Annotated in this window: 46 protein-coding genes, 1 tRNA gene and 1 pseudogene (1 of these 48 running past the window's edge); 19 read left to right on the top strand and 29 right to left on the bottom strand. The window is 67.9% G+C overall.

The window, feature by feature from the left end:
- Window positions 1-122 precede the first annotated feature (122 nt).
- The 3 genes from H5J26_RS02935 to H5J26_RS02945 form a co-directional block, all read right to left on the bottom strand.
- Complete coding sequence (locus H5J26_RS02935; protein WP_181764071.1) at window positions 123-911, bottom strand: nucleotidyltransferase family protein; 789 nt, start codon at window positions 909-911, stop codon at window positions 123-125.
- 81 nt (window positions 912-992) lie between these two features.
- Window positions 993-1,409 carry a hypothetical protein gene (locus H5J26_RS02940; protein WP_181764072.1) on the bottom strand — a complete coding sequence of 139 codons (417 nt, stop codon included), beginning with the start codon at window positions 1,407-1,409 and terminating at the stop codon, window positions 993-995.
- Between the two features lie 186 nt (window positions 1,410-1,595).
- Entirely contained in the window at window positions 1,596-2,720 is a 1,125-nt protein-coding gene (locus H5J26_RS02945; protein ID WP_181764073.1) for an ABC transporter ATP-binding protein, read from the bottom strand.
- A 176-nt stretch (window positions 2,721-2,896) separates the two neighbouring features.
- On the opposite strand from H5J26_RS02945, the gene H5J26_RS02950 reads away from it, so the two are divergent.
- Window positions 2,897-2,973: transfer RNA gene (locus H5J26_RS02950), tRNA-Thr, on the top strand.
- Window positions 2,974-3,551: 578 nt separating this feature from the next.
- Here H5J26_RS02950 and H5J26_RS02955 read toward each other — a convergent pair.
- The 4 genes from H5J26_RS02955 to H5J26_RS02970 all read right to left on the bottom strand — a co-directional run bounded on the left by H5J26_RS02955 (window position 3,552) and on the right by H5J26_RS02970 (window position 8,589).
- The gene (locus tag H5J26_RS02955) at window positions 3,552-4,361 is read right to left on the bottom strand and encodes a hypothetical protein (RefSeq protein ID WP_181764074.1); all 810 of its coding nucleotides are present in this window, start codon (window positions 4,359-4,361) and stop codon (window positions 3,552-3,554) included.
- Window positions 4,362-4,919: 558 nt separating this feature from the next.
- Window positions 4,920-7,079 carry a tetratricopeptide repeat protein gene (locus H5J26_RS32180; protein WP_181764075.1) on the bottom strand — a complete coding sequence of 720 codons (2,160 nt, stop codon included), beginning with the start codon at window positions 7,077-7,079 and terminating at the stop codon, window positions 4,920-4,922.
- 53 nt (window positions 7,080-7,132) lie between these two features.
- Window positions 7,133-7,552, bottom strand: a complete 420-nt coding sequence (locus H5J26_RS02965; RefSeq protein WP_181764076.1) for a hypothetical protein — start codon at window positions 7,550-7,552, stop codon at window positions 7,133-7,135.
- 458 nt (window positions 7,553-8,010) lie between these two features.
- Window positions 8,011-8,589 (bottom strand): hypothetical protein, encoded by a 579-nt coding sequence (locus H5J26_RS02970; protein WP_181764077.1) that lies wholly within the window; start codon window positions 8,587-8,589, stop codon window positions 8,011-8,013.
- Window positions 8,590-9,197: 608 nt separating this feature from the next.
- On the opposite strand from H5J26_RS02970, the gene H5J26_RS02975 reads away from it, so the two are divergent.
- Window positions 9,198-9,608 (top strand): hypothetical protein, encoded by a 411-nt coding sequence (locus H5J26_RS02975; RefSeq protein ID WP_181764078.1) that lies wholly within the window; start codon window positions 9,198-9,200, stop codon window positions 9,606-9,608.
- Window positions 9,605-11,767 (top strand): tetratricopeptide repeat protein, encoded by a 2,163-nt coding sequence (locus tag H5J26_RS02980; protein WP_181764079.1) that lies wholly within the window; start codon window positions 9,605-9,607, stop codon window positions 11,765-11,767. Before H5J26_RS02975 ends, H5J26_RS02980 begins: the two co-directional genes overlap by 4 nt.
- Window positions 11,768-12,812: 1,045 nt before the next feature.
- Here the strand turns inward: H5J26_RS02980 and H5J26_RS02985 are convergent.
- The 10 genes from H5J26_RS02985 to H5J26_RS03030 all read right to left on the bottom strand — a co-directional run bounded on the left by H5J26_RS02985 (window position 12,813) and on the right by H5J26_RS03030 (window position 24,091).
- On the bottom strand, window positions 12,813-14,105 hold the full coding sequence (locus tag H5J26_RS02985; RefSeq protein ID WP_210770954.1) for a tyrosine-type recombinase/integrase: 1,293 nt from the start codon (window positions 14,103-14,105) through the stop codon (window positions 12,813-12,815).
- 427 nt (window positions 14,106-14,532) lie between these two features.
- Window positions 14,533-16,563, bottom strand: a complete 2,031-nt coding sequence (locus tag H5J26_RS02990) for a DUF3987 domain-containing protein (RefSeq protein WP_181764081.1) — start codon at window positions 16,561-16,563, stop codon at window positions 14,533-14,535.
- Between the two features lie 45 nt (window positions 16,564-16,608).
- On the bottom strand, window positions 16,609-18,549 hold the full coding sequence (locus tag H5J26_RS02995) for a hypothetical protein (protein WP_181764082.1): 1,941 nt from the start codon (window positions 18,547-18,549) through the stop codon (window positions 16,609-16,611).
- Between the two features lie 99 nt (window positions 18,550-18,648).
- Entirely contained in the window at window positions 18,649-19,575 is a 927-nt protein-coding gene (locus H5J26_RS03000; RefSeq protein WP_181764083.1) for a hypothetical protein, read from the bottom strand.
- Between the two features lie 54 nt (window positions 19,576-19,629).
- Window positions 19,630-20,064: a hypothetical protein gene (locus tag H5J26_RS03005; protein ID WP_181764084.1), complete on the bottom strand. Its 435-nt coding sequence runs from the start codon at window positions 20,062-20,064 to the stop codon at window positions 19,630-19,632.
- Window positions 20,065-20,190: 126 nt separating this feature from the next.
- On the bottom strand, window positions 20,191-20,412 hold the full coding sequence (locus tag H5J26_RS03010) for a hypothetical protein (protein ID WP_181764085.1): 222 nt from the start codon (window positions 20,410-20,412) through the stop codon (window positions 20,191-20,193).
- Window positions 20,409-20,948, bottom strand: coding sequence for a hypothetical protein (locus tag H5J26_RS03015; protein WP_181764086.1), 540 nt, complete (start codon window positions 20,946-20,948; stop codon window positions 20,409-20,411). The genes H5J26_RS03010 and H5J26_RS03015 overlap by 4 nt, the downstream gene beginning before the upstream one ends.
- Window positions 20,949-21,137: 189 nt before the next feature.
- Window positions 21,138-22,568: a DEAD/DEAH box helicase gene (locus tag H5J26_RS03020; protein WP_309237754.1), complete on the bottom strand. Its 1,431-nt coding sequence runs from the start codon at window positions 22,566-22,568 to the stop codon at window positions 21,138-21,140.
- Window positions 22,569-22,730: 162 nt separating this feature from the next.
- Window positions 22,731-22,934, bottom strand: a complete 204-nt coding sequence (locus tag H5J26_RS03025) for a cold-shock protein (protein ID WP_181764088.1) — start codon at window positions 22,932-22,934, stop codon at window positions 22,731-22,733.
- 176 nt (window positions 22,935-23,110) lie between these two features.
- Entirely contained in the window at window positions 23,111-24,091 is a 981-nt protein-coding gene (locus tag H5J26_RS03030) for a multicopper oxidase domain-containing protein (protein WP_181764116.1), read from the bottom strand.
- Between the two features lie 337 nt (window positions 24,092-24,428).
- Here H5J26_RS03030 and H5J26_RS03035 point away from each other — a divergent pair, with 337 nt between their 5' ends.
- The 9 genes from H5J26_RS03035 (at window position 24,429) to H5J26_RS03075 (ending at window position 37,677) form a co-directional block, all read left to right on the top strand.
- Entirely contained in the window at window positions 24,429-26,849 is a 2,421-nt protein-coding gene (locus H5J26_RS03035) for a ThuA domain-containing protein (RefSeq protein ID WP_235980359.1), read from the top strand.
- Window positions 26,846-29,086, top strand: a complete 2,241-nt coding sequence (locus H5J26_RS03040) for an OmpL47-type beta-barrel domain-containing protein (protein WP_181764090.1) — start codon at window positions 26,846-26,848, stop codon at window positions 29,084-29,086. The genes H5J26_RS03035 and H5J26_RS03040 overlap by 4 nt, the downstream gene beginning before the upstream one ends.
- Window positions 29,087-29,256: 170 nt before the next feature.
- Entirely contained in the window at window positions 29,257-33,813 is a 4,557-nt protein-coding gene (locus tag H5J26_RS03045; protein WP_181764091.1) for a DUF6531 domain-containing protein, read from the top strand.
- 31 nt (window positions 33,814-33,844) lie between these two features.
- Complete coding sequence (locus H5J26_RS03050; RefSeq protein WP_210770955.1) at window positions 33,845-34,081, top strand: hypothetical protein; 237 nt, start codon at window positions 33,845-33,847, stop codon at window positions 34,079-34,081.
- Window positions 34,082-34,177: 96 nt separating this feature from the next.
- Window positions 34,178-34,831, top strand: a complete 654-nt coding sequence (locus tag H5J26_RS03055) for a hypothetical protein (RefSeq protein WP_181764093.1) — start codon at window positions 34,178-34,180, stop codon at window positions 34,829-34,831.
- A 257-nt stretch (window positions 34,832-35,088) separates the two neighbouring features.
- Complete coding sequence (locus H5J26_RS03060; RefSeq protein ID WP_181764094.1) at window positions 35,089-35,292, top strand: bacteriocin immunity protein; 204 nt, start codon at window positions 35,089-35,091, stop codon at window positions 35,290-35,292.
- Between the two features lie 295 nt (window positions 35,293-35,587).
- Window positions 35,588-36,430, top strand: coding sequence for a hypothetical protein (locus H5J26_RS03065; protein WP_181764095.1), 843 nt, complete (start codon window positions 35,588-35,590; stop codon window positions 36,428-36,430).
- 104 nt (window positions 36,431-36,534) lie between these two features.
- Complete coding sequence (locus H5J26_RS03070; RefSeq protein ID WP_181764096.1) at window positions 36,535-36,747, top strand: hypothetical protein; 213 nt, start codon at window positions 36,535-36,537, stop codon at window positions 36,745-36,747.
- Between the two features lie 321 nt (window positions 36,748-37,068).
- Window positions 37,069-37,677 (top strand): DUF4291 domain-containing protein, encoded by a 609-nt coding sequence (locus H5J26_RS03075; protein WP_235980360.1) that lies wholly within the window; start codon window positions 37,069-37,071, stop codon window positions 37,675-37,677.
- A 41-nt stretch (window positions 37,678-37,718) separates the two neighbouring features.
- On the opposite strand, the gene H5J26_RS03080 is transcribed toward H5J26_RS03075, so the two are convergent.
- From H5J26_RS03080 to H5J26_RS03095, 4 genes are all read right to left on the bottom strand, one after another.
- Window positions 37,719-38,399 (bottom strand): hypothetical protein, encoded by a 681-nt coding sequence (locus tag H5J26_RS03080; protein ID WP_181764098.1) that lies wholly within the window; start codon window positions 38,397-38,399, stop codon window positions 37,719-37,721.
- 228 nt (window positions 38,400-38,627) lie between these two features.
- Complete coding sequence (locus H5J26_RS03085) at window positions 38,628-38,918, bottom strand: hypothetical protein (RefSeq protein ID WP_181764099.1); 291 nt, start codon at window positions 38,916-38,918, stop codon at window positions 38,628-38,630.
- 101 nt (window positions 38,919-39,019) lie between these two features.
- Complete coding sequence (locus tag H5J26_RS03090; protein ID WP_181764100.1) at window positions 39,020-39,241, bottom strand: DUF397 domain-containing protein; 222 nt, start codon at window positions 39,239-39,241, stop codon at window positions 39,020-39,022.
- Window positions 39,238-40,119, bottom strand: coding sequence for a helix-turn-helix domain-containing protein (locus tag H5J26_RS03095; protein ID WP_181764101.1), 882 nt, complete (start codon window positions 40,117-40,119; stop codon window positions 39,238-39,240). The genes H5J26_RS03090 and H5J26_RS03095 overlap by 4 nt, the downstream gene beginning before the upstream one ends.
- Window positions 40,120-40,686: 567 nt before the next feature.
- Between H5J26_RS03095 and H5J26_RS03100 the strand changes: the two genes are divergently transcribed.
- The 3 genes from H5J26_RS03100 to H5J26_RS03110 all read left to right on the top strand — a co-directional run bounded on the left by H5J26_RS03100 (window position 40,687) and on the right by H5J26_RS03110 (window position 44,202).
- The gene (locus H5J26_RS03100; RefSeq protein ID WP_181764102.1) at window positions 40,687-41,604 is read left to right on the top strand and encodes an NADP-dependent oxidoreductase; all 918 of its coding nucleotides are present in this window, start codon (window positions 40,687-40,689) and stop codon (window positions 41,602-41,604) included.
- A 193-nt stretch (window positions 41,605-41,797) separates the two neighbouring features.
- Window positions 41,798-42,952, top strand: a complete 1,155-nt coding sequence (locus H5J26_RS03105; RefSeq protein ID WP_181764103.1) for an AAA family ATPase — start codon at window positions 41,798-41,800, stop codon at window positions 42,950-42,952.
- 11 nt (window positions 42,953-42,963) lie between these two features.
- On the top strand, window positions 42,964-44,202 hold the full coding sequence (locus tag H5J26_RS03110) for a MarR family winged helix-turn-helix transcriptional regulator (protein ID WP_181764104.1): 1,239 nt from the start codon (window positions 42,964-42,966) through the stop codon (window positions 44,200-44,202).
- Between the two features lie 72 nt (window positions 44,203-44,274).
- On the opposite strand, the pseudogene H5J26_RS03115 reads toward H5J26_RS03110, so the two are convergent.
- Together H5J26_RS03115 and H5J26_RS03120 are read right to left on the bottom strand one after the other, a co-directional pair.
- Window positions 44,275-44,641, bottom strand: a pseudogene (locus H5J26_RS03115) (deoxyxylulose-5-phosphate synthase).
- A 46-nt stretch (window positions 44,642-44,687) separates the two neighbouring features.
- Window positions 44,688-45,671, bottom strand: coding sequence for an aldo/keto reductase (locus H5J26_RS03120; RefSeq protein WP_181764105.1), 984 nt, complete (start codon window positions 45,669-45,671; stop codon window positions 44,688-44,690).
- A gap of 159 nt (window positions 45,672-45,830) precedes the next feature.
- Here H5J26_RS03120 and H5J26_RS03125 point away from each other — a divergent pair, with 159 nt between their 5' ends.
- The 4 genes from H5J26_RS03125 (at window position 45,831) to H5J26_RS03140 (ending at window position 50,186) form a co-directional block, all read left to right on the top strand.
- Window positions 45,831-46,523 carry a FadR/GntR family transcriptional regulator gene (locus tag H5J26_RS03125; protein ID WP_181764106.1) on the top strand — a complete coding sequence of 231 codons (693 nt, stop codon included), beginning with the start codon at window positions 45,831-45,833 and terminating at the stop codon, window positions 46,521-46,523.
- Entirely contained in the window at window positions 46,523-47,929 is a 1,407-nt protein-coding gene (locus tag H5J26_RS03130; RefSeq protein WP_210770956.1) for a hypothetical protein, read from the top strand. The genes H5J26_RS03125 and H5J26_RS03130 overlap by 1 nt, the downstream gene beginning before the upstream one ends.
- Window positions 47,926-49,782 (top strand): GMC family oxidoreductase, encoded by a 1,857-nt coding sequence (locus H5J26_RS03135; RefSeq protein ID WP_181764107.1) that lies wholly within the window; start codon window positions 47,926-47,928, stop codon window positions 49,780-49,782. Before H5J26_RS03130 ends, H5J26_RS03135 begins: the two co-directional genes overlap by 4 nt.
- Window positions 49,783-49,889: 107 nt before the next feature.
- A complete protein-coding gene (locus H5J26_RS03140) occupies window positions 49,890-50,186 on the top strand; it encodes a hypothetical protein (RefSeq protein WP_181764108.1) in 297 nt (98 codons plus the stop codon).
- Here the strand turns inward: H5J26_RS03140 and H5J26_RS03145 are convergent.
- From H5J26_RS03145 to H5J26_RS03170, 6 genes are all read right to left on the bottom strand, one after another.
- Window positions 50,167-50,871: an aspartate/glutamate racemase family protein gene (locus H5J26_RS03145; protein ID WP_181764109.1), complete on the bottom strand. Its 705-nt coding sequence runs from the start codon at window positions 50,869-50,871 to the stop codon at window positions 50,167-50,169. The two genes, H5J26_RS03140 and H5J26_RS03145, sit on opposite strands and share 20 nt — an antisense overlap.
- Entirely contained in the window at window positions 50,861-51,883 is a 1,023-nt protein-coding gene (locus tag H5J26_RS03150; RefSeq protein ID WP_181764110.1) for a hypothetical protein, read from the bottom strand. Before H5J26_RS03150 ends, H5J26_RS03145 begins: the two co-directional genes overlap by 11 nt.
- 41 nt (window positions 51,884-51,924) lie before the next feature.
- Window positions 51,925-53,481 carry an FGGY-family carbohydrate kinase gene (locus tag H5J26_RS03155; protein WP_181764111.1) on the bottom strand — a complete coding sequence of 519 codons (1,557 nt, stop codon included), beginning with the start codon at window positions 53,479-53,481 and terminating at the stop codon, window positions 51,925-51,927.
- Between the two features lie 94 nt (window positions 53,482-53,575).
- A complete protein-coding gene (locus H5J26_RS03160; RefSeq protein ID WP_309237756.1) occupies window positions 53,576-54,985 on the bottom strand; it encodes a GH1 family beta-glucosidase in 1,410 nt (469 codons plus the stop codon).
- Entirely contained in the window at window positions 54,982-57,039 is a 2,058-nt protein-coding gene (locus tag H5J26_RS03165; protein ID WP_181764113.1) for a hypothetical protein, read from the bottom strand. Before H5J26_RS03165 ends, H5J26_RS03160 begins: the two co-directional genes overlap by 4 nt.
- A 281-nt stretch (window positions 57,040-57,320) precedes the next feature.
- A protein-coding gene (locus H5J26_RS03170; RefSeq protein ID WP_181764114.1) for an alpha-mannosidase crosses the window boundary here: on the bottom strand, window positions 57,321-57,671 show its 3' end. 2,208 nt of this gene lie beyond the right edge of the window; the window shows 351 of its 2,559 coding nt (coding positions 2,209-2,559); the start codon falls outside the window, past its right edge; the stop codon is at window positions 57,321-57,323.

Raw genomic sequence — 57,671 nt, forward strand, 5'->3', positions numbered from 1 at the left:
TCGACCGGGCCGGCGGCGCAGGCTGGCACCGCTGCGGGCGTCGGCCCGATCTGTAAGGGGTTCGCTCCTGGAGCGAACCCCTTACGCGTGTCCGTGTGCTTTTCGCCGGCCGCACGTCCGTCTCACCCCAGCGGGGGACCGCCGCCCGTCTCCCCGGAGGGGCCGCCGTCACGCAACTCCCTGGCGGCCTCCGTCAGATCCTTGGCGGTGTCGATGGCACGCCAGTACGCGCCTTGCGGCAGCGGAAACCCCGCGAGCAGCCTCTGACGCGCGAGCCGCGGGAACGTCGTGCGCTCGTGATCGCCGCGGTCGGGCAGCAGCTCGGCGAAGGACGGGGAGAAGACGTAGACGCCCGCGTTCACCAGGTACGGGGAGGGCGGCGACTCGATGAAGTCCACCACGTGCCCGAACCTGTCGGTCTCCACAGCCCCCCACGGGATGCGTGGGCGGGCGAGTGCCAGCGTGGCGACGGCGTCGCGTTCCGCGGCGAACGCGGCCATCTCTCGGAGGGGGAAGCGGGTCCAGATGTCGCCGTTGGTGGCGTACCAGGGCTCGTCCGGACGGGGCAGCGAGGCGGCGGCGTACTTCAGGCCGCCGCCGCGGCCCAGTGGCTCCTTCTCGACAACGACCTCGACACGCAAGGGAGTTCGCCCCTCGGCGCCGGCATCGCCCTGCGGGATCGGCAGCTCCGTCCCGGCGAGCCAGTCCCGTAGCACCTCGGCCAAGTGACCGCAGGAGACGACGACATCGGTCACGCCTTCAGCGGCCAGCCAGGCGAACTGGTGGCCGATGATGGGGATTCCGGTGCCGGGGATCTCGACCATCGGCTTGGGACGGTCGTCGGTGTACGGCCGCAGCCGCGTCCCCTGGCCGCCGGCCAGGATCACGGCTTGGGTGGGGGGCTGCGTCATGCAGCGCACCCTATGCGGCGAACGCCCGCCGACGGCCGTGCCGCGTACGGGAGTTGCCGGGTGTCTCGGAGAACCGGTACGTCAGTACCTCTGGGCGGCACCGGCGGCGAAGGAGGTGTCGCAGACCGGGCGCGAGTAGCGACTGGCGCGCTGCACGCTGCCGTACTTCTCCACCGCGGCACGGCCGAGCGCCCGCGCAACCGACGCGCAGTGCTTGGCGAGGGAAGGCCTGCGGGCCATCTCCTCCTGAAGGCTGGTCAGTGCGATCCCGGGGTCCTTCTCCTGCAACTCGGCGACCAGGCGGTCGCGGAGGACGTCCTGGGGCGCACGCGAGGTCGCCTTCGTGGACGCCCTGTGCTCGGACGCGGTGAGCATCTGGTTCTCGGGAGGAGAGGCCGCCCACGGCACGGTGGCGACGGCGAGCGTTCCCGACAGGACGAGGACGACCGGGAGAACAAGAGCGAGGGATCGGCCGATACGGCGGGCTGCGTGGTTCACGCACGTGATGCTAGCGAAGAGTGGCGATTTGGCGACATTCAGTCACCCTGTCGAGCGACGGCGCACGGATGTGTTCGAGCGGTCCCGGTGAGAGGGCCGAAAAGGGGCCGTACCCCCGGGACTTGGTCCGGGCGTACGGCCCCTGTGAGCTCAAGCAGTCATGAACTCAGGCGCTGCGAGGGGGCGTCAGTCGCTGAGACGCTCACCGCTGGAGGTCGAGAAGACGTGGGTCTCGCCGCCGCGCGGCACCACGTGGACGACCGAGCCCTTCTCGGGCACCTTGCGGCCGGAGACGCGGACGACCAGGTCGCAGTCCTCGGAACCGACCTTCGCCGTGCCGTAGACGTAACCGTCGGCGCCCAGTTCCTCGACGACGTTGACGGTGACGGCCACACCGGCCGGCTCGTCCTTCGAGAGGGCCTTGTCGGAGCCGTCACCGTTGACCAGGTCGAAGTGCTCCGGGCGGACGCCGACCGTGACGGTCTTGTCGCCCTTGTCGATGGCAGCGGTCAGTGCCTCACGCTCGACCGGCACGACGCTGTTGCCGAACTTCACGCCACCGTCGGCGATCGGCACCTCGACGAGGTTCATGGCGGGGGAGCCGATGAAGCCGGCGACGAAGAGGTTCGAGGGGCGGTCGTACATGTGCCGCGGGGTGTCGACCTGCTGGAGCAGACCGTCCTTGAGGACGGCGACCCGGTCACCCATGGTCATGGCCTCGACCTGGTCGTGGGTCACGTACACGGTGGTGATGCCGAGGCGGCGCTGCAGGCTGGCGATCTGCGTACGGGTCTGGACACGGAGCTTCGCGTCGAGGTTCGACAGCGGCTCGTCCATGAGGAAGACCTGCGGCTCACGCACGATCGCGCGGCCCATCGCCACACGCTGACGCTGACCACCGGAGAGAGCCTTCGGCTTGCGGTGGAGGTAGTCGGTGAGGTCGAGGATCTTCGCCGCGTTCTCGACCTTCGAGCGGATCTCGGACTTGTTCACGCCGGCGATCTTCAGGGCGAAGCCCATGTTGTCGGCGACGCTCATGTGCGGGTAGAGCGCGTAGTTCTGGAACACCATGGCGATGTCCCGGTCCTTCGGCGGCAGGTGCGTGACGTCGCGGTCGCCGATGCGTATGACGCCTTCGTTGACGTCCTCGAGGCCTGCGAGCATCCGCAGAGAGGTGGACTTGCCACAGCCGGACGGCCCGACGAGTACGAGGAACTCCCCGTCCTCGATGCCGATGTCGAGCTTGTCGACGGCGGGCTTGTCGCCACCGGGGTAGATCCGGGTTGCCTGGTCATACGTGACCGTTGCCATGATGTTGTCTCCTTCACCGGCAGGTACGTGCCGGACGATCCGTCGTAAAGGGGACACCCACTCCTGTGGATGTTGCGGTGACGTTAACCTTCGGCCCCGCGTTTGTCAGCACTCGGACAGCAACGAAACCGCATCGCGGACCCCCACCCCGGAGTGGGTAGACTGCATCCGCGCCCGCCGCCTTAGCTCAGCTGGTTAGAGCATCTGTCTTGTAAACAGAAGGTCGTCGGTTCGAATCCGACAGGCGGCTCCAGGTCAGAGGCCCCTTCCGGGTACGGAACGGGCCTCTTTGATCTTGCTTGCTAACACCTTTGCTAACACGCGCCCTCGTCGGCCAGTCTCTCCTCCCTCTTGAAGACGTCTGCGATGTCGACGGCGCGGTCCCCGGTCAGGTGCGCATGCACACGGAGCGTGACTGAGGGACTGGTGTCCGAGCCGCAAGGAGACTGCCAGGATGACGATCAGGGCGGTAAGAATTTCCCTACCTCATCAAGGGCTCGCTTCGCTCGCCGCGCGGCCCCGGCTCGCCGCGCGGCCCCGGCTTGCCGCCGGGCCGACGCTCCTGTCTTCGCCCCGCTCCGGCCCGGCCGCCGTGCCGCGCGCGGACGCGACACGACAGAGAAGAAAGGGTGCCGGCGGGGGGCGGTCGGCTCCACGGCTTTAGGCAGCCACCATGGGGCGAGCCTCGAAGATCGGGGCCCACTTCGGGCTATTGCGGGCAGGCTAGGAGCTGCCCGAGTCGCGGAGAGCTTACGGGCCCCGATCTCTCGCCCCATGGCAGCTCCAGCCCAAAGCCGCTACACCGACCTATCGCGCGGTCACAGTCCGCAGCTACGAGGTGACGTAGGTCATCACCGCAACGACAGTACCGACGATCGTCGCCAGACCGACCACGAAGGCGCCGATCTTTCGGTTCGTGGTCCAGAAGCCCGGTTCTGTTGGTGTCTCGGGACCCTGGGACTGCTTCGTGGAGCTCTGGCCGTGCCCGCTGGCCTGCGAGGTGACTAGGTTTACCTGTGCGTTGGGTGAGCCATGAACAGCGACACTCAGAGCCTGACCTACCTGTTCCTCGGTTGGCTCCGCCCGGGCATCCGGCATGATCGCTCTCAGCTCTCCGACCAACTCGACCAGACGAGTGCGAACGTGATCAAGCACAGCTCGAAGGCTGACCACAGCAACGGCACGGTAGACCCGCGTGATCTGCTGCACTCCATTCCCGAGTGAGCGATTCATGTGTGCTGCAATTTCTGCACCCATAGGCAGGCCCAAGTGGACGTGCGAGCCCTCCGCTTGTTGGATCATCGCCTCGATCTCACCCACACCGGCACGGAGTTCATAGGTTTCGCTGACGTGATCGCGGATACCTTCGGGCAGTGACCTTGGGCTGATCATCTGGCCAGTAATCTGGTTGTAGCCAGCTATGCCGTCGATGTGCAGGGCTCCAGCGACGACCCGGAATTCAGGTAACTCGTCGCTCGGCTCGTAGCCGCGCAGTTCCCGCGTCGCCCAGGTTCGCAGCGGTGCGGAGTTGGCTTCACCCCCAAGGACTACGCACTTGCGCAGAGCGCTAGCCAGCGACTTGCTCTCGTCCAGGACGTCGCGCTGAATCTCAGTGAGCAGGCTGCCGTTTGACGAACTCATGAAGACCTCGCGAAGGAGAGCGGTGCACAGTGTGACGAAGCACACTAGCCGCACAAGAGGATCAATTCACCCCGTTTTCAACATCGAAATGGGGCCGGACAGCCAGCCCGACCTCAGCGACCGACCCGTCGACTGTTCACAACGAGAGACTGGCGGACCGAGGTGCAGGCATCGCGGGCTGAGTGTCTAGCTGCGTCACAACGACTGCGTACTCGGCCGGATGACCACGGACACTCAGGAACAGTTCGTCCAGGTCCACGTGGCAGTACGCGCACGTCGACAGGTTCGCCAAATTGCTTCGGGACGAAGAGGTCGCCCAGACCTGTCGTGGCTTCCGGTGCTAGCGTCATGCCATGGATGAGGAACGTGTGGGGTTCCGCGCAGGGTGCGACGACTACGGGCTGGCAAGGTGGGTTGCTGGCGTGGTCCAGGAGCGCGAGCACGACCCCAGCTGATCGACTTGATAAGGATGCGACCGACCTCAAAGCCTGTGTGCAGTCGTGCCGCATCCGTGCCCGATAGACCGGGACTCATGGCGAAGCACCACTCCTACCTAGATCACCCGAGTTTCAGATACTTAGCAATCATCCGCTTCTTATCTGGTTCGTGAAATGGCACCAAGAGCCGTTGGGCTTCAATAAGGTATGGTCGGGCGCCTGCGCCATCTCCATGCTGGGCCAAAGCTAGGCCAATTGCCCCGGTCGCCAGACCCTGGCCGTGGTCATCTTCTATGTCACGAAAGCACCGCAACGCAGACCGATATACTTGAAGCGCCTTTTCTTTGCCGTGAATCATTATGATTGCGTTTCCATAATTAATAAGAGCCGCAGCCTCGCCGCTGCGATCTCGCACGTCTTTGTAAGCCGTGATTGCTTCCTGGAGGTAATACACACCCTCTTCAAGGCGGCGCCTGGAACGCGTCTGTTGTGAAACCTCAAGCAGAACGGTTCCTAGTTGCGCGAGCGTAGAAGCCTCGGCATTTCTGGCCCCATTTCGAGAATGAATTTCCAGCGCTCTTCGAAGGGCCGTTTCCGCCTCTTTGAATCGCCCTGATTCTCTCAGGGAAATCCCAAGGTTAGTAAGGCCGAATCCGGAACGCCGCCCGCTGATCGTCATTGCTCTTTGTAGGGGATCCATGCTGGCTTCCGGGCCGAGCATCATTCTCAACGCCCCGCTGAGGTTGATTAGCGAATTAGCCTCCTCGTCGCTCTCGCCGAGCCGATGAAATAGCGCAACCGCTTTATTTAGCCAGCGCACCGCGTCGCGGTACTTCCTCGTGGAGGTGTACAGGATGCCTAAGTTGTTGTACGCAGCAGCAACGCTTTCTTGATTGCCACTCTTCTTACCTGCTTCAATTCCAGCGAATAGGATGGGCAGGGAGGAGGAGTAATCTGCTACGTTATCCAAGTACGCTACTAGGCTTACGGCCAAGCCTGTGGTGATGTCGTACTCGCCCAGGTCGTTGGAGATTCTCACACTGGCGATTAGATTCGACGCTTCGGCCGCAAACCACTCCATGGCGGCGACGCGACTCGGAAACCCTTCAGTGGGTTTGTGGTTAATCCACGCTGACGCACTTGCGGATCGCTTCACGAAGTCGTCCAGGAGTCTCACCTGAGCCGCGTGACGAGACTCCGCGCTGTCCGTCTTCTTCGCTTGTTCAAGTGCGTACAGACGAACCAAGTCGTGCATCGTCCACCTGTTGGGGGAATCACCTGACTCCAAGAGGTGACAATTCAAAAGGTGACGCAAGGCTCGCTTGGCCTTCAAATGCTGGACATCGGTCAGAAGGGCGGCGGCGTCGATCGAAATGTCTGCGCTTGGATTAAGCGCTAGGGTTCGAAATGCATGTGCATGAAATTCACTTAGCCGCGTGTAGGATCGCTGAAAAGCCACCCTGATAGCAACATCTTCATGCTCTAGCCCTTCAAGTCGCTCCTCTTCCTGCGAAAGCTCATCAGCTAGCTCTCCTGCGCTCAGTTCCGGATCGGAGGCCAGGATTGCGCCAACAATGCTGAGTGCCAAGGGAAGTCGATCGCAGAGATTTGCTAACCTATCGAGGCCAGCTGATGGGACTCCCCTTCTCGCCTGCGATTCGAGCACCGCTGTCGCATCCTCATGCGGCAGCACATTGAGCCGCAGATTCGTAGCGGGGAGTAGTGGTGCGATGGCGTTGCGGGAGGTAACGACAACTCGATGAACCTTCGAATTAGGGATAAGTGGGAGCACTTGTTCCGGCGTGCGAGCATTATCAAGCAGAATCAAAACGGGTAGATTCTGGCTGGCACGCCTGTCCAGTTCGGAATGGAACTGAGGCCCCTGATTCTCCGGTATGGGGTCAATCTTATCCACGCCCAACGCTTTGAGTGCGGGGGAGTAAACTTGATGTGGGAAGACATTTAGCTCAAGGCCTGTCTCGTATCCGCGTAGATCGACAGATATGGCGCCCCCGGGGAAAGCTTCCATTTCTACTGCGAGACGAGCAGCCCTTACGGCGAGTGCCGTCTTGCCGACGCCGCCAAGCCCCGACAGTACAAGTACTGACCCGACGTCATCGTCAGGTATCGTCTGGAGGCGTGAGAGTATTTCCTCGATTTCTGTATTTCGGCCGACGAAATCTTGCCTCTCAAGACCCGACCGATTTAGCGGAACCACTGTCGGCGGGACGAAAGCGCTAGCGCCGCCGTTGATGTAGAGGTCACGGCCAGCCTGGTACACGCGCGCTTGGCCAGATGCCTGTGCCCCTAGCGTCACGGGCCTTTCGGGCACATTCATGATTCACTGATGTGCTGATCACGTCCAGCCTGGTAAACCCGGCCCTGCTCTGTTGCGCGAGCATGCATTTGCACGTTGTACGTGTCACCGTTCACCGAGGCCTCTGGGGCGAGTTCGTCTAGCAACTCCCGCAGATCTTCAACGACGCTGGGGTCGGCAAGCAACAGCCGGCGAACCCTGCCTTGCCATTCCGCTCGGAGCTCGTCCTCTGTCGGGGTGTCCCCGACGTCGCGCGCGGCAAGGACTTGCTCACGCGTCAGGTCGAGCTCAGCAGCCAGTGCGTCAACGCGCTCCGGGTGCACTCGTTTCCAGATGGATGTGACTCCGTCACGAGTGCGTTGCCACGCGTCGGTGGCCATCAGTGTGACGATCGTCGTCCCAGCCGCACCTGCAAGTGCAGCTATCTGTGGATCCACGCCCCCCCCAACCTCTATGTGGTGTCCGAGCCCCCTTAGGCGGACTCCCAAAAGCTACCGGTGACGCCTGAAATGGCGCCAGCCGTCCATGCCGGATGGCACGAAGAGTGATCTGCTCCGTGAGCCATGCACTGAAGCAGCGGAAGCAGCGGAAGCAGCGGCGGAGGCGTCAGCGGTAAGCCGTGATGCGCCGTGGACCGTTGCGCACAGTGCCATGTCGCCACTGTCCGCAGTCTCGAACGCGATTGCTGGTTGGTCAGGCTGTGGGGGAGCGGGCCATCTCGGGCCGTCTCTGGGCCGTGCGAGGTTGGCCGACGCTGACAGTCGATGCCGGAGGGTGACCGTCCCCACCCCGCTCTGGCCTGGGCCACCCTCACCCGTCTGCGACACTGGTACGGCTATGCCGAAGCCCGGAGAAGTGGCGCACTCTGGCGAGCTGGAGTCGCCGGCGGGGGAAGCTACATAGCCTCGTGGCGGTGCCACTGGAGGTATCGGTCGGGTCGCAAGTCGGCTACGCCCCACTCAAGGCGCAGGATGCCCTCGCTCATGGAGCAGGCGTAGGCGACGATGACCAAGCTCGTGCCAGGAGGTATCTGCGCGAGCCCCCGGTGACTCTCATGGTTCTCGAACTCCTCCAGGCCCAGGTCGAGTTCGCCCTGCATGGGCTCCGGTCCGAACTCACGGATGAGTTCAGCCCGCAGACCATCCTTCTTCTTCAGCCTGGCTGCGGTGACGGGCAGGTCCTTGCTGGCATACCGGAAGGGATAGATCAGGTGGTCTGCGACGACCATGACAGTCCGGGCATGCAGACGGACTGACGTGGCTCCGGCGAGGCCCTCCAAGCCGGCCATGAGTTCCTCGAACTGGGCCGCATACAACCCGTGCCCGTAGGCTTCCAACGTCTGGGTGTGCACGCCGTCATGACCACTCCTCGCCCGCTCATGTGCTCGCGTCAGGCTCTTCACAATGGCCGTCGCCAGCGGCTCTGCCAGGTCGCCGAAGGTCTGGCGTGCCCAGGGAACAGCCGAGTCGGTCATCCGATCTCCCTTTCGCCGACGGACAGAGCAGCCCAGATGACCATGTGGCGAGGAGCCACGCCGCACAAGTGCGCATAGTGGGAGCACAGAGCACACACCACCGCATGAGCGCAAGCGGCAACTGCTGGGACCACACGGCACGCACGCGCCCGAACACCGGCAGCTCACCGAGGCGGACGCACGTGCACCACATCTGCCCTGAGCTGCGGTTTTGACTACCCCAATCTTCTGGGGGCAAAGGATCGTACACACTCCTGCGGTCCCGATACGCCGCCCAAGGCAGCACCATGCTCGTGGGCATCGGCCACCGGGCGGAGCAATGCTGGTGATAGCAGGAAGACGGACGCTGCTGACATGACCGCCCTTCTCTGACAGGACGGAAGGCGCTTCGACATGCGTCCTGTGCCATCCCAGCTTGTACGGACTCCCACATCGGGTGGTGGAGAGCGGTGGTGAGGCGTGGGCGATTCACGATCGGTGCGGTCACTTGAGGGCCGGCGCGCTCCCTGCAGCCATTCGCACCGAGCAATGCCATCGCGGGTGACTGCGAGGGCCATAGGGTATGTGGCTTGACACGCAGAGCAGTTGACTTGGAAGCAGGAGGATCCGTGGAGCCGGAGCTGGCCGCGCTGGCGAGTACCGCAGGGACAACCGTGGTCACGTTGATGGCTACAGACGTCTGGGAGCGTACTCGTGTCGCAGTCGCCAACGTGTGGCGGCGCGTACATCCTGAGCGTGCGGACGCTGTGACAGCTGAACTTGCTGCTACGCGCGAGGACTTGCTCGCCGCGGAGACTTCGGGCGATGAGGAGGTGGCGCAGGAACTGCAGGCGGAGTGGGCAGGTCGGATACGACGGCTGCTCATGGCCCAGCCGGAGGTGGCTGAGGAATTGCGCCGTCTCCTCAATGAACTCGCCCCGGGCGCGGCACCGACGCAGACGGTCATGCAGCACGCCACGGCCTCGGGTCAGGCCAGGGTCTATCAAGCAGGCCGCGACCAGCACATCGGTGAGACATGAGCGGGCGCAGCGCCATGGACGGGCGCGCCGACAGCGAGGGACGGGTCTATCAGGCAGCCGGTGACCAGCAAATCATCGAGCATCACCACCACAGCAGCTCCGATTGGAGGGTCGTCGATTCGTCACGTATCGAGTCGGTGCGTCGTCCGACAGGCGGTCGTGCCCCCGCCGTCTTCCGCGACCGTACCGAGCTGACAGAACGTCTGCACACGGCTGTCGAGCCTGGCAACTGTGGCCAGATCTACGTCCTGCATGGAATGGGCGGTTGCGGCAAGACCGCAGTTGCTCACGAAGTCTTCCGGTACGCGACGGACGTTGCCAAGCGAATCGGCTTATGGGTCAACGCGTCCGACCCAGCGGCTCTCCGAGGCGGCATGCTCGCCGTCGCTGCCGATCGAGGCGCGGAGGAGGGCGAGTTGCTGGCAGCTCGCAATGGGCTGCGCGCCGCCGCCGACCTCGTATGGGACAAGCTTGACGGGTCCGAGCAGTCTTGGCTCCTCGTACTCGACAATGCCGATGACCCCGCTGTCCTTCAGGACGGTTGGTTGCGCAGCAGTCCGCGCGGCACCGTGTTGGTCACTACCCGCCAAGCGGCGGCCCATCGCTGGACCGACGCCGAGTTGCATCACGTCGGGGTATTGCCGCCCGAGGCGGCAGCGCAGGTGCTGTGCGATCTCGCACCGCAGACGGGGACCGTGGAGGAGGCGAGGTCGGTCGCGGACCGGTTGGGCCGGCTGCCTCTGGCGCTGACCCTCGCGGGTGGTTTCCTAGCGCATCAGTTCATTGACCCATGGACGATGGCTAGGTACGGGGAGCACCTTGACGGGCCCGAGCAAGTCGGCTTCATCGACCAGGGTGCGGTTTCTCTGCCTGGTGAAGATGCGCGGGGCCTGCTCAGCCGGACGTGGCAGCTCTCGCTGGACGCGCTCTCAGCACAGGGTCTGCCCGAATCGACCACGCTACTGCGCTTGTTGGCCTGCTACGGGGCCGCCCCGTTGCCACTGTCGCTATTGAGCGGCCTGGACAAAGCGGGTCTGCTGCCGAGGGGCAGGGCTGAAGCAGCGTTACGGGGGCTGCTCGACCAGTCCCTGGTGACTCTTGTCGACGCAGGTGTGCGTTGCGCCCAGGCGCACGGTGTGTTGATGGCGAGCGTCGCCGCGGGCACTTCGGCCAGCGCGGTCCCTGAGCTTGCAGTGGCAGCTGCACGATTGCTCGATAAGGCCGTACCAGCCGTTCCTCAGCGCGGGCCGCAGAATCTGCAGTTGCGGCTCTTCGCACCACATGCGCTGGCATTGTTGCAGCGCTCAAATGAGTTGTCTATCACCGCTGACGCTCTCGATGTAGCGTTGCGTCTTGCCATTGCCCTGCACCGTACTGGCGATTATCTGACAGCCTGGGAGCTGGCCTCGGCTTCAGCGGCTGCAGCAGAGCCAACCCTCGGCGCCGAGCACCGATTGATCCTCGGCGCTTATTCACGCGCAGGTCGGGCACTTTTCCGTCTCGGCAAATTCGATGCAGCGGAAACTCTCCTCCGCCGGGTCCTCGAAGACAGAGAGCGGCTGTTCGGGACAGAGGATCCCGACACCTTGGACAGTTACTACGGCCTCAACTTGCCTCTCCAGCAAATGGGTAGGGCTTCGGAGGGCATACCCCTGCTGCGCCACGCGATCAGCGCACGCAGCCGTGTACTCGGACTCAGACATCCCCTCACGTTGAGGGCTCGGGCGGCCATCCTCGAATACCTGCATGACTCCGAACTCGCTGCTGAAGTTGACCAGATGTCGGTGCCGCTCCCTTTGGAGTGTGCCACGTACCTAGGGGAGGGCCACGACGAAACCCTTGGGGCCAGACACGCCTATGCCCTTGCCCTGTTCAGGCTACGGCGCCTGGAAGCGGCTGACGAAGGAGCACGCTCAGTCGTGGATGAATACGAACGCCGCTACGGTTCGGACTTCCCAATCACGTTTGCCGCTCAGACGTTGTACGCACGAACACGGGCGTCACTGGGGCATTTCACGACTGCGATCGAGACGATGAACGACGTCGTGGTGAAGCGCGAACGCAGCCTAGGAACCGAGCACCCACACACCATTAACAGTCGAGGGTACTTGGCCGAGTTCACTGCATGGGCGGAAGAGTCCCAATCCTCAGCTGACTGAGATCTCAACGAAGAGTTCCATCGCTTCAGCTGCGATCATCCCCCTGCCGGCAGTACGCCGTACCGCGAGTTGGATGACGCCATAGACGAGGCCCTGGCCGAACTCCGGGTGACCATGCGACGTGACCTGGGCGCCCCGCACTCCGTCTCTACCAGACCGACTGACGTCGTATCACAGACGCCTCAGAACGAGTGGGGACTGACGCGCCCATTCAAGTCAGACACGCATAAGGAGAGCCTTGGCAGAGAAGAAGGCGGCTATCCGTGCCATCGCGAACCTCGCTGACCACGTGCATTGGATGCGAGAGTGGCCCGACAAGCCGACTTGGCGCGACCGACTCCGCCGATACATGTACCCCGAGTCCTACCGCGTCGCCTGGAACGCCACCCCGCCGCGCCCCTGGGTTGACAGGCCAGCTGGGGCCTTCGAACGAACGGGTTGGCGCATCCGAGCTGCCTATCTCGGAGCCGACCTGGCTTTCGAGGTCGAGTACGTGGTTTGCGATCTGTGCGCCATCGGCTGGGTGGAATCGCCGCACTCCTATGAGGGCTACACACGCTGCGGCCTCGCCTCGGCCGCTCTCCAGTCCCTACGGCGCGCCTACCCCGGCGTCCACTGGCACACGGGGGGCGGGCACTTCCGCGAGTCCGCGCCCTTCTGGGGTTCCGTCAGCGCGAACGTTCTCGGCGGCTATACCCAGCGGAAAAGGTGTCATCACGTGGAGCCGTGGCGCGCTCAGCGAGCCTGATGAACAGTCTGGTGAGGCCACGGGAAGGACCTGGGCGAATAACCTTGGTCGTACCAAGACGGTTGGGTCACGTTGAACAACGGCGTAACCGGCCTCGTGTTCGCTGCACGGCTACCGCACCAGATGCGCACCCAGAAGAGGCGGCAAACCACGGTCAACAGCGGCCGTTGGAAGAGCCGTGCGACGATGAGACAGTTCCCCTCTTGCAACTCAGGAGCCAACTAGCCCGATCTGCACGGTGATTCCCAAGCTCAGAGCGTGGGTTCGTTTGACTTCCTGCCTTGTTGGTGCACCGGCCTAGCACTCGTCTTCGTCGCCCGGCCTCAGCTCCCTCTCGAAGAGGTCTGCGATGTCGACGGAGCGGTCCACGATCACGTGGGCGTAGACGCGGAGGGTGATAGACGGATCTTGGTGTCCGAGCCGCATGGCGACGACATGGACTGGCACCTTCGCCATGAGAAGGGTGGTCGCGTGGAGGTGCCGGAGGTCGTGAAGTCGTGCGCGTGGCAGCGGACTCACCGGCGGCTCGCCGTCCGGCTGTGCGTTGAAGCTCGTGATGAGCTTCGCCATGAGAGACGAGACGGTGTCGGGATGGAGGGGCTCGCCGGCCTCGTTGGCGAACACCAAGTCGTCCGGCTCGGTTGGGCTCATACCTAGCTTCTCGCGCTCGACATCCTGCATCGCGCGGTGCTGCTTCATCACTTCTATGGTCGTTCGGTCGATGCTCACTGTGCGGCTGCGGCCCGTCTTGGTGGAGCCCTCGATTCGTCGGCCGCTGATGTAGCCGGCACTGCCGCGAATCGCCACTTCCCGGCGATCGAAATCGACTGCTGACCAACGGAGGAAGAGCAGCTCTCCGCGGCGGGCTCCGGTGTAGGCGGCGAGATGGAAGAAGGTGCCCATGCGGTGCTGCGATGCGTGGTGGAGGAAGGTCCGGAGCTGGGTCTTTGTCCACATATCACCGGGCCCCCGGCGTTCGCGACGCGGGCGCTTCGCACGCTCCACGGGGTTGCTAGCCAAGAGCTGGTCGATGTGCACGGCGTCCCGGAATGCCTTCCGAAGCACTGCGTGCACATGGCCCACAGTCCGAGCGGAGAGAGACCGGCCGTTCTTGCCGCCGTTCTCCTGGAGTTGGAGGTAGAACCTCGTGATGGTCGCGGGCCGCACTGACTGCAGTCGTGCCTTGCCCATGTGCGGCAGTACGTACCGCTCGATGAGCCACCGGTAGCCGTCGAGAGTGCGCGGCTTGACTTCCGCCGCGTGGACATCGAGCCATTCGGCAAGGAACTCGCCGACGGTGATGGTGCTGCGGTTCACGTAGAGGCCGTTGCGGGCCTTGACCCGTGCTTCGTCGCGGGCGGCTTTTGCCTCGTCTTCGGTTTGGAAGCCGCCGACCCAAGTGGGCCTGGTCTTACCGATGCTCGGGTCGTAGATCCGGATCACGTACGACCACGTCGATCCTCGCTTCTTCACGCCATCGCGCAGGGCTGAGGGGTCGGGGGGACCCTTTCTCCTTCCAGCTCGGCGCCGGCGCTTCTCACTCTGGTCACCGTCATCCTCGGGCGGTTCGGCGGGGGTCGTCTTGGTCACGGGTGTCTGACTCCTTAGTGGTCGCGGCGCTTGTCGGCGGGTGACGTAGAGGCGGACGAGGCGCCGGGTGCGCGGTCGGGGTGTTGGCCGGTTGATGTCGAGCACGTCTAGGTGTCTGGGCGAGGTGGCCGACTGTGTGTTGGCAGTCGTTCCGTGCCGGATGCGCATGGCGGTCGCCGGTGGCTTTCGGCCGCGTGAGGTCGTTGCGGAGAGTGAGTGCGGAGGCGGCGGACGGGCTCGGAGGGCGTAGACCGTCAGCACTGTCAGCAAAAGTCGCGGACCTGCGGTTTCGTTGTGCTGACGGGTGTCAGCAGGTGTCAGCACTGTCAGCAAAAGCCCGGTCTTCTGCTGACAGTGCTGACGTTTGCTGACGCTGTGCTGGCATGCGTTTGTGCTGGTGGGAGACTTCTGCTGACAGTGCTGACGGTTAGCGGGCATCGGCACCGTCCACAGGCCTGTGGAGCCACGGGTGAACGCGGTACGTAGTCGTCTCGGGGCGCCAGCGCTGGCCGGAATGAATCGGCTGTTCGCCTTTCAGGTAGCCGTGTGCTTCGAGGAGTTGGAGGGCGGGGTCGACCTGGGTGACGGTGCGGAAGCGGCGGGAGGCGGCGACGGCGTCGCGGCGTTTGATGCTGCGGCGGTGGGTGCCATCGGACTTGGGGCGGGACAGCCAGTCGAGGATGGTGCGGGCGTCTTCGGTGGCGGGATCGGAGCCGATGAGGTCGAAGACGGCCAGGGCGTGCTCGGTGTAGTAGCCGGTGATGGCGGCAGCGCGGTGCACGGTCTCGGCGGTGAGGGGCTGGCCCCAGCCGTTGTTGAGGTTGTCGGAGAGGTGGAGCAGGCAGGCGACGCGGGCTGTCGTGCCGACCAGCTTTCCGGCCCAGTCCTGGAGATGCTCGAGGTGCTGGCCGGGTCGTAGCTGGACTTCGAGTTGGGCCTGGAGCTCTTCGACGGCCTGGTCGGCGCGGGCGTCCATGGTCAGGGTGACCGGCTCGGGAAGATCGGTCAGCGTCCGCAGGAGTGCGTCGAGCCGTGCGGCGTAGGTGCGGGCGACGGTTTCGGGGACGGGCGCGGTGCGGGTCTTGCGGTAGCCGAGGTTCGAGGCTGGCAAGGCGAAGAGGAAGCGGGCGAGGAGGCCGCGGTCTCGGGCGCCGTGGGCGTCGCCGAGGTCTTGAAGGACGGAGGGCTGCGGGGTGATGCCGATGGTCAGTGCGGGCTTGTCGATGGAGGGCTGTTCGCGGGTGATGCGGTCGGTCTCCAGGCGTTCGCCCTTGTGGCCTTTGAGGAAGACGCCGAGGTTGGGGCGGGCGCTGTAGCGGCCGGCGATGATGTCGAAGAGGTCGCCTTCGGGGGAGAGCACGGCCAGGCACCGATGCACGGCGAGTTGATGCGTGAGCGGTTCCGGTGTGATGTCGCCGGCCGCGGTGAGTCGCGGCTTGGGCGGCACGACGATGTCTTCGGCGAGCATGCGGGCGGCGGAGGCTTCGGCGACCAGCAGCTCGGCGGCCTGGTCAGGCTTACGTGCCTTGGCCATGAGCGCGTCGGCTTCGGCCTCGGCGGCGTCCTTGGCGGTCTGGGCTTCGACGCGTGCAGCGCGTGAGCCCTCCTGGAGCTGCTTCTCGACCTCGTAGATGGGGGCAGTCATCTGCGCGAAGACGTCGGACTTGCGGGAGGCCGGCGGCATCGCGCAGACGAGGTAGAGGTTGGACTGCTCGACCCAGCCGGGGCGGATCTGTACGTGAACGCGACCACCGGCCGCCGTGGACAGCGCGGCGAGAGCCATGGTGGCGGCCATGTCGGGCGGGGTCTGGGTGAACTCGGCGACCGCGGCGACGTGTTCACCGACCCAGCCGGGCAGCGCGTCCACGGGGAAGGTGGGCAGGGCGGCATGGGTGCCGAGGGGGATCGGTGCCGGCCAGCGCTCCTCGGTGCGGATGGCGACGAACTCAGCTTCGGCGTCGGCCGCGGCCTGGTCGACGTCGTCACTGCCACTTCGACCCACGGCGGCGGCCCGGGTGCTTGCCTCGATGAGGCGCCGCTGCTTCGCACGCTCAACGACGATCCGGGCGTACTCCTCGGCGTTGGCCGCCGTTGGGACGGCCTGGGCGAGGGACTGCACGTAGCCCGGCCCACCGACGCGGTTGATGTCGCCTCTCTTGGTGAGGTGGCTGATAAGCGTGATCGGGTCGACGGGCTCGCCGCGCTCGTGCATGCCGAGGATCGCGGCGTGGATAGTGGCGTGTGCGGGCCGGTAGTAGTCCTCCGCGCTGATCAACGCGGTGACGTCTGCGATCACTTGGTCCTGGCTGCCGCCCGTACCGGGGAGCGCCAGCAGCATGGCGCCCAGGGCGGCCTGTTCGGCCTGCTGGTCGTGCGGCATGGCTGCCTCGATGCCACGGGTGTCGGGGCGCAAGGGGCGGATGTTGTCTGAGTGGTCGTGCTGGGTCTGCTGGCTCACGTACGGGCCTTCCACAAGTGGCTGTGGGCAAGGGGAATTTGGGGGTCAGGCGGCTTCGTCGCGCTCGGCGGCGTCAGTGCCCTCGGTGGCGGCCCAGACGCCGTGCCGGACGCGGGTGACGCGTCCTTCGTTGGCGAGGCGGCGCAGGGACTGGCTGACGGTCGGCAGCGGGATGTCGAGGTCATGGGCTATGACCCCGGTGCGGACCTGGCCGCGCTCGGCGAGGTAGCCGCAGATGGCGTCCTTGGCGCTGTCGTCGGCCGGGACGACCGGGGCGAAGGCGGCTGCGGGCTCCTCCTCGACCGGCTCCTCGAGGACCTCCGGTTCGGGGGTGCTCCATTCCTCGTCGCGGCGCTGTCGCCAAGTGGCGTAGTCCTTGCCGACGCTCTCGACTGCATCGGCGGGCAGGGCGGTGGTCTCGCCGGTGGTGGCCCACTCGAAGGGGTCTTCGACGTAGTGGGTGCGCATCACTGAGGAGCGGGCTTGCGGGCCGAGGCTGTAGCCCAGCCCGGAGCTGGAAGTGCCGTCGGGGAACTCCCGCGGCAGGGCGTGCGGGTCGGCGGGAATGGTGCCGTTGAAGGAGACCTGCCCGGACAGGCGGTTGGCGGTGCGCAGGACGACGACGTTGCCGGCGGCGACCATGTCCCGCAGTGTCATGGAGTTGCCCAACTGCGAGAGCAGCGGGACCTGGGTAACCAACCGGAGCTTGATGCCGCACTTGCGGGCCATCTTCGCCAGATCCTCAACGATCTTTACGTTTGCCGGGTCGGCGAGGACCGCGTGCGCTTCTTCGATCGTCAGGCACAGCAGCGGCAGCTCTTCGGTGGGGGTGAAGGAGGCTTTGCCGCGGCGCAGTCGGCCCTTCTCGTCGGTCCATTCCATGCGGGCGAGGAGCTTGTTGCGGCGGTACATCTCGCGCTGGGCTGCCTTGAGGAGCTTCTTGCCCTCGGCGACGGAGTCGGCGAACCAGTCGACGGCGTCCTGCCAGTCCGGGAGGGACTGGCCGCGCTGGGGGTCGATGACCCAGGAGACCGTCAGCGGCGAGTGTCGCTCGTAGGCGAGGAGTTGGTCGAGCAGGCGGGACTTGCCGGCGTCGGTGGTGCCGGCGATGAGGTCGTGGACGGGTCCGGAACCGGGGCGCCAGAAGCGGTAGAGGGCGTGGCCGCCGTCCGGGTAGACGCCGATGGGGGCGATGCCGGATTCGTGGTCGAGCAGGTGGGGGCCGGGCCAGTAGTGCACGGCCTGGAGCGGGTTGGTGCGGTAGAGGGCGAGTTCGGCCTTGTCATTGGCTCCCTCGCGGGTTGCTTCGATGACCACGGACGATGCGGGAACGCCGAAGGCGGAGGCGATGCGGCCCGTCGAGGCGATGGCCTGGTCGGTGGTCAGTTCGCCGGGCGGCAGATTGATCAGGGCGCTGGAGCCGTTGCCGTCCGCGCGGAGGGTGAGGTCCGTCAGCCAGGAGCCGGTGAGCACGCCGCGGTCGTGGGCGACGCGGGCTTCCCACAGTTCGATCTCTTCGCCGAGGCTGCCTTCGGCGTCGCCTCGGATGCGGTGGTGCCACCACCACGGGATGCCGGTGGCCAGCAGCCAGACCAGCAGCAGACCGGGCATGGGCGGGGCGATCCCGCCACGGGCAGCCATCGCCAGCAGCAGCGCGCCAGCGGTGCCGGCGGAAGTCAGCGCGTACGCACGCTCGTTGCGACGCAGGGGCCGGCCCTTGGTCGTGCGGCGCCGGAGCCACCAGGCGGTGCCTGCGGCCAGGCCGACGTCCAGGAGCAGGGCGGTCTTCCACCCGTCGGCTGCTGCACCGCAGGCCGCACCAAGGGTGCCGAGAGTGATCGCGGCGTGGACGGGGGCGAGGGGGCGGCGGTGTCGCCAGGAGAAGCGCACGATGCCGCGGCCCGTACGGAAGAGCGCGCGGGCGGTGGAGATCGCGGTCTCCAGCTTCGAGCGGCGGATGACGATGCGGGGGCGACGACGCAGCATGCCGAGGTTGCTCCTTGAACGGGACTGCGGACGGCGGGAGATGAGCGGGCTTGGGGTCCGGCCCCGGCAAGGCGTGCCGGGGCCGGACCGGTCGGTCGCTCAGGCGGTGTAGAACTCCTTCTTCGCGCCGCCCTCAGGAGCGGAGGCGTATGCCTCGGCGAGGGCCTGGTGGGTCTGCTGGACGTGCTGGGCGGTGGCCATCGCGCCGCTGGCGCGGGTCTCCGCCGCGACGGCCCTGGCGTTGGCCGCTTCCAGTCGCGTGCTGGAAGCGTCTGCCAGCGCGCTGATCTTTTCGAGGGTCTCCCTGTCCAGGTGCAGTTCGGCCAGCGAGCCGGCCATGGTCTCGATGCGCTGGGCGTCCTGGTTGGCGCGTTCGGCGTCGGCCTGGGCGTCCTCCAGTTCGGCGTGCGCTTCGACGGCGATGGCGTTGAGTTCAGCGAGCAGCTGGTCGAAGTTGTGGACCTCGCCGCCGGTGACGGTGTTGATGGACATGGCTGCGGAACCTCCAGAGGCAGGAGCGGGGGTGGGCCCACCGCCCGGTTTGGCGGCGGGAGTCTTGGGTGGGGTAGCTGAGGGAGCGCTGGTGATGACGTGGACGGTCGCCTTGCCGCCGGCGTCGTCCGCACTGGGTTTGGCGAGCGGCGCCGGCCCGTCGCCGTCGGGCGGCGGGGTACCGCCGCTGTCTCCTTCCGAGGTCTCGGATGAGCCGTTCTTGCGGGTGTCGGCCCAACGGCGGGCGCGTTCCTTGCCCTTGGGCCATCCGGCGCGGAAGCCGTCGATGAAGCCGCGGGTGATCAGGAAGCCGCCGACGGCGATCGTGGTCGCGCCGGAAGCGACCTTCACGCCGGTGCTCGCGCTGCGCGGGGCGGGGCCGCCGCCGCGGGCCGCGAGCTTGCGGCGCCTGTCGGCCTTCTGGTGTCGGCGGTCGCGTCCGGTGCGGTAGTTGTCTCGGACGCTGCTGGTGGCGTTGCTGGCGCCGTCGCCGACGGCCCAGCACAGCGCGAGGACGATGATCAGGAGACCCATAGGGCCTCACCTCCAAGGGAGTTGAGTGGCTTGGGTTGGCACGTGGCGGGGCGGTTAGAAGAGGAAGCCGCCGATGGCTCCGAAGGCGCCGGCGATCGCGCCGACGACGCCCATGACCACGGCGCCGGCCGTGCCGGGGATGGAGACCCCGGCCACCGGCAGCACGGCCGCGGAGGCGAGCGTGCGGTTGGAGACGGACCTCAGGACGAGGTCGAAGGAGAGAACGGCGAAGGCCACGAGGCCGATCAGACTGATCGCGGCGGCGCCGGTGTAGCGGCCGATGACTGTGTTCACGGCTGTGTCGGCCCAGCCGACGGCCGTCCGCAGCCAGCCACCCACGGGTGTGCCGACGATGCCCACGACACCGGCGAGGACGAGCAGTGCTGTCAGCCGCGGGGCTGTTCGGCGGCCGACCGTCCGCAGCAGCACGGCGGCGACGAGGCAGAGAACGCCGACGGTTACAGAGATCGAAGCGTCGAAGAACGACATGGATTCAGCTCCCTTCAAGATCAACTTTTGTGACGTGTTGTGATCGGCGGTTCGTGCGCGCCTGCGCGCGCCTCCGCGTTGGCGTGGGCGGGCGTGTGAATGTCGCTGTGAACTTCACGCACCCGCTCACGCTGCGTGAGACCGGGTGAAGTGCTGGGCCCAGGCGTCGAGGTCGTCGGTGACCTGCTGCCAGGCCCGCTCGCGTTGGTCGCCGGGCAGGTCGGCGAGGCTGGCACGCAGTTGGTCGAAGGCGACGGCCGCCCCGGCGGCAGCGGTCGGTGCTGCGGCACGCTTGGCCGCGAAGTGCGCGGCCTCGCGCTGCCGACGCGCTTTTTGACGGCGACTCACCGCTCCTCACCCGCCCCACCAGGAGCGACGGGGACCTGCGGCCTTTCGGCCCGGGTATGCGGGGTGAACCTCCACATGCCTGAGCGGCTCTTGGTGGCCAGCCCGTCGGTGGCCATGTATCGCAGGGCTGAGGTGACGGTGCTGTGGTGTAGGTCGAGGTCGTCGGCGATCGTCCGTGCGCGGGCCTCACCGAGCTTGGTGAGGTGGTTGTGCACGCGGGTGCGGATGCGGGTGGGGACGGCCCAGCCAGGCATGTGCCCGTAGTCGGGATGCAGCCGCTTCGCCGGTGCGCTCAGGGCGAGACGCATGATTCGTCCGGCGCCGAAGCAGGCGAGCGCGACCAGTGCCAGGCCGGGTGCGTCCGAGGGGCTGTGGGTGGGTGAGTCGCCGATGGCGGCGGATGCGGCGATGACTCCGGCGTACAAGCCAGGCAGGACGCAGACGACGTCGGCCAGGCTCGCCAGGACGTCGAGGGCGTTGGCTGCTGCGACGCGTGGTGTGTGCCAGCGGCTGTAGCGGATGGTCTCGTCGGACACGGTGCGGTACCTCATTTCTGGTTGGTGGTGCGGTCGTTGCCGGTGGAGCCGGAAGTCGTGAGCAGGCCCTCGGCGGCCAGGAGTTGCTTGGCTTTGGCCTGGCGGCAGCCGAGGGCGTCGGCGGCCTGGCGGATTGAGGCAGGGGCCTCGCCGACGGCGGCCAGGCGCCGCAGCAGCTCACGGCGCTTGTCATCCGTGGTCGGCTTCGGCGTCGCTGTGTGCGTCCGGCTGGTGTCGCGGCGCCCGCGTCCGGCTGCCGCCGCTGCGACCGCCGCCGGTGCCGGGGGCACGCGCGGGGACGGGTTCGGCAACGATGACCGGAACTCCGGACGGCTCCTGTGCGCCCGCGATCCGTGTCAGGTCGGCGTCCCGCGAGGCGGCCGTGACGGTCTTCGCGGTGACCCCCACGGCGGCGACGAGACGGTTCAACTCGCGGCGCTCCTCGGGAAGTACGAGGGTGAGCACGCTTCCGGAGGCACCGGCGCGGGCGGTACGGCCTCCGCGGTGCAGGTAGTCCTTGTGGTCGGTGGGCGGGTCGACGTTGACCACCAGGTCGAGGTCGTCGATGTGGATGCCCCGCGCGGCGACGTTGGTGGCCACGAGCACGGTCACGTGCCCGTTCTTGAAGTGCTCCAGCGCGCGGTTGCGCTGCGGCTGCGACTTACCGCCGTGCAGCGCCGCCGCCCGTACGCCGCTGCGCAGCAGGTCCTTCGTCAGCCGGTCCACCGAACGCTTGGTGTCACGGAACATCAGGACCCGGCCGTCGCGGGCCGCGATGCGCGCGGCCGTGCTCATCTTGTCCGCACTCGCCACGTGGACTATGTGGTGCTCCATCTCCGTGACGGTGCCCGCCGGGGCGTCCACGGAGTGCACGACCGGGTCGTTGAGGAACATCCGCACCAGCCGGTCCACGTCCCGGTCCAGGGTGGCGGAGAAGAGCATGCGCTGGCCGTCGTCCGGCACCTGCTTCAGCAGGGCGGTGACCTGCGGCAGGAAGCCCATGTCGGCCATCTGGTCGGCCTCGTCGAGGACGGTGATCCGCACGTCCCCGAGGCTGCAGTCACGCCGCTCGATCAGGTCCTTGAGGCGTCCCGGGGTGGCCACGACCAGTTCGACGCCGTCACGAAGGGCGCCGGCCTGGCGTGAGATGCCCATCCCGCCGACGACGGTGGCCGTACGCAGGCGCAGCGACCGGGCGTAGGGGGCGAGCGCGGTGCCGACCTGCTCGGCCAGTTCCCGTGTGGGCACGAGGACGAGAGCGAGAGGCCTACGGGATTCGGCGCGGCGACCGGCGGTGCGGGCGAGCAGCGCGAGCCCGAAGGCGAGGGTCTTGCCCGACCCGGTGCGTCCGCGGCCCAGGACGTCGCGGCCCGCGAGCGAGTTGGGCAGCGTGGATCCCTGGATGGGGAACGGGACGGTCACGCCCTGCGCCGTCAGCGTCGACAGCAGCTGCTCGGGCATGTCGAGGTCGGCGAAGCGCTCGACCGGGGGCAGAGCGGGAGTGGTGCTCACCGGCAGCGCGAAGTCCTTCTGCGGTGCGATGAGCGGCTTGCGCTTGGGCGCCGCGTTGCGCGGGCGGGCGTGGCGCTGTCGGGTGGAGCGGGTCCTGCTGGGATTCACCTGGGAACCTTCCTCGGTCGGCACGCGTCGAGGAGGGCTCCGCGGCAATTCGGCCGTACGGAGAACCACAAGAACGAGCCGGAAATTCGGAGTACTGCGATCCGTGCATGAGCCGGGGCCCGCACCTCGAAGGTGCGGGCCCCGGCCGGGTCTGCTCCGAGATCAGGCAGGAACGATGTTCTCCGCCTGGGGGCCCTTCTGGCCCTGCGTGACGTCGAACGTCACCTTCTGGCCCTCGTGGAGCTCTCGGTAGCCCTGGGCGTTGATGTTCGAGTAGTGAGCGAAGACGTCAGCGCCGCCGCCCTCCTGCTCGATGAAGCCGAAGCCCTTTTCCGAGTTGAACCACTTCACGGTGCCGGATGCCATGCGATCTCCTTCAAAGGCAAAAGCTGGAGCCCCGCACCTCGCGGAGCACCGTCGCCGCCCTGACCCCATCCAGAAAGACCGGAAAACAGAAATGCGCCCGAAGGTCACAACCATCAGGCGCACACAAGTCATGGGTACCAAAACTGCAACTCGTACAACCTAACACACTTCAGGCGTCAGTGATCGTGGCCGTCGTGACCCGGCACCGTGCCGTCCGGCTTGGCGACCAGCAGCAGTCCGGCCATGCCCATGTCGGAGTGGCTCTGGACGTGGCAGTGGTACATCCACGCCCCCGCTCCCGCCTCCTCGCCGGCGATGATCTGGAAGCCGAAGGAGTCCGCCGGACCGGTGATCTTGTTGTCGATGATGCGGCTGGGGTCGCCGGGGCCTTCCAGCAGACCCGTGCGGTTGTCCGCCCAGCGATGACCGTGCATGTGGAAGGTGTGGTAGTACTCCCCGTGCGTGATCATGATGATCTCGACGCGGTCGTTCACGGTGACCTTGAAGTCCGGGCCCTTGGGCAGGTTGTTGATCGTCATGTCGTTGAAGACGACGGTGAATTGGGCGTCCGGAAGGATGTCGCCCTCCCTGCGCACCACCACCGGCCCGTAGAGCCCGGCACGGATGCCGCCGGTGCCGTGCTCGGTGCCCACCACGTGGTCGTGGTAGTGCCAGTAACCCGCGCTTCCCGGGCGGTACGTGCCGTCCTTGCGCTTGCCCGGAGCGTGAGTACGCCAGGTGTACGTGCGCTTCTTGCCCGGCTCCACGACGCTGTCGTTCATCTTGGTGCCGTCATTGGCACGGTCGTAGTCGACGCCGTGCGGGTGCAGGCTGACGGCGACGTCGGTGGTGTTCTCGAACTCGACGTGCAGGGTGTCCCCTTCGACGAGTTCGATCAGCGGGCCCGGCACTGTGGCCTTGCCCTTCTCCAGGCCGTAGCCGATCTGATCGTCCGCCAGCCTCTCCGCGAAGAGCTTCATATGGCGCACCTCGCCGCCTGCTCGCGCGCGGCGCACGGCGGCCGCCGATGCAGTGGGGGCCGCCTCCGGGGACGCGGGTGCGGCTGAGGCGGCCTGCGCGGGGCCCAGGACGGCCGGGCCGATCGCGGCGGCGGCCGTTCCCGCGAGGAGGCGTCTGCTGAAACCCCGGCGGTCGATGCTTTCGGGCTTCTCGGGCTGCGTCCCTGGCGTCTCGGTCACCGTTGCTCCCTCTTCGACGACGGCCTGAACTCCTGTTGTGCGCTGAGGTGTTGGGGGCTGAGCCGGGAAGGACGGTAGCGCCACGGCCCTCGTTTATCCATATCCAGGACAAAGTTCGTTGAATCCTGGTCATAGCTCTTGGCGTTCCACCGAAAGACGTCTAACTTCATCGTCGTTTCTGTGACTTAAGAGGGGTGGAGCAGTCATGCGGCTCGAACCGCGGCAAAAACCCTCACTTCTACGAGGGTTGCGCACGTCACGGCAGAGGTACCGGCGCGGGTGGCTCGCGGCGCTCATGGCGGGGGCGGTATCCGCCTCCCTGCTGGGCGGCTCCCCCGCTCTCGCGGGCACCGCACCCGACGAATCGTCTCCGAGGCTCCAACTCCCCAGCCCGCCGGGCGGGGAGGACGTACGGGTGCTGGTCTTCCACGGCTCCGCCGGCGAGGAACCGCCGACAGTCGACGCCGGGATCGAAGCGATCGAGAAGATCGGCCAACAGGGCCCGGCGGCCGAGCGGTTCACCATCACCGCGACCGCCGACCCGTCCGTCTTCGCCACCGAGAAGCTCGGCCGCTACAACGCGGTCGTCTTCCTCACCGGCGGCGGCGATGTGCTCGACCCGGCCCAGGAGGCGGGTCTGGAGAGCTACATGAAGACCGGCGGCGGATTCCTCGGCGTCCACGACGCGGCCCGCGCCGAGCCCTATTCCGACTGGTTCACCGGCCTGGTGGGCGCCCGCCCCTCAGCCACAAGCCCGGACAAGGCACAGCGCGCCACCGTCGAGGTCGGCGACCGCGGCAACCCAGCGACCAAGGACCTTCCCAAGGAGTGGAAGCGTCCCGACAAGTGGCTCAACTGGGAGAAGAACCCGAGCGGTTCGGTCCACACGGTCGCCCGCGTGCGGGAGAACACCTACTCTCCCGGCGACGGCGCACTGGGCTGGGACCACCCCGTCTCGTGGTGCCGTGACTACGACGGCGGGCGGTCCTTCTACACCGGCATGGGCGGCACGTCCGACAGCTATCAGGAAGCCGACTTCCGCTCCCACCTGCGCGGCGCGCTGATGTGGACGACGCGGCTCGCCCGCGCCGACTGCCAGGCCACCATCACCTCCAACTACAAGGCCGAACGCGTCACTTCGCCGAACAAGCCCGGCGAGTCCGACCAGATCGGCGAGCCGCACGGCCTGGTGACCGCCGAGGACGGACGGGTCTTCTACATCGGGCGCGGCGGCGGCGACGGTGAGGCTCCCGTGGTGACCGACTGGGACGACCCCCAGATCGGCAAGGGCCAGGGCACCGTCCACGTGTGGGACCCGGCGACGAAGAAGTCGTCGCCGGTGGGCTCGCTGACCGTCTTCGGCAACAAGGGCGGCGGCGACGAACTGGTCAAGGTGGAGGAGGGGTTGCTCGGCATCGCGCTCGACCCCGGCTTCGCCGACAACGGCTGGATGTACCTTCACTGGACGCCGCACTCGAAGCTCAACCGCGAGACGCACATGGCCGAGCGCCGCGTCTCCCGCTTCACCGTGGACGCCCGGACCGGCAAGCTGGACGAGTCCTCGGAGAAGGTCCTGCTCGAGTGGCCGGTGCAGGTGCACAGCTGCTGCCACGCGGGCGGAGGCATGGCCTTCGACTCCAAGCGCAACCTCTACATCGCGACCGGGGACAACAACTCCTCGCAGTTCAGCGACGGTTACTCGGGCAACAACCCCGAGCCCGACTTCAAGGGCGTCTCCTTCGCCGACGCACGCCGCACGGCGGGCAACACCAACAACCTCAACGGCAAGATCCTGCGCGTACACCCCGAGGACGACGGCACCTACACGCTGCCCGAGGGCAACCTCTTCACCGGCGAGGAGACCGACGAGGGGGGCGGCAAGACACGCGGTGAGATCTACGTGATGGGCGTCCGCAACCCCGCGCGCATCTCCATCGACGCGAAGACCGACGTCCTCTACGCGGGATGGGTCGGCCCCGACGCGGGCCAGCCGAGCACCACTTGGGGTCCCGCCAAGTACGACACCTTCGCCCGCATCACGCATGCGGGCAACCAGGGCTGGCCGTACTGCATGGGCAACGAGCAGCCCTACCGCGACCGCAATCTGCCGGACCCTGAGAAGCCGCTGGGCTGGTACGACTGCGACAACCTCAAGAACGAGTCGCCGAACAACGACGGGCTCGTCAACATCCCGCCGGCGCAGCCCAACAACATCTGGTACTCGCCGCAGGGCGGCGGCCCCGACTATCCGCGCGATGAGAACGGCGTGCCCAGCTACAAGCTGGACGAGCAAGAGCTGCTGCTGCCGTGGCTCAAGGGCGGCGGCCAGGCCACGATGGACGGCCCCGTCTACCGCTTCGACAAGGACACCGCCTCGAAGGAGAAGTGGCCGGCGTACTGGGACGGCAAGTGGTTCGTCGGAGACTTCTACGACTCCGAACAACCAAGGCACGCCGTGGTGATGCCGGACGGCGACAAGACGGGCGCCCTCCCCGTGCACGCGGAGAGCCTGCGCAAGATCATCCCGATCGGTGAGGACGGCATCCGCAACCTGATGGACTGGAAGTTCGCTCCCGACGGTTCGCTCTACGTCCTCGACTACGGGCGCGGGTTCTTCACGTCCGACGACAAGTCCGCGCTGTGGCGTGTGAGTTACCAGGGCGGCGAGACCACCCCCTCGGCCGGCGACGTGATCGGAAAGGCGGCGGCCCGATGATTCCGACCTCACGGACGACACCCGCCGCAAGGCGACGGCGCAGGGGGCGTACAGCTGTCACGGCGCTCTTCGCGGCGTTGCTGATGATGCTGGGCCTCACGTCGACGCCCGCGTACGGGCAGCAGCCCCCGCAGGGCGGCGGCACGCGCGCGGAACAGGTGCTGAACTGGACCGCGAGCGACGACATCACCCAGTACACCTCGGCCCCGGAGACGGCCGTCGCCGGGGCGGCGACGATCGTCTTCGAGAACAGCGAGGCGACCGGCAACACCACGTCCATGCCGCACACGTTGACGTTCGTCACCAGTGACCCCGACTACAACGACGACGTGAACGTCAACATCCTGGCCAACCCCTCGGACGCACAGGGCGGCAAGCACTCCGTGGAGGTCACGCTGACTCCCGGAACCTACAAGTACCACTGCACGATCCCGGGTCACGGCCAGATGCAGGGCACGCTCGTGGTCACCGACGGCGGCGGGGGCGAGGACACCACGCCGCCGGAGACGTCGGCGAAGGTGGACGGCGACCAGAACGCCGACGGTGCGTACATCGGCATGGCCACTGTCGCCGTCACCGCCTCCGACGCCGGATCGGGCGTCGACACCGTCGAATACGCCCTCGGCGACGGCGGATACCAGGCCTACAGCGAGCCGGTGATGGTGCACGAAGTCGGCACCCACACCTTCCGGTACAGAGCCACCGACAAGGACGGCAACGCGGCGGAGGAGAAGACGGTGGAGTTCACCGTCGTCGCGCCGCCGACGGACGACACGACTCCCCCCGAGACGTCCGCGACAGTCGACGGTGAGCAGGACGACCAGGGCGCATACGTCGGCATGGCCACCGTCACCGTGACCGCATCCGACGCGGGATCGGGCGTGAACACGGTCGAATACGCCCTGGGAGACGGCGAGTTCCAGCCCTACACCGCACCGGTGATGGTGCACGAGCCGGGCGAGCACACCTTCCACTTCAAGGCGACCGACAAGGCGGGCAACGCGGCCGAGGCCGAGTCCGTCGAGTTCACCGTCGTGGAGCAGCCCCAGGAGGACACGACGGCGCCGGAGACGGTCGCCGAGACGGAGGGGAGGAAGAACTCCGACGGCGCCTATGTGGGCAAGGCGACGGTCACCCTCACCGCGACCGACGAGGGCTCGGGCGTGGAGAAGGTCGAATACTCCCTCGACGGGGGCCCGTTCCTCGCCTACGCCGACCCCGTCGTCGTCGACCGGGCCGGTCATCACAGCGTCGCCCACCGGGCGACGGACAAGGCCGGCAACACCTCTCAGGCCGTCGCGGAGTCATTCGACGTCGTGCCGGGCGGAGGCGTGCCTGCGCCCGACTGCCCGGAGTTCGACGAGCGGTTGACGGTCTTCGTCGGTGAGATCGACACCGGCGTGCCCAACCGCATGACGGGCGAACGCTGCACCGTCGGCGAGCTGATCGAGGACGAGAAGGACTGGTCCTCGCACGCGTTGTTCCTCAAGCACGTCACCGCGGTCACCGACGAGTTGCTCGAGGACAAAGTGCTCGACGCGCGGGAGCACAAGCTCATCAACCGCGCGGCGAAGGACTCCGGCATCGGCGAGCCCGGACAGCAGACCGGGTACAAGAAGCTGCTCGACGGCACCAAGGAGTCCTTCGACCGGTGGCAGCAGGTCGGCGGCGGCGCCTTCGGTCTCAACGACGACGGCAGCATCACCAGCAGCACCGAAGTCGAAGGCATGGGGATGCTGTGGTACCCGAAGCGCAAGTACGGGGACTACTCGCTGAAGCTGCAGTTCCGCGACGACGCTCCCGGTGACGGCAACGCCAACTCCGGTGTCTTCGCCCGCTTCCCGAACGTCCACGACAACCCGGAGGAGTCCCGGCCGGAGTGGGTCGCCATCAAGTACGGGCACGAGCTGCAGATCCTCGACCGGCCCGACGGCGACATGTACAAGACGGGCTCGGTCTACGGCTTCGACCGTGTGGGCCTCGGCGGTGCCGGCGTCACGCCCAAGGGCACCTGGAACGACTACGAGATCAAGGTCGTCGGCCAGCACTACTCCATCTACCGGAACGGCGTGCTCATCAACGAGTTCGACAACGACGGCGGCCAGGTCTTCGAACCGCCGAGGGACGACGACCCGGGCACCGACGGACGCCGCTACTCCACGGGCTACATCGGTCTCCAGGTCCACGGCGTCACGGACGTGATCTCGTACCGGGACGTGCGGATCAAGGAGCTGTGACAGCAGGAGTCCCGCAGTGAACGAGGGGCCCGGCCGGGTGCGGCCGGGCCCCTCTCGCCGTCGAACCGTCGCACTGACCGGTAACCCGCTGGAGGCGTCAACACGTCTCGTGACATGGTTGTTTGCGCACATGGCGGCTCAAGTCACGGGGACACGGGGGGTGTTGAGTCGTGGGCTACACGATTCCTGAGGGCGTCGACACCATGCTGGACGTGGTCGGCGTCGGATGGCCGAACGTCGACGAGGACGCGTACCGCGACATGGCGGACTCGTTGCGGGAGTTCGCCGACGACGCGGACGACGACGGGCACTCGGCGCACCAGCACATCCAGCGGCTGGTCGGCTCCGGGAACAGTGAGGCGCTGACAGCGCTCAACGGCCACTGGTCGAAGGTCCAGGGCAAGCACAAGGATCTGGCCAAGGCCGCACGGATCATCGCCGGAGCGCTGGACAAGGTCGCGGACATCATCGTCGCGCGGAAGATCGCCGCCGTGGCCGAACTCGCCGAGCTGTGCGCGACCGTGGGCATCGCCCTGGCGGCGGCGCCGTTCACGGCGGGCCTGACCGCGCTGCTGGCGGCGGGGAAGATCGCGGCGACGCGCATCGCGTTCAAGCGAATACTCAAGGAGATGGCCGAGGCCGCCGTCGAGGAGGTCGTCGCCAAGCTCACCGAGCCCGCTGTCGCCGCGCTGGAGAACCTGGTCGCGGACCTGGCGATAGGCGTGGCCACCGACGCGCTCGGCGTGAGCGGAGGCGACGGCGGGGGCCACAAGGGCGGCACGCAGCTCAACTCCGCGGGCGGGGGCGGCGGAGCCGGCGGCGGCAAGCTCCACATCGACCACGGGGAGCACGACAACGCCGGCACGAAGCTGGCCGGCGTCAAGATCTCCATGAACACCCGGGCCAGGGGAAAGCTGTCCAAGGCCAAGGGGCACCACGGCCGAGCCAAGGGCAAGGACGCGCTGACGGCCGTCCTGGACACGACGATAGACGGGGTGACGGAGAAGCTCACCAAGGGACTCAAGGACCTCGGCGACCACGTCGGGGACACCCTCCCGAAGGGCATCAAGAAGATCTCCGACGACCACAAGACGAACGAGCAGAAGACCCGCGACAGCTTCAAGGGCGTCGACAAACCGGGCGACGGCAAGGACCGCGGTCCGGGCAAGGTGAGCACTGAGAAGCGCAACTCGCCCAGCACGAGGCCGACTTCGACGCGTGACGCCAAGACCGACCCGGGCGCCGTCTCCCGCTCGGAGCCCAACCGCGTCTGCAAGACGGACCCGGTCGACGTGGCCACCGGGGAGATGATCCTCGCCCAGACGGACCTGGCGCTGCCGGGCGTACTGCCGCTCGTCCTGCGACGTACGCACGTCTCCAGCTACCGCTACGGGCAGTGGTTCGGGCCGAGTTGGGCCTCCACGCTGGACGAGCGGCTGGAGCTGGACGACCGTGGGGCGACCTGGGCCCGTGAGGACGGCTCCCTGCTGGTCTACCCGGGGCTGCCCCGCGAGGAGGGCGAGCAGGTCTGGCCGGTCGAGGGCGACCGGCTGCCGCTGGCCTGGGCCGAGCAGACCGTCCTGGGCGATGTCACCTACACGGTCACCGATCCGCACACCGGCCACACGCGCCGCTTCACCGGCAACCCGTACAAGGGCGGCCTTTACTGGCTGACTGCGATCGAGGACCGCAACGGCAACGGCATCGAGATCACGCGCGGCGACGACGGTCTGCCCGCGACGGTGGTCCACGACGGCGGCTACTCCGTGCGGCTGACGACCGACGCCGAACTGGGCCGCGTCATCGGCGTATCGCTGCGCACACCCGAGCGCCTGGTCCGCGTGATGTCCTTCGGCTACGACCTCTCGGGCAATCTCGACGCGGTCATAAACTCCAGTGACATCCCTCTGCGGTTCACCTACGACGACGCCGGCCGGATCACCTCGTGGACCGACCGCAACAACTCCACGTACGGATACGTCTACGACGACGCGGGCCGCGTCTCAGCGACCGTCGGGCCCGAGGGCTACCTCTCCTCCCGCTTCACCTACGACACCGACAACCGGATCACGTACTACACGGACTCGACCGGCGCGGTGACGGTCCTCCACCTCAACGAGCTGCGTCAGGTCATTGCCGAGACCGACCCCAACGGGCACACGGTCCGGCAGGAGTGGGACCGCTACGACCGGCTGCTGAGCCGTACCGACCCGCTCGGCAACACGACCCGCCTGGAGTGGGACGAGGGCGGCAACCTCCTCGCCGTCCACCTCCCGGACGGCAGCACCTCCACCGCGTCCTACAACTCCCTCAACCTGCCGGTGCAGTTGACGGGCCCGGACGGCTCCGTGTGGCGGCAGGCCTGGGACGAGCGCGGCAACAGCACCGCGATCACGGCTCCGGACGGCGCGGCGACGGTCTTCACGCACGACGCGGCGGGCGCGGTCGACTCGGTCACGGACACGACCGGCACCGCGCGCACCTTCGTCAACAACCAGGCCGGTCTGCCGACTTCGGCATCCGATCACCCGGGGGTGACGGCCGTCGCCGAACGGGACGCGTTCGGACGCCTCGCACAGATGACCGACCCGCTGGGGGCGGTCACGCGGATGGAGTGGACGACCGAGGGCAAGCCCGCTCGTCGGACCGCACCTGACGGGGCGGTCGAATCGTGGAAGTGGGACGGCGAGGGCAACTGCCTCGCGCACACGGACCCCAACGGTGGTGTCACGGCCTTCGAATACACGCACTTCGACAAGATGTCGGCTCGCACGACGCCCGACGGAGTGCGCTACGAGTTCGGCTACGACACCGAACTCCGCCTCACCCGGGTCCTCAACCCGCAGGGCCTGACTTGGGATTACGCGTATGACCTGGCCGGGCGTCTGACCGTCGAGACGGACTTCGACGACCGCCTGGTGAGCTACGAGCGGGACGCGGCAGGGCGGGTCGTCACTCGTACGACTCCTCTCGGCGAGCAGATCCACCACACGTACGACGCACTCGGGCGACTGGTGGAGAAGGATGCTGCGGGGGTCCGCACCGCCTATTGCTATGACACCGCGGGGCAGTTGATATCAGCGGCGTCCCCCACCTCTGCGCTCAGCTTCGAGCGGGACGTCGTGGGACGGCTGCTGTCGGAGACGGCCGACGGCCGCACCACGCGCTTCACCTACGACGCAGCAGGCCGCCGCACCTCCCGCGTCACGCCCACCGGGGCGGTCACGCAGCTCACCTACGACGAGGTGGGCAACCGCACGCGACTCGACGTGCACAGCCACCACCTGGACTTCTCCCACGACGAGTTGGGCCGCGAGATCGAGCGCGCCTTCGGCTCGGGGACACAGCCCGTCACCTTCACCACAAGCTGGGACGTCGTGGGACGCCCCGCCGAACAGTCCCTCGCGACCCAGGCACGGACTCTGCGTTCCCGCGCCTACTCCTACCGTCCCGACAACCATCTCACGGCCGTCACCGACCAACTGACAGGCCGCACACGAGAGTTCGACCTGGACGCTGTGGGGCGCCCTCTCACGGTCACGGCGGAGAACTGGACCGAGCAGTACGCCTACGACGCCGCGGGCAACCAGACCAGCGCCGACTGGCCAGAGCGGGCACGCCATCCGGAGGCACGAGGCGAGCGGACGTACAGCGGAACGCAGCTGCTCACTGCCGGCGCAGTGCGCTACGAACACGACGCCGCAGGGCGCCTGACTTTGCGTCGGAAGAGTCGTCTGTCGAAGAAACCGGACACCTGGCGCTACCAGTGGGACGCCGAGGACCGACTCGTCTCCTGCACCACCCCGGACGGCACAGTCTGGACGTACAGCTACGACCCGCTGGGTCGCCGCACCGCCAAGTACCGCCTGACGACCGATGGTTCAGTGGCCGAAGCCATCCACTTCACCTGGGACGGCCCGCGGCTCGCCGAACAGTCCACGCCCGCCAACGGCGTCACGCTGACCTGGGACTACGAGGGTCACCGTCCGCTCACCCAGCTCGAGCGCCGTCTTGACCCGACGGACCAGTCGGAGATCGACTCCCGCTTCTTCGCCATCGCCACCGACCTGGTCGGCACACCGACGGAACTCGTCGACGAGACGGGCGAGATCGCCTGGTACACCCGCACCACGCTGTGGGGCACGACCACGCACAACCGCGGGGCCACGGCCCACACGCCGCTTCGTTTCCCGGGCCAATACGCCGACCCGGAAACCGGCCTGCACTACAACTACTTCCGCCACTACGACCCCGACACGGCGCGCTACGCGAGCCCCGATCCTCTGGGGTTGACGCCGGCGCCGAACCCGGCGACGTACGTTCACAATCCGCATACTTGGACGGATGTCCTCGGGCTCTCTCCGTGCGACGTGGTATCCATCTACCGGACGCCCAAGGCTGCCGATGCGGAATATGAGCGAAGGCACGGCCCTAATCCGGCAAATCATCAGCCCGGCGATGGTTCGGACGGAAGCATTTATTTTGGCGAACGGAGCGTAGCGGCAGAGTACATGAGCCCAACGGGTCGAAATTTCGCTTCGGGAATGGTCCGCTACGACATGGAGCCTGCCTTCCTTGAGGAATTTGCGGACACAGCAAAGCGCTACGACCGCGAAGGCCCCAATGGGCAGGCACGGATTGAGTTTGTAATACCCGTGGATCGACTGGATCGCTTTAACGAACTCACACGCGAACGCACCTGGGTACCCATCGGCGGCAACGGTTAGGCGAAGAGTGCAAGAGCATCAAGAATTTGACGTGACGATCACCAGGATCCTTCCCTATGGATCCTTTGTAGATATCACAGAGATTCATCGGGAAGGGTTTATCGATCAGACTAAGCATCCATCATGGTGGGACGAAGAGGTGCCACTCCCCGCGGTCGGTGATTCCCTGCACGTCGTGGTGCTGGATGAGACCCGCGAGCCACCTCGACTCAGCGCCCTGCAAAAGGACATCGATATTTCGCGAACGCTTCGCAAAAAGCAAGAATGACGACTTCCCCTGAAGAGATAGGCAGGGCTTGACCAGCTGGTGAACCCCAGGCTCTGACACTTTGGCGCAGGACACGCTGCCTACAACGTTCGGGGCTTGGAGGCAATACTCGCATGGCTCGCGCTGAAGTTGTGTACAACGCACTGCGCTCTGCCTCCTCTGGGGAACTCGTTGCCTTTTGTGCGAGTTGCGCCGACCGGGGCAAGCGGCATTTTCGAACTACTCAATGACCGTTCCGAACAGGAGGGGTTCCACGAAGCGTTGAACCTGGGCTGGCGCGCGGTGGCCGGTGAGGATGTCGAGGATGAAGCCTCCGAGGCCGTCGAGGAGTTGGTTGCCGAACTGTACGAGGACGAGGAAGATGACCCACACAGCCAGGGCTTCTACTCATCTCAGATTGCGATGTTGGCCGTCAACACCCTTTCCGTCTACTTGAACCCGGCCCCTCAGCAGGCTGAAATGTCGGGACAGACGCTGGAAACACTCCTTTCGGATTTCGACCTCACTTTGAACGGTGGGGGGACCGTTGTCACGAGATACGGCGATGCCCCTCGACCAGCAGGCGAACTGCAGCATCTGGAACAGGAAGCCCAAGCCTCTTTTGCAGGCACCTTGATCGATGGCGCGGGTCACAGGCTCACACCAACGGCGATCGAGGAACTAAGAGCGTCCTGCTTTAGTTTTCGGGCCAGTATCGCGGATCACCTCCAGGCGGTGGCTGAAACAAAGAACTGGGAGGTTCCTTCTTAGATCCAAAACCACCTCACGGCCACCACCGCCAACTGAGTAGCCACCCACGGGAGTTCGGCTTGACCGCCGTACCTGGACGCCGCTGACGACTGGATGGATAACGTCTATCGGGCTGTCACGGGACGCGAACCCCTGTACTAGACGCCGGCACGCACCTGTTCAGGCTTCCCTACCGCAGAGGCCGCGCTGCTGAAGGACCGATCGATCCGTCGGCATGGAGCGCACCGCCGGCGGCTTCCACGAAGAGGCAATGAGGCATGACGCGAAATGAACTGGTTGCCCTAGTGGATCGGATCATGGTCGGGGAGGGCACAGAACGCGAACACGACGAACTGGTCGATCAGTTGGTGGAGAACGTCCCCCATCCCCGAGTTGTCGGGCTGATCTACCAATCGGACCCTCCGCTGACCACCGAACAGGTGGTCGATGAGGCGCTGACCTATCGCTCCATCGAGCTGTAGGCGCGTGTCGGTGTCGGACTCGATCAGGGCCGCCCCAGCGCCCCACCCCGTCCGCACACGCGACCCTCGACTCGGCTCACCGAGACCTTGCCGCTGATAAGCCTCAGTTGGCGGAGCCGTCCAGGACGGTTCGGACGCCGCGATCACACCAGCGCCACCCCAAGATCAGCCCACAGCGAGATCACTTACGGATGGGCACTAGCGCATAACCTCTCGGCGTGTCCTTGGAGTTGAGCAGATGTTACGTAGCGCGGACGACCTTGTCAGTGCCTGAACTGGCTACCAAAGTGAGCTCATGAGCAGCAACTTGGAAGTGGGCCCCCTCTGGCCCATCGTGCACCGCGTGGTGGGCACCGATGAAGAGGCCCGGCGCAAAAAGGTCGAAAGTGAGAGGACCCGCCTTTGCATCCTGGGGGGTCTGCATCAATTGGAGCGTATGTTCTCCGAGCCACTGGTACAAGTGAAGGAAACCTCTGGCCCGATCCCCTGCAGATCCGGGCAGATGGTGTCCTACAACGGAGTGGCCGAGGCCGTCAACAGGCTCTGGAACCCTGTCAAAGCGATGACAGTGCGTACTTTCTCGTCCACGTGGGCCAGGCACGGGGACTTCCTGGCCGACCTCCTCAGCATCGCCTTGTACCGGGCGCACTGGTCCCTTCACATCGCCAAGAACCCAGAGGTCGTCGAACGCCTCAAGACCGCTGAGGACTTCGCAGGCGCAGTCCGGGAGACTGCGCTTCTGGTACAGCAGGCTGCGTTCAATTCGGATCTGCACCGGCTGCACCTCTACGCCGCGGTGTACGCGGATGCGGACCCTGTGATCAGGGACGCGCTTCGCAACGCCTACCGTCTCGCAGAGTCGGAATGGGCGCGTCTGTACAAGGAGGTACTCGCAGCTCGGGGTCAGCGGCTTCGCCCCGACCTGTCGTTCGCACAGTTCGCTCGCATGCTCAACTGTGTGGACCTGGGCATCGCCGGAAGAGCGTGGGGTGATCCCGACACGGATTTCGGTGACACCGCGAAGGAGTCGACTCTCGGGGATATCGTCTCTCGCCTGATTCCCGGCTGCATCGACATGGGTGACGGTTCCGATGTCGACTCCCTGATCAATGACAAGTTCCGTCTCGGCGAGGAGTGAGTGGCTTACCGCCTCGCCCCCGTGAACTGAACGTGAATGACACCGTGCGTTGCCTTCCGGACGAACGCGGGGCCCGAGTGCTCCGTGCCACACAGGTGGGAGAAGTGTCCGGAAGGCTGCGCAAGAGGGGATACGACATCGTGGCCAGACAGACGAAGGCTCAGACCCACTGGTCCGGCTCGCCGGTCACAGTCAACATCAGAATCAGGCTCTCGCAGAAGACGGTCTGGATGACGACGGGATTCCTCGCAGGAGTCTGGGTCGCCTCGGCCCCTCGCCTGCTGGGAGTGGCGGATGCGCTGTGGAACGGTCGCTGACTGCGGCTCAGCTCAGGCTCGCGGGTCCCGCTCCTGCGCCGTGGTCACGAGGGGTGCCCCCCCACGCGCATTCGGCTGAGGCGCCTCGACGAGAGCGCGAGTGCCGGGAACCGGCACGTTGGGCGCCGAATTCGTTTGCCCCGGCTCCCAGACGCGGGCAGCATGCCGAGTGCCCTCCTGGGCCCGGGCGACTACCGGGACGGGAGGCCGCCGATGCGTGCGCGCCCAAGCAATCACGGCTTGGGGCAGCCCATCGCGACCCTGTCCTGCGCGCCCTGTGAGGGCTGCGTAAGACCTCAACCACCAACGGGGGAAGCTGTGTTGACCACACAGGAAGAAGAAGACGTGCGCACCGTGCGCGCGAAGCACACGGACACGACCATCACCGTCTACCAGGCGTACTCCGCGGCGATCGCCGAACGAGCGGTGGCCGCCGGTACGTTCGTGGCTCCGTTCAAGCGGGAGCGGATGACGTGGATCAAGCCGTCGTTCCTCTGGATGATGTACCGGTCCGGGTGGGGCGAGAAGCCCGACCAGGAGCGGGTGTTGGCCGTCGAAATGACCCGCGACGGCTTCGAATGGGCTCTCGCGAACGCCAGCCTGAGCCACTACGACGCGAAGCTGCACGCCGACATGGACGAGTGGAAGCAGCAGAAGGAGTCCAGCCCGGTACGCGTCCAGTGGGATCCCGAGCGATCCGTCGACCTTGAGCGGAAGTCGTACCGGGCCATCCAGATCGGTCTGTCCGGGCCGGCCGTCCACCACTACGTCGACGACTGGATCACCGGCGTCGCGGACGTCACCGACCTGGCTCACTCCATCCATGCCGACGTGAAGGCGCGGAGGCTGGACGAGGCCGAGTCGAAGCTGCCGCAGGAGACGCCTTACTCGTTGCCGGAGTCGATCTGCCGCAGGATCGGGGCGAGTTGACTCGCGTGAGCGGGTTTCCTGCGTGACGCGTACGACTCCGCTCAGCGAGTGCCCGACTGCCCGTCAGCCCTTCCGAGGATCTCTTCGCTCAGCCGCCAGCGGTCGCTGTCCGCCCGGAAGCGCCAGTCCCGCTGAGCTTTGACGGCGTCGGTGAGCTTGCCGATCTGTGTCGAGTCGAGATCGACGAGCATCGACTTGGCGAGCTTCATCGCGTGATACTGCTCGAAGGCGCTGCGTGAGTGCTCGATGGCCGCCAGCACCGCGTCGAAATCCCGGAGCTCACTTCTCGACTGCATCATGGCCAGAGCAGTGATGCGTTTTTCCTCGGTCCCGTCCCGGAGCCAGCCTTGGACCACCGAGGGCTCGAACGATCTGTCCGCAGCGAGACGGCGTGCCTTCTCAACCACCTGCTGCATGGCGCGAGTTCGGTCCTGCCCAGCACCCATCGAGCTACGCACGGATCGATAGTCCGACGCGATGGGGCCTGCCGTGTCCATCAAGGCCTGAGCCTCTGAGCGCAGCCGGTCGGCCGCATCATGGTCCCCTCGGTCTTCCGACTCCGCCGCCAACGCGTACCTCTCCGCCGCGGCAGCGCGCAGTTTGAGCTTGGTGCCGCCGAACTCGAGGCTCTCTATTCGATTGCCGAGCAGAGCGAAAACCAGTAGACCCCCGCCCATGATCAGCAGGACACCGGTGCCGGTCCCGTTCTCGGTGACGAACACAGCGAGTACACCGGCACCGAAGGTTCCGGCTCCCAGCAGGCCCATGAGTATCCGCAGGGCAGGAGTCAGCAGGGGTAATTCTGAACGGGGCGCCATCTGCCCTTCCTTGGGGGCTGTGGTGACGGTCGGCTACCGCCGACCGGTCATGCGAGCACTGTTCGCGACCTCATCCGGCTCCGAACCGCTCCGGCACCGAGGGACAGCCGGTGCCGGAGCGGGAGCGGGAGGTCAGGACGCCGTTCTGGTCTTTCTGAAGGCGGCGACAGCCGCGGTCGTCACGCCGCCGACGGCCAGGACCAGACCTCCGATGTTGTCCCACTGCGGGCCGGTCTCGGCCTCACGGATGCGTTCGTAACTCTCGATCGATATGGGGCAGTTCTTCTCCTCGTCCACGAAACCCGAGGTCTTACCGGAGTCCTTGGCGCACTCCGCCTCGGGCCCTGCGGGCTCCCAGACCATCAGTCCGACACCGAGTACGAGCAACAACGCAGCAACCACGAACAGCATCGGCTTGGTCATGATCTCTCCTGGATTCGCCATGAAATTCCCCCGCTGCGAAGTGCGGACTCAGCGTCTCGCCGGTCCTGCGAGGGCAGGAAAGAGTACAGCGCAGAGGCCCCTCAGAGCGCCCCGCCTGCGTCCTCGAGAGCGAACCGCACGAACTCCGTCCACTGGTCACAGCCGACGGTCAGCCGGGTTCCCTCAGCGTCCTTCGAGTCGCGGATGTGGACCGAGGTGTGAGAGAGCGCCACCTCGACGCATTCGCCGCCTTCGCCGCCGCTGTAACTGCTCTTGATCCAGCGCAGGTTGGACAGCCCACACACGTGCGACCCGACGTTCATGTGTCTCCCAGCATCTTCTCGATGAGAACCAGCGACTCACGGGGCGTGAGTGCCTGACCTCGGATACTGCCGTAGCGCGCAGCCAGGTTACGTACCTGCTCGGAGTCTGTGACCAACCGGTTCTCGCCTTGGACCTCCAGGTAGCCGAGCTGCGGCTTGCCGCGGGGAGTCAGAAGGATGAAGGGGCCATCGACGCCTGCATAGCCGTCGCAGTCCAGCGGCAACACCTGAATGGTCGTGCTGCGTGCCCGGCCCGCCTCCGTCAAAGATCTCAACTGGCTTCGCTGGACGTCGCCTCCGCCAATTGCACGTCGGAGAACGGACTCGTCCAGGACGACTGTGACAAGCGGGGCGGGCCATCGGTTGATGATCTCCTGCCGTTCCAGCCGTGCCGCGACGCGTTGTTCGATCGTCTCGTCGTCGAGCAGTGGCTGCCGCACCATGAACGTTGCCCGCGCGTACTCCTCCGTCTGCAGCAGGCCCGGGACCGTCAGCGTGCTGAAGAAGCTGATCTCGACCGCCTCACGCTCGAGACGGGCGTAGTCGCGGAACCAGGCCGGGTGGCGGACCCGCGCACGGGTCCTCGCGCGGGTGACGTCTTCCTTCGTCGCCTTCAACATGCCGTCGGCGCCGAGCAGTTCGTCCGCTGCGTCCAGGAACTCCGGCTGCGGTGTCCGCCGGCCGCGCTCCAGCGAGGAGATCAGGTCCTCGCCGTAGCTCAGCCTCTCCCCCAGCTCCCGCTGCGTGAGCCCCGCCCGCTCACGCAGCAGGCGCACCTGTCTGCCGATCGCACGGAAGAGGTCCGAGGCTGCGTCCTCGTCCTGTTCAGGTTCAGGGCGGCCTGCTGCGTTCCCGTCCGCAGTCCCCGTGTCCGGCATGCACCCTCCGTCTGCGAGTACCGAATCCGTGAGCGCAGCCGTGCGTGCCGGTGCGCGCACACTCCGTGCTGTTCTCACGTCACCCAGCGTAGACAGGAGTGGACACGTTGAGTGATGTGAACGGTGAAATCACGGTGAGACGTGCCGAGTTGTACTCCACTTTCCGTGAGCTGCGACGCGTACGCAGCAGCGGGGCCGCGTGTGACCGGTTGACGCAGCTGGCCCCAGGTTCGGTGATCGGCATGGGCTTCCGAGCAAGCCTGACCGCGATGACCGTCACCAGTTGGTCGTTCTTGTTGCCACTACCTTCGCGCACGCGAGCTCGACTCCGAACGTGAACGGATCCGAGCGCCTGACCATCGCTGAGCCGTCAAACCCACCGGTCGGGCCGCCGAGGGGCCAGCCAGAGCGACAGCGCTGCACGGCCTCGATCGCGACGCACCGGGGGCGCTCTCCGCGTCAAAGATCTTCCCGGTCAGCTGGGGTGTGTTACCGACCTTCGGCGTCACAAAGCAACGAAGCTTGAGTGCCGCACCCGGCGAGCGACTGGTACAGAGAGGCGTCCGAATGAAGGCGATTGTGGTGGCAGACGAGGCCGCGGGAACGGCGGGGATGACGCTGGCGGAGCGGCCGAAGCCGGAGGCGGCCGGAAACGATGTACTCGTTGAGGTACATGCGTCGGGCTTCACCCCTGGCGAGCTGACCTGGCCGGGAACCTGGACCGATCGCCTCGGCCGCGACCGCACGCCGTCGGTCCCCGGCCACGAGATGGCCGGTGTGGTCAGCGCGCTCGGCTATGGCACAAGGGGGCTGTCGGCGGGGCAGCGGGTTTTCGGCCTCGCGGACTGGACTCGCGACGGCACCCTGGCCGAGTACGTAGCCATCGAGGCGCGCAACGTTGCGCCACTGCCGGGCGACATCGACTTCACTGTGGGCGCGAGCCTGCCGATCTCGGGACTGACCGCATGGCAGGGACTGTTCGTGCACGGCCGCTTCCAGGTGGGACAGAGCGTCCTGGTTCACGGCGCGGCCGGCGGAGTCGGCTCTTTCGTGACCCAGCTCGCCAAAGAGGCCGGTGCCCATGTCATCGGCACCGGACGTGCCGCCGATCGGCAGACCGCACTCGACTTCGGTGCACAGGAGTTCGTCGATCTCGACAACGACACGCTGGAAGACGTCGGCGGAGTCGATCTGGTCTTCGACGTGATCGGCGGCGGCATCCAGAAGCGGTCCGCGGGTCTGGTTCGAACCGGCGGGATGTTGGTGACCATCGCCGGCCCGCCCGAAGCCCAGGTGGCCGAGGGCCTGGCGGTGGACTTCGTCGTCGAGGCCGATCGCGCGCAGCTGAACGAGATCGCCCGCCGGGTGCGGGATGGCCGCCTGCGAACGAACATCGGCAAGGTTGCGCCACTCGACGACGCCGTCGCCGCCTTCAACCCGACCGAGCGGACGAAGGGAAAGACCATCATCCGCGTTCATCCATAAGGACGCGGATGCAGGGCCCTGAAGGGCGACCCAAGACCGGACCGAGCCCGGTCGACCGGGGTGACAGGCATCGAGACCAAGTGGCAACTGTCTCGACCAACCACACCGCGAGACCGCGGAGCCTGCGAAGGGCGGCTTGTCAGACCCACGCGTCACACTGAGGGTTCAGCGTCACCGAGCCCACAGAGAGCCCATGATCACCACCCTCGCCGTCGAGAACTACCGGTCCCTGAGCGAACTGGTCGTTCCCCTGGACAGACTCAACGTGATCACCGGGGCGAACGGGACCGGGAAGTCCAGCCTCTACCGCGCCCTGCGCCTGCTGGGAGACGCCGCCCGTGGTGGCGCGGTGGCAGCCCTGGCGCGCGAGGGCGGTCTGCGCTCGACGCTGTGGGCGGGGACGGAGAGACCGGCCCAGGGCGCCGGCCGGAGCGGCCCCGTCAGTCTGCGGCTCGGCTTCGCCGGGGACGAGTTCGGTTACGCCGTCGACTTCGGGCACCCGGTCCCGTCGGACTCGCTGTTCGACCTCGACCCGGAGATCAAGGTCGAGTGCACCTGGGCGGGTCCTGTTCTGCGCCCGTCCGCGATGCTGTCGGAGCGGTCGGGCCCGTTCGTGCGGACGCGCACCGCCAGCGGCGACTGGCATCGCTCGGTGAACGAACTGCGCCCGTACGACAGCATGCTGAGCGAGATGGCCGACCCCCAGCTCGCACCTGATCTGCTGCGGCTGCGCGAGCACATCAGGTCCTGGCGGTTCTACGACCACGTACGCACCGACGCGGACGCGCCCGCCCGCGCCGCTCAGATCGGCACCCGCACCCCGGTGCTCAGCCATGACGGCTCGGATCTGGCGGCCGCCCTGCGGACCATCTCGGAGATCGGCGACGCGAAGGCTCTGGAGAGCGCGGTGGAAGCGGCCTTCCCGGGCAGCCGGCTGGAGATCGCGGCCCAGGGCGGCAGGTTCGAGGTGCACCTGCACCAGCCGGGGATGATGCGCCCGCTCGGTGCCGCCGAGCTCTCCGACGGCACTCTGCGCTACCTCCTCTGGACGGCCGCACTGCTCACACCGCGGCCGCCCGCGCTCATGGTGCTCAACGAGCCGGAGTCCAGCCTCCATCCGGAGCTGTTGCCCGCACTCGCTGAGCTCATCCTCACCGCCGCCCAGGACACGCAGGTCGTGGTGGTGACGCACGCAGGCGATCTGGCGGAGGAGCTGGAGCGCGGTTCGGGGCGCCACCGGCTGGATGTGAACTCGACAGAGCTGGTGAAGGACGAGTACGGCCGTACTGAAGTCGCCGGGCGCGAGGGGCCGTTGGACCAGCCTTCGTGGCACTGGCCGAAGCGATGAGGAGCGAGTTGGTGCAGCGACAGGACGCCGTTCTGATCGGCTACCTCTCGGACAACTACGACCAGGCGCGGCTGGTGCTGCGGGGTGCGTCCGACGCCGGGACGGGGGTCGCCGCGCTGCGGAAGGCGGCGGACGCCGTCTGGCGCATACCTCATCCGGACGACCCCTCGATGGGCTTGCCCAACTACTGCACGGCGTCCGTCGAGGACGGGCTGCCCGTGCTGCACATGGACGCCCGGGACGGCGGTGGTCACATCGACGAGATCGCCGCGGCGCTCACGTCGGTCATCGCGGTCGAGGCGCCCGGCAGCCGAATCGAACCGTTCCCCCACCCGGGTACGCCGTCCGACGAGAGCGGCGACTTCCATGCCTGCCCTGGAGAGGTGTCCACCGACCTCGGGCTCGCTGCCGACGACGCTGGCCTGCTGTACGAACCGGGAATCCGCTCGATGCTCGGGCCGGTACTGAACGACTGGACCCTCGCCGGCCATGAGGCCTGCTTCGCGATGCAATCGATGAGCGAGGCGCTGGCCGACCTCGGTCACCGGATACGAACCACGCCCCGGAGCGGCGAACCGCCCAGGTCCTGGCCGCTGCGTGAAGGCATGGCGCTGCACAGCGCCGCCGAGGCGTTGGTTCTCGTGGAGAACCTGAGTCCTGACCAGCTCGCCGCGATGCGCCATGCGTGCCTGCAGCTGGTGGCGAACAGGAAGCGGAGCAGGGAACGCGAGCACGGCGCACCCGTGCGCGGCCGGTCGGAAGTCGACAATTGGCAGCTGGAGCACGAGGACGGGCGTCTGTACGCGACCGATCTGCGCCGCCTCATCGGGCCGTTGGAGCCCGAAGTGGTGCTCGGTCTTGAGACGTTGGCGGTCCTCCACAGGGTTGAGCCGACACTTCCGGCCCCCTTCCCTTCCGACGCCCGTGTCCTGACCATGTGGTGGCTCCACGGCAGGCCGGACGAGGGTATGCCGCGCTCCGCGCTCATGGAGGTGGTCGGCGACAAGGCAGCTCAAGCGCTCGACGATCTGGAGCAGCGTGGAGCGGTGACTCGGGAAACGGGGTCCGAAGGCCCGGACGCCGTCACTCACCACCTGACCGAACAGGCCCACGAGCGCGTGAGGGGATCGGCACGCAAGATGGATGCCGAGATGAAGACCGCCTTCGAAGGCATCGGCATCGAGGATCTGGCCCGGACGCGTGACGGCTGCTGGCGCATCAACCTGAACCTGCGGGATGCGGTGGCCTGACCGGCCAGAGTCCGGCACACCGAGCCCCGACGCGGCCGGGTCACTGAACGGGGCGCGCCCGCCCGCCAGTTGTCACGCCACCTCACGCCGGACGAGCGCACGGGCGAACGGCTCCCCCGTGCGACGCGCGTACGTCATGCGTTCGCGCACCTCCCGGAGCGTGCGCGGGCGGTAGCCCGGTCCGCCGCATCAGTCCCTGTGAAAGCAGACGCCGGCGTTGAGCAGGACGGACAGGGCCCGCCAGCCGTTCGTGTCCCGCTTGCGCGGTGCGGCGAATGCCGACCCGGCGTGGATCAGCGGCCGTGCGCAGCCGGGGCACAGGCGCGGGTGCCCGTCGGCGCTGTAGGGCTGCTTGTAGAGACCGGCAGGGCAGGCAGACGTAGCAGGTCTTCGCGTGGGCATGCCAGTGAGGACAGGAACGCCGCCGTACGTCCGTCACCGGTTTTCACAGCCCTCGGCGTCCCGTGAAGGACTTGCCTCGCGCGTCACGCCTCCACCGGTGCCCGTTCGTCGAGGAGGCCTTCCGCGCGCAGGTCGGCCCACATTCCGGCGGGGATGTGGGCGCCGAACGACGCGATGTTGCCGCGTACTTCCTCGGCGGAGCGCATGCCCACCGCGATACCCGCGACGACGGGATGCATCAGCGGGAACGCCATCGCGGCCTGCGGCAGCGTGACTCCGTGCGCCTCGCAGACGTCGGCGATGCGGTGCGTCCTGCGCACCAGCTCCGACGAGGCGGGACGGTAGTCGAAGTGAGCGCCCTCGACCGGGCGGGGTGTCGCCAGCAGACCGGAGTTGAAGACGGAGGCGGCGAGCAGGGAGACGCCGCGTCCGGCGCAGGCGGGCAGCAGGTCGTCGAGGGCGCTGTGGTCCAGCAGCGTGTACCTGCCCGACAGCATCACGGCGTCGACGTCGGTCTCGGTCACGAGCCTGGTCAGCAGGGCGGTGTCGTACATTCCGGCGCCGATCGCGCCGACCACGCCCTGGGCGCGCAGTTCCGCGAGCGCGGGACAGCCCTCGCGGAGGGCGTCTTCGAAGTGGCCCTCCGCGTCGTGGAGGAACAGGACGTCGACGGAGTCGGCGCCCATGCGGGCCAACGAGTCCTCGACGCTGCGCAGGATGCCGTCGCGGGAGAAGTCCCACACGCGTCGCCGGGTCGCCGGTACCTCGAAGTGTTCGTCCGTACGTCCGCCCGCCTCCTGGGGTTCGAGGAGCCTGCCGACCTTGGTGGAGAGGGTGAACTCGCCCTGCGGCCTTCCCTGGAGGAAGCCGCCGGTGCGGCTCTCCGACTGGCCGATGCCGTAGTGCGGTGCGGTGTCGAACCAGCGGATCCCGCAGTCCCAGGCGGCCTCCAGCGCCCCCGCAGCGCGCTTCTCGTCCAACGGCGCGAAGAGACCGCCCAACGGGCCGCCGCCGAAGCCGAGTTCGGTCACGTGCACCGAGCTGTTCCCGAGTCTGTTCGTCCGCATCCGCTGATCCTCCTCGCCGGGTATGTCCGCGACAACCGGTCGTCCGCGCCTGAGGTCACGGGAGGCACAGCAGTGGGTTTCGCATGCGGGCCTCTTGTCCCGCCGGACTGTACGTGATTCAGTGGCTCATCCACTGAGTCACTGAGGAGGACGCCGCCCGTGGAGACTCTGCCCCGCGAGACGATCGTCGACGTACTGGAGAACAAGCTCCGCGAGGAGATCCTCACCGGGTCTCACCCGGCCGGGAGTTACCTGCCGCCCGAACGCGAACTGGCCGACGGATACGGCGTCACGCGCACCACGCTCAAGCACGCCTTCGGGCGGCTCGTGCAGTCCGGACTGCTGGAGACCCGCCACGGAGTCGGCACCCGCGTACGTGACTTCGCGCGTCTCGGCGGCGCGGACCTGCTGCCGATGCTGGTGCGGCACAGCCCCGACTGGTTCGGCGAGATCTTCGAAGTGCGGCGCAGCGTCGGCGCGTTGATCGCCGAACGCGCGGCGATGAAGGCCACACCGGAACAGCGCGCGGAGCTGCGCACGCTGCTCGCCGCGGTCCGCGACGCCGAGGGCGGGAACGACGCGCAGCTCGCCGACATCGAGGTGCACCGCGCGCTCGCCCGCGCGACCGGCAACCGCGTCTACACCCTGCTGACCAACACGCTCTTCAACGCCTACCTGCCGATGCGTGCCCATCTCGTCGGGCCGTTCCTGGATCCCGGTGAGGCGCACGACCGTCTGGAGCCGGTGGTCGCCGCTGTCGGAGCGGGCCAGACGAAGGCCGCGCGAGAGGCGGCGGACGCGTATCTCGCCGCTACCGAGCGGATCATGCTCGACGGTCTCGGGATCGCCTGATGGGGGCCCGGGGCACCACGTTCACCGAGACGATGACCGGCTCCGTGTGCCTGGACGGAGAGAGCGAGCAGCGTCCGATCCGCCTGGACCTCGTGGTGCGTACGGACGAGGTGCTTCAGCCGCACCGTACGACGGACTGCGTGCTGACCGGTCGCGTACGGATCGCGGGCTGGGCCGACGACCACGAGGCGACCGGAGAGATGGAGATCTCGCCGCTCGCCCGCCGGCGCATCCGCTACCGCCTCGACTTCACGGCGCAGGGCCGCCGCTACTCCCTCGACGGCTGGAAGTCGATATCCCCGGCCCGCCCGGTGAAGTCGATGACCGTCCTGCCGTTCGTGCTTCAGCGTGACGGCGAGCAGGCGGCGAAAGGCACACTGCGATTCTCCATCGCGACGCAGCTCCTCCCCTTCCTGGCCAGCTTCCGCTTCCCCCGCGCCGACGACTCCGAGCGCCACCTGCCGCCGCGCTGGGACGGCAAGCCGGGCCGTACGGAGGTCTGGTACACGACGGTGACCGACCCCTCGACGGGCACCGGCCTGTGGCTGCACCACGAACTGGTCGCTCCCACGGACGGATCCGACGCGTACGCACACGGCTGGGTCGCGCGCTTCCCGGCCGACGGCGAGGGCCCCGTGGAGCACGCGCGCTTCGGCCCGCAGCCGTGGAAGCCGATGCCCGCACCCCACCAGCAGGGCTTCACTTCGGACGGCATCGAGGCGGGCCCCGGTCAACTGCGGGGCAAGGCAGGCCCGTTCAGCTGGGAGATGGCCGAACACCCCGACGGTGAGCCGCTGTACACCTTCCCGCGCTGGTCCTGGCGGCGCCCCCTGCTGCCGGCGGCGCAGATCGTTCCCGCGCCGAACGCCTCGTACACCGGCACCTTCTCCTACGACGGCGGGGAGTTGCAGCTCAAGGGCGCACCCGGAGCGACCGCGCGGATCTACGGGCACGGCAACGCCCGCCGCTGGTCCTGGCTCCACGCGGACCTGGGAGGCGGCGATGTGCTGGAGATCGTCGCGGCGGTGTCGATGCGTCCCGGACTGCGGAAGCTGCCGCCGCTGGTCTTCCTGAGGCTGCGCAAGAACGGACGCACCTGGCCGCGCCGTGCGGAGCGCAGCGCACTGGGATGGGCGGGCGCCGGCCGGTTCCGCGCGCGCATCGGCCTGCCGACATGGAGCGTGACCGGACGGTCCGGACTGCGCCGCATCAAGGTCGTGGTGACCCAGCCCGAAGAGCGCACCCTCGCCCTCGACTACAAGGACCCCGACGGGAGCGCGGCAGTGTGCCGGAACAGTGAGACGGCCGACGCCCGCATCCTGCTGGAGCGCTGGTGGGGACGGTGGCGTACGGAAGCGGAGTGGTCCCTCGACGGCACGGCCCACGCGGAGGTGGGCGACCGATGAGCGACAGGCTGGGCGGACTCGTCGCCGCTCTCCTCGCCGACGACGGCAGCAAGCCCTGGCCGGGCGCCGTCCCCCGCCGCCTCGACAACGTGCTCGGCTCCATGCCCGTGCCGGCCCGCGCCGGTGTGCGGGCAGCGGCAGCGGCCGTCGACGCCTACGCGATGGTGCGCACGGGCCGCCGCCTGCGGAGCCTCACCCCCGACGAGCGGGAGACCGTGCTGGCCTCGCTCGCAGGCCGCTCGTCGCTGCTGCCGGTGCTGGACGCGGTGAAGGTCCCGGTGATGCTCGCCGCGGGCACCGAGCGGATGATTCACGAGGAGCCGCAGGCCGCCTTGTCGATGAAGCCGCCGGAGGATCCGCCGCTGGACTGCACGTCGTCCGTCGAGTGGCCCGACCGTTCGACGGCTGACGCGGTCGTCATCGGTTCGGGCGCGGGAGGTGCCATCGCCGCCCGTGAACTCGCCCGCGCGGGGATGCGGGTCGTCGTCCTGGAGGAGGGGCGCCGGCACACCACCGCCGAGTTCGGCCGCCGCGCCCCGCTCGACAGGTTCGCGGAGCTCTACCGGGACGGCGGCGGGACGGTGGCGCTGGGCAACCCTCCCGTCGTCCTGCCCGTCGGCCGTGCCGTCGGAGGCACCACCGTCGTCAACTCCGGTACGTGCTACCGCACTCCGGACCACGTGCTGGCGCGCTGGCGCGACTCGTTCGGGCTGGACCTGGCCGACGCGGACTCCTACGCCGGATGCCTCGACGAGGTCGAGCGCACCATCCAGGTCGACTCGGCACCGATGGACGTGCTCGGCAGCAACGGCCGCAAGGCCCTCCTCGGTGCCGAGCGCCTCGGCTGGGAGGCGGCACCGCTGCGCCGCAACGCGACAGGCTGCAAGGGCTCGTGCCAGTGTGTCGTGGGCTGCCCGACCGGCGCCAAGCAGAGCGTTCAGCTGTCGGTGCTGCCGGACGCGTGCAGTGCCGGGGCACGGATCGTCACCAGCGCGTACGTCCGTCGCATCCTCGTCGAACGCGACCGGCCGGGCGGTCCGCAGGCGTGCGGTGTCGCCGTACGGCGCCCGGACGGCTCGGAGTTGGAGATCCTCAGCCCCCTCGTGGTGGTGGCGGCCGGCGCCCTGCAGTCCCCGCCGCTGCTGCGCCGTTCCGGCCTCGGCGGCCATCCGCAGCTCGGCCGCAACCTCGCCATCCACCCGGCGGCGAGCGTCGCGGGGCGCTTCGCGGAGCCCGTCACCGCATGGAAGGGGGTGCTGCAGAGCGTCGGTGTGGAGGAACTGCACAGCGAGGGCATCCTGATCGAGGCGACGGCCGGCCCTCCGGGCATGGGCTCGTTCGTTCTGCCCGGTGTGGGACGCGCCCTGCGGGAGGAGTTGGACGGCGCGGCGTCGCTGGCCACTCTCGGTGCGATGATCGCCGACCTGCCCTCGGGCCGGGTCCTGGGCGCGCGGCAGACACTGCTGCGCTACGACCTCGCCAAACGCGACGGGCGCAGGCTGATGCGCGCGATCGAGGCGATGGGCGAGGTGCTGTTCGCGGCCGGCGCCGAAGAGGTCCTCACCGGCATCGCGGCCGCTCCGAAGGCACGCTCCCAGCGCGAACTCGTGGAAATGCTCGGTGGGTTGACGGCCAAACAGCTTCACCTGTCGGCGTTCCATCCGACGGGGACGGTCGCACTCGGATCGGATCCCCAGACCGCTCCGGCCGACCCGGAAGGCCGGCTGCGCGGCGTGCGGGGCGTCCTCGTCACGGACGGCTCCGCGCTGCCCAGCTGCCCCGAGGTCAATCCGCAGGTCACCATCATGGCGACGGCCCTGGCCGTCACCAGGGCGGTCGCCGCCGCGAGTTGAGCCGAGAGCGGACGGCGTCAACCGATTCGCCCAATTCGATGTCCCGTGTGCGAGGTGCTTGGCACTATGGAGATTGTGCGGAGAGTCGTACGAATACGGGGAGAGGAATGCAGAAGAAGAAACTGGCAGTGCGTCTCGCTGCCCCCGTCGCGATCGCCGTGGCCGCCATAGCGATCCCGTCGCTCAGCGGCACGGCACAGGCGGGAACGATCTGCCGCGTCGTGCACGACGGCGCATCACGCTACGCCGTGGACAGGACCGACAGCAGGATCATCGGCACGATGCAGGAGGGCCAGCAGGTCGCTGCGGCAGGCCCGTTCGACATGTGGCAGGTCGCACGAGCCGACAACGGCGAGCCTCTGGGCTTCATGCGGCAGTCCGATCTCAACTGCAGCCACCGCTGAAGTCGTCGCCGAGCGCCGCGAGTTGAGCCGCACCACTGCGCGGTGAAGTGAGGACGGGGATGCCGAGCCCGCCGTCGGGCAGACTCGCGAGCGCGGCGGCCATGGAGGCCTGTGCGAGTACGAGGACGTCGTGGGACGGGGCGAGCCGCAGCGCCTCCGCGGCTATCAGCCGGTCGTGCTCCCCCGGATGCCCGGCCTGGCGCGCTTCGTAGGCGCCGGGGCAGTCGGTGGTCGTGACGCTCACGCGTACGCCCTGCGCCGAGGCCTCACGCCGTACGAGCTCCGCGGTCGGGCCGAGAGTCGTCTCCAGCGTCGCGAGCACGCCGATACGGGTGCCCGTCCGTACCGCCTCTGCGGCCATCGGTTCGTCGATCCGGAGCACCGGGATCCCTGCCCGCTTCCGTACCTCCTCGGCAACGGCGCCCATGGAGGAGCAGGTGACGAGGACGGCGCGGGCGCCCGCGGCATCGGCCTCCGCGACGTGGGCTGCCAGCCGGTCGGCGACGGCGGGCAGCGGGCCGTGGCTGATCATGTCCGCCAGCAGGCTCTCGTCCACCACGTGGAACGGACGCACATGCGGCGCCTCCTCCCGCAGGAGGGGACCGAAGAGCTCGGGCAGAGCCGCGACCGTGTGAAGTACGCACACCTCGGGGGCGGTTCCGCCCGGACCGACCTCACGCCTCATGGCGCACTCCCCCTCGCCGGGCGGCCGAAGTGGCCGTGCGCGTCCGCCCGTTCACCTCCGCTGCTGCGGGAGCCTGCCACCAAGGCCGTCCCCACTCGTCGACGGTCTGTGCGAGCCGGCGAAGCCGGTCCAGGCAGGGCCCGCGCAGCCGGGCGTCCCGGTCGGAGGCCTCCAGGGCATCGGTCCACAAGGCTCGTCCCGCGAGGAAGCCGGAGGCACCCGCGCGACAGGCCGCCTCGACGGCGCGCGGGAAGTCCGCCGGTGCGACGCCCTGGGAGAGCACCACCCAGGGGATGTCCACGACCGCGTCGATCCGTTCCGCTTGGGTCGCTGTTTCGGCCACCGAGCCCGTACCGCCGTCGGGCACTTGGCACTTGTAGAGGGAGGGACGCAGCGGGGCGAGCTCCTTCGCCGCCTCCACGATGGCGTCGTTGAGCCGGAACGTGCCTGCCTTCTCCTCCTCGACGGTAGGACGTGCGACTGGTTCGAGGACGGAGGCCAGCCCTGCGTCCCGGCACAACTCCACGAACCGGGCGGCTAGTTCGACACGGCGGTCACGGTCGCGGTCCCGCCGCCAGATCACGAGCAGCTTGAGTCCGCGCGTGCCCTCCGCTGCGGCCGCCGCAGGATCGACCGAATCGTCCAGAGCGGTGTCCTCGACCGGTCCGCCGGGCCGCTGATCCAGGGTGTCGACGGCGAGGATCGGCGCACACGACGGGGGAAGCACGCGTGCGTCCGTCACAGCTCGGTAGCCGTAGTCGCGGTCGATGAGCAGCGCGGAGGCAGCGGGGCCGAGGGTGCGGGCGACGGCGAGCTTGAAGTCGGTGAGGGCGCTGTCGGGTACCGGTGCGGTGCCCTTCGGGAGCCCGGCCGCCATCATGGTGCGCAGAGAGTCCCGTTGGTCCATGGCGACCATGGCGAAGGTCCCGGAGGGACGGGCCAGCGCCGCGGGCGCGAGGGAACCGCCCGCCAGCGGGAGCGGGACCGGTGTGGGGGGCGAGGTGGCGGACATGGGCTCCTTCTTCCTGACGTACGGGGCTGGGCACGGACGGGTCAGTCCGGCGGGGTCGGCCGCATCACGCGGGGCAGAAACACTTCGCTGTAGGCGGCCCGATGTGCGGCGACGGCGGGCCCGCCCACCTGCAGGGGTGTGCTCTCCGGCCTCATGCCGGAGGGGTCCACACCGATGGCTGCGCCGCCCCAGGCCGCCGCTCCCAGGCACGGCGCCTCAGGTTCGGCGCACACCTCCGTCGTCCACGGGGTGACCGCCGCCTTCAGCGCCGTCCACGTGCTCTGCCGTGTGGAGCCGCCGAGGAGCGTGACAGTCCGGGGTGTGGCACCGGCCAACTCGGCCTGTACGTCGGCCATCCAGCGAGCCTGGTACGCGGCGCCCTCCAGCAGGGCCAGCGCGAGATGGCCCGGGCCGTGCCGTGATGCCATTCCGTGCACGGCGAGTCTGGCGGCGGGGTCGGGACGGGGGGCGCTGCGTCCGTCGAGGTAGGGCTCGACGGTTATTCCGGTGGGCGGTCCGGGCCTTCGGCCGTTGCCTTCGCAGCTGCTCTCCACGAGGCGAGCGAAAGCGCGGTACCGCTTGCCGGGCTCGTGCCGCCCGTGTTCCTGCAGCGGTTCGAGGAAGCGGTCGCAGAACCACTCGACGAGCGCGCCCGAACTCGCCATCCCGGCAAGGGTGACCCAGTGTTCGCCGTCCGCGTGCCTCCCCCACGACATGCCTTCGGCCGCCGCCGCGGAAAGGTCGGGCGGGGCGGCCGAGACGGTGAGGACGGCCTCCGCCGTGCCCATGGAATCGGCTGCGGTGCCCGCGCTGCGAGCTCCCGCTGCCCAGGCGCCCACGAGGTGGTCGTGCCCCGCGACGACGACATGGGCTCCGGCACGAAGGCCGAGACGGCGGGCGACGTCCCGTGTGACGGTGCCGACCGGCTTGCCCGGGGGGTGCACGTGCGGCATCTGGACCGGGGTCAGTCCGGCCTCGGCGAGCAGGTCGGGGTTCCAGCGGCCCTGGCCGCCTCCCGTCCCGTGCTCCCAGGCCATGCTGCGCTGGGCGAAGGTGGCGTCGGTGCCGACGCGTCCCGTCAGCGCCCTGGCGACCAGATCCGCCGCGCCCGCCCACTGGCGCATCCGGCTGAGCCGTTCGGGATGGTGCTCACGCAGCCAGCACCATCTGGCCAGCGGGACCTTGGCGCTGGGAAGGACTCCCGTACGTGCGTGCAGCGCCGCCGCTCCGTAGGTGCGCCGCAGCCGGTCGGCATGTGCCGCCGGAGCCGGATCGGACCAGGAGAGGACCGGCCCGAGGGGCGCACCGTGCCGGTCGAGCGGCACGCCTGTCTCTGCCATGCCCGTCAGCCCGACGGCGTCGGGGGCACGTTCCGCGATGCGTACGCAGTCGGTGAGCGCGCCCAGGGCCGCACCGGTCAACTCCTCGGCGTCATGGGTGAGTCCGTCGGGGCTGCGGGGCGTCGGGCGTTGCGCGCGTGCGACCACCCTGCCGGAAGGGTCGCACATGAGTGCCTTGCAGTGGGTACTGCCGATGTCGATGCCGGCCAGCAACGGTGAACGTGCCGTGCCAGCACCTGAATGCATGTCGCTTGTCATGTCACCTCCTCCCCCTCCTTACCCGTGCGGCACCCGGCCTTTACCGTGCAACTGCCCCCGTGCCCAGTGGCGTTGAGCACGTCGGGCGGCGGTTTCAGCGCATCGGGGGGACCACGCCGCTTCGTGCGGCCCGCGCGTACCAGTGGCCGCTGTCCTTCACCGTGCGGCGCCCGGTCGTCCGGTCGAGGTGTACGAGGCCGAACCGCGGCCGGTAGCCCATCGCCCACTCGAAGTTGTCGATGAGCGACCAGTGGAAGTAGCCCTCGACGGGGGCACCGGCCTCCAACGCGCGGTGTACGGCGGCCAGATGGGCGTGGAGGAAGCGGGTGCGCCGTTCGTCGTGCACGGCTCCGTCCTCGCCTGGTCCGTCGTCGAAGATCCCGCCGTTCTCGGTGATCATCAGCGGAACGCCCGGGTAGTCCTCGTGCAACCGCAGCAGCAGCGCCGTGAGTTCCTCCGGGACGATCTCCCAACCCAGGTCCGTGCACGGCACGCCGGGCTGTGGCGGCTCGACCTTCCAGGGCCAGGCCCCGTCGCCGGGGCTACGCTCCTCGTGGGCGCTGACGATCCGCCGGGTGTAGTAGTTGACGCCGATGAAATCGCTGCCCGCACCGATGGTCTCCAGGTCGTCGGCCTGGATGAAGTCGAGCTTCCCTGCGGCCTCTTCCCAGTGCCGCAGCATGTCGTCGGGATATCCGCGCCCGTGCACGGGGTCGAGGAACCAGCGGTTGACGTAGCCGTCGGAGGCGTGGGCAGCGGCGGCATCGGCGCTGCTGCCCGGGTCCGCCGGTGCGTGAGGGAAGAGGCTGTAGGCGATGCCCGCGCGTGCGGCTTCGCGTCCGGCTCCCCGTCCCGCGCGCAGGGCGCCGACGGCCAGTCCGTGTCCGAGCAGCAGATGGTGCATCGCCTGCACGGAGCCGGCGAGAGACTTCTCCCCGGGTGCGTGGAGGCCGAGTTGATGCCCCAGCAGCCCCACGATCCAGGGCTCGTTGACGGTGACCCAGTCGCGTACACGATCGCCGAAGGCCTCGAAGCAGATGCCGGCGTACGCGGCGAACGCCTCCGCCGTCTCCCGGGCGCGCCAGCCGCCGCGGTCCTGCAGCGGCTGCGGCAGGTCCCAGTGGTAGAGGGTGACGAGCGGGCTGATCCCGTGCTCCAGGAGCAGGTCGATGAACCGGTCGTAGTGTGCGATGCCACGGGGTTCGACACGACCGGCGCCCGTGGGGACGATGCGAGGCCAGGCGAGCGAGAACCGATGGGCGTTCGTGCCGAGGCGGGCCATGAGACGGACCTGTTCCTCCGCCCTGCCGTAGCTCTCGCACGCCACGTCACCGGTGTCGCCGTTCTCGATCGCGCCGGGCACTCTGCAGAAGCGGTCCCAGATGGACTCGCCCCGGCCGTCGGCCCCGGTCGCGCCCTCGACCTGGTAGGCGGAGGTGGCGGTGCCCCAGCGGAACCCTTCGGGGAAGGGCAGACCCGCGCCGTCCGTGAGGCGGCTGTTCACATCTGCTCCTGGAATTCGGGGAGTTCGCGGGCCGTCTCGCATGCGTACAGGAGCACGCCGGCGGACCAGGCGTGGGAAAGCGTGAGGAGCATGCCCTTCGCCTGGAAACAGTCGGTCTGATAGAAGCGCTCGCTGACCATGCCGCGGTAGGCGTTGAAGTCACCGTCGGCACGCGCCACGAACTGCCGGAAGCAGTCGAGGTTCTCGCGCGCCGAGTGCAGGTAGTACGGGTCGCCGAGGTGACGCGCCAGCCGGACCGTCTCCGGGAGGCAGATCAGCCCGAAAGCGTGCAGATGCTGGTTGGAGGGGGACGCCTGGTCGGCGCCGCGGGTGCGGAACCCGTAGCGCCCGAGCAGGGTGTGAGGCTCGAAGTGGACGTCGTAGGTGTAGCGGAAGGTAAGTGTCCAGTCGGCGGCGCGGCGGGCCAGGTCGAGCCAGCGGGGGTCGGCCGGGTCGGCCTCGTGGAGCAGCGTGTAGGCGATCAGGGCGTTGTAGCCGTCCTCGGAGGTGGGTGCGAGGGAGACGTCCTCCGGGGCCCCGCAGAGGAATTCGGCACGTACGTCCTCGCCGTAGTGGCCGCCGGCCCGCACCGCCGCCGCCAGCAGAGCGGGTTCCGAGAAGACGTCTGCTGCCTCGACCAGGGCGGGTATCCATGACAGCCCCGCGCCGCCTTCGTGGTCGAGGGCGGCACCTGTTGCGCTGTCGTGCGCGGCCGGAAGCCGCCCGGTCTCGGTGTCCTGCCCGGTCACGGCCGCCGCGAGGTTGGAGCGCACCGCGCGCTCCCACTCCGGGTGGTCCACACCGTGGCTGCGCTCGGCGACCAGGGCGCGCAGGAGGAACAGCGTCGCGTCGCCGAGGGTGCGGGCGTGCAGCCTCCGCCGGTCGGGGTGCCAGCCCACGTTCCAGCCCTGCTCTCTGGTCCACTGCCCCCAGAACGTGCCTCCGGGCGTGAGGTTCTGCGCGATGTGGTCGAGCACCGCGCAAGCCGCGGCGGACTGTTCGGCGTGGGAGGTGCGGCGGGCGTGCAGCAGCAGTGCGTGTGCGTACGGGACACCACTGATCCAGGAGACGTGCATGGCCTGCCTGTCGCCGCTCTCCCCCAGGGCTTCGCGGTCGAAGGCGGCGGTCTCCAGAAGAACGGGCGGGTCCGGACGGTAGTGCCAGCGGTGCAGCCCGTACGCGGAGAGTTCGGCGGCCTCATCCAGGCCCGTCCACGCGGCCGGCTCCTCCTTCGCGGGCGTCGCCTCGTGGAGGGCGCGCAGCACCGGGGCGTAGGCGTGCGGATCGGCGTCCAGCAGGTGAGCGGTGAAGCGGACCGTGTGTTCCTCGCCTTCCTGCCACAGATGGAGCGGGGTGTCGGCCGCACGCGGCGTGGCGCTGCCGTAGTAGCTGACGGGCTCCTCCCGGTACGGGGCGTGCAGACGCAGTGCCGGCCGCTCACCCTCCAGGAGGGCGAAGCCGACACCGCACTCGCCGAGGCTGCTCCGCTCACCGGTCAGTGCCAGAGCCGCACCGCCCGCGCCGTCGCGGGCGAAGACGGCCGGGGTGGCACAGCGGTCGGCGCGGAAGGCCCAGGCAGCGGCGGTCATGCCCGCCGCGTCGCACACACCGGCCTCGTAACGCGGGTAGGGGCGGGTGCAGTTGGGGAGCCTGTTCTGCCCGTAGAAGACGCCCGGGATCAGCCAGCCCGGCTCGTGGCCGCTGCCGAGAGGGCCGAGGCGGAGTTCGAGGCGGAGTCCGGCCCGTACGGGAGCGGCCGCGACCCGGCGGACGGTGAGAGCGCCCTCGTAGTGGGGGGCCTCGTCTCGAGCTCCCGGCAGGTGGGTCAGCCGCAGCGCCGCCTCGAAGCCGTGGGCGCTGCCGTAGGCGCACACGCTGCCGTCCGTGTGCCGTTCGGCGGTGAGCACGGGGACCGGCCGCCACCCGCCGTCGTCCGTCGACAACGAGACGACGTACGGCAGTTCGGCCTTACCCTGATCCGCTTCGCGAAGTCTCAGGTCACCGCTCGCTCCCGGGAGCGGGAGGTGTTCCGCATCAGGGAAGCGCACGGGCATCGACCCTCCATCCTTCCAATCGTTCGGACCTGCCTGCCTCGGGTGCCGTCCGCCGTGTGACGGGGGCCGTCACGGACGTCCCCGGAACCCCGGCGCCGAACCAGCCCGGTTGACGGGTGGGCGCCGGCCCGGTCCGCAGAGCCGGCGCCACGTGTCGCCGAGGCAGTCGCGCAGGTGCCAGCCGTCACCGAGCGCCTGTGTCCAGGCCGCCAGGGATCCGGCACGGGCATCGAGGCGGGTGCCTCTGCCCTCCGTCGTGGAGGAACGCGGGACATGCGCCGTCACGCGTCTGCCGCTTCGCCGCCCTCGACTTCGGTTCCGGCACGGACCCCGGCCTCGGTCTCGGCGTCCGTCCCGGCACCCGAGTCGTCACCCTCGGCCGGCCTCTCCAGCAAGTCCGTCTCCACGACCGGCTGTCCGGCATCGCGTGGGACGCGGAACGTCTTGATCTCACAGGGGCCGAACGAGGCCTCGACGACCCTCTCCCCGAGCATCGGCAGCGCGATGCGAGCAGAGGTGGCACGCCCGGCCGACTCGTAGGCGCGGACCACCACGTCGCCGCCCGCGTCCTCGTCCCCCTTGATGACGGTGACCAGCACGCTCCCCGAGCCGTCGTCGGCGTACGAGGCACG

The organism is Streptomyces albidus (ex Kaewkla and Franco 2022) (assembly GCF_013870515.1).
GTDB lineage: Bacteria > Actinomycetota > Actinomycetes > Streptomycetales > Streptomycetaceae > Streptomyces > Streptomyces albidus.

Coding starts and splice junctions, on each gene's coding strand:
- H5J26_RS03120 (WP_181764105.1), bottom strand. CDS start 45,671: ATGCGGACGAACAGACTCGGGAACAGCTCGGTGCACGTGACCGAACTC.
- H5J26_RS02995 (WP_181764082.1), bottom strand. CDS start 18,549: ATGCTGCGTCGTCGCCCCCGCATCGTCATCCGCCGCTCGAAGCTGGAG.
- H5J26_RS02935 (WP_181764071.1), bottom strand. CDS start 911: ATGACGCAGCCCCCCACCCAAGCCGTGATCCTGGCCGGCGGCCAGGGG.
- H5J26_RS03065 (WP_181764095.1), top strand. CDS start 35,588: ATGAGCAGCAACTTGGAAGTGGGCCCCCTCTGGCCCATCGTGCACCGC.
- H5J26_RS03000 (WP_181764083.1), bottom strand. CDS start 19,575: ATGGGTCTCCTGATCATCGTCCTCGCGCTGTGCTGGGCCGTCGGCGAC.
- H5J26_RS03025 (WP_181764088.1), bottom strand. CDS start 22,934: ATGGCATCCGGCACCGTGAAGTGGTTCAACTCGGAAAAGGGCTTCGGC.
- H5J26_RS03035 (WP_235980359.1), top strand. CDS start 24,429: ATGGCGGGGGCGGTATCCGCCTCCCTGCTGGGCGGCTCCCCCGCTCTC.
- H5J26_RS03165 (WP_181764113.1), bottom strand. CDS start 57,039: ATGCCCGTGCGCTTCCCTGATGCGGAACACCTCCCGCTCCCGGGAGCG.
- H5J26_RS03105 (WP_181764103.1), top strand. CDS start 41,798: ATGATCACCACCCTCGCCGTCGAGAACTACCGGTCCCTGAGCGAACTG.
- H5J26_RS02980 (WP_181764079.1), top strand. CDS start 9,605: ATGAGCGGGCGCAGCGCCATGGACGGGCGCGCCGACAGCGAGGGACGG.
- H5J26_RS02945 (WP_181764073.1), bottom strand. CDS start 2,720: ATGGCAACGGTCACGTATGACCAGGCAACCCGGATCTACCCCGGTGGC.
- H5J26_RS03145 (WP_181764109.1), bottom strand. CDS start 50,871: ATGAGGCGTGAGGTCGGTCCGGGCGGAACCGCCCCCGAGGTGTGCGTA.
- H5J26_RS03100 (WP_181764102.1), top strand. CDS start 40,687: ATGAAGGCGATTGTGGTGGCAGACGAGGCCGCGGGAACGGCGGGGATG.
- H5J26_RS02955 (WP_181764074.1), bottom strand. CDS start 4,361: ATGAGTTCGTCAAACGGCAGCCTGCTCACTGAGATTCAGCGCGACGTC.
- H5J26_RS03005 (WP_181764084.1), bottom strand. CDS start 20,064: ATGTCGTTCTTCGACGCTTCGATCTCTGTAACCGTCGGCGTTCTCTGC.
- H5J26_RS03090 (WP_181764100.1), bottom strand. CDS start 39,241: ATGAACGTCGGGTCGCACGTGTGTGGGCTGTCCAACCTGCGCTGGATC.
- H5J26_RS03040 (WP_181764090.1), top strand. CDS start 26,846: ATGATTCCGACCTCACGGACGACACCCGCCGCAAGGCGACGGCGCAGG.
- H5J26_RS03150 (WP_181764110.1), bottom strand. CDS start 51,883: ATGTCCGCCACCTCGCCCCCCACACCGGTCCCGCTCCCGCTGGCGGGC.
- H5J26_RS02970 (WP_181764077.1), bottom strand. CDS start 8,589: ATGACCGACTCGGCTGTTCCCTGGGCACGCCAGACCTTCGGCGACCTG.
- H5J26_RS03135 (WP_181764107.1), top strand. CDS start 47,926: ATGAGCGACAGGCTGGGCGGACTCGTCGCCGCTCTCCTCGCCGACGAC.
- H5J26_RS03140 (WP_181764108.1), top strand. CDS start 49,890: ATGCAGAAGAAGAAACTGGCAGTGCGTCTCGCTGCCCCCGTCGCGATC.
- H5J26_RS03085 (WP_181764099.1), bottom strand. CDS start 38,918: ATGACCAAGCCGATGCTGTTCGTGGTTGCTGCGTTGTTGCTCGTACTC.
- H5J26_RS03060 (WP_181764094.1), top strand. CDS start 35,089: ATGACGCGAAATGAACTGGTTGCCCTAGTGGATCGGATCATGGTCGGG.
- H5J26_RS03130 (WP_210770956.1), top strand. CDS start 46,523: ATGGGGGCCCGGGGCACCACGTTCACCGAGACGATGACCGGCTCCGTG.
- H5J26_RS03155 (WP_181764111.1), bottom strand. CDS start 53,481: ATGACAAGCGACATGCATTCAGGTGCTGGCACGGCACGTTCACCGTTG.
- H5J26_RS03095 (WP_181764101.1), bottom strand. CDS start 40,119: ATGCCGGACACGGGGACTGCGGACGGGAACGCAGCAGGCCGCCCTGAA.